Below are 41,805 nucleotides of genomic sequence, written 5' to 3'. Positions count from 1 at the left end.
CGCTCACCGCCGCTTTCGTCGACTGCACTCTCGCCCTCTTCGCCTCTACTCCCCCCTTTTTCCCTCCCCCCCCACTCCTCCCCCCCCCCCACGCGTGTGCTCGGCGGTCAACCCCCCGCGTCGGGCGAACGCGCGTCGATAACCTGACGTGATGAGCGAGCGCACCGAGCAGAGGTCCCGGGACGAAGCCGGAGGCATCAAGGCACGAACAACCCGGCTCGTCGAGTGGGCCATGAGCACGAAGCCCGTGCGGGCCTTCCTCCGGTACCAGGAGCAGCACGGCCCCGCGCTGGCCGACTCGGTGACGTACCGGACCCTCTTCTCGGTGTTCGCCGGCGTCTACCTCGGCTTCGCGATCGCAGGCATCTGGCTCGCGGGCAATCCCGACGCGATCGAAGCGCTCGTCGACACGCTCGGCACGGTCATTCCCGGGCTCGTGGGGGAGGGCGGGGTCATCGATCCGGATGACGTCGTCCAACCGCTCACGCTGAGCATCACCGGCGCACTCGCGCTGCTCGGACTGGTCGGTGCGGCGATCGGCGCCATCTCCTCGCTCGACGTCGCGCTGCGCGAACTCACCGGGCGGCCCGACCCCGGCCGGTTCTTCCTCTGGACCCTCCTGCGCAATCTCGCGATCGCGATCGGGTTCGGCCTCCTGCTCGCGGTCGCCGCCGCGATCACCGTCCTCGGCACCGGGGCGCTGTCATCGGTGCTCGACTGGGTCGGCCTGTCCTCGGGCGCCTCCGTCGTCGACGCCGGTTCGCGGACCCTCACCGTGCTCGTCACGTTCGCGATCGACACCCTGGTCATCGCCGGGCTCTTCCGCGTGCTCTCCGGCTTGCGGCCGAGCGCGCGGGCGCTGTGGCCGGGTGCGATCCTCGGCGGCGCCGGCCTCACCGTGCTGCAGGTCCTCTCAGGGCTCTTCGTCGGCGGGGCCGCCAACAACCCGCTCCTCGCATCCTTCGGCTCGCTGATCGCGCTGCTGATCTGGCTGAACCTGTCGAGCCAGGTGGTGCTGGTCGCCAGTTCGTACATCGTCACCGGCGTCGAGGACGAGACGGACCGCGTCGCGTCGCGGTACGGCGCGACCTCGGCGGCGCTCCGCCGGCTCAAGCGGGCCGAGCGCCGCGCCGCCGACGCCGCGGCGGAGGTGGCCGCGGCGCGCGATGCGCTCCCGGGTGTCCATGACCCGGGAGCGCACGCGCACCGTCCGGCCCCCTGAGCGTCAGCGCCGGTCGGGAATGCCGTCCCCGTCGTAGTCGGTGTCCGTGTACTCGCCTTCGTCCTCCTCGACGATCACCACGTCGACCTCCTCGACGACGACATCGCCTTCGCCGGTTCCGTTCCAGTCGCCGTCGTTCGCGGCCGACTCGCGGCCCTCCGGCGCTTCGGCGTCGACGGGCAGCTCCGAGTCCGTGTACTCGCCCTCGACCGGGTCGTGCGGTCGGATGTCCTCCGGCATGCTCACTCCCTTGCGTCGTGACCGTTGACCCGCGCTCCGCGGCGGTCACGCCGGACGCTACGCCCCCGCGGCCGGTGCGTCCACGGGATTGACAGGGGCGGGCGATCCGGGTCGGGTTCCGGCGTCCGTCCGGCCCGCCCTCGACGGTCCCGGCAGGGCGGGCTATCCTCCACGGCATGTGCCGGAACATCCACACCCTCCACAACTTCGAGCCCACGGCCACCAGCGAGGAGGTCCGCGCCGCCGCGCTCCAGTACGTGCGCAAGGTGAGCGGATCCACGACCCCCTCCCAGGCGAACCGCGCGGCGTTCGACGACGCCGTTGACGCGATCGCGCACGCCACGCAGCACCTGCTCGATCACCTGGTGACGAGCGCGCCGCCGAAGAACCGCGAAATCGAGGCGGAGAAGGCGAGGGCGCGCGCGGCGAAGCGATACGCCTCGATGGGCGCGTGACCGGAGTCGGCGGCGCAGGGTAGCGTCGAGCCATGGCCGGCGACGCGGTGATCCTGCACATCGACGGACCGCACGGTGAACGCGCCGTGCGGATCTCCAGCCCGGGTCGCGTGCTCTGGCCGGAGCCCGGCATCACCAAGCTCGAGCTGGCCGAGTACCTCGTCGCAGTCGGGCCCGCGTTCGTGTCGGCGAACGGAGACCGCCCAGTCTCGCTGGAGCGGTACCCCGAGCGGATCGACGGGGAGTCGTTCTTCTCGAAGAACCCGCCCCGGGGGATGCCCGACTGGATGCGCGACGTCCCGGTGACCTACCCGAGCGGCCGTCGCCATCCGCAGCTGGTCATCGACGAGCCGGCCGGAGCGGTGTGGGCGGCCCAGATGAACACGGTCGTGTTCCACCCGTGGGCGTCGCGCACCGCCGACCCCGACCATCCCGACCAGCTCCGCATCGACCTCGACCCGCAGCCGGGCACCGGCTTCGCCCACGCGGTGCCCGCCGCGCTCGCACTGCGCGACCTGCTCGGCGAAGTCGGCCTCACGGGCTTCGTCAAGACCTCCGGCAGCCGCGGCATCCACGTGTTCGCGCCGATCGCCGCCGAGCACGAGTTCCTCGAGGTCCGGCACGCCGTCATCGCGCTCTCCCGCGAGCTCGAGCGGCGGATGCCGGAGGAGGTGACGACCGCATGGTGGAAGGAGGAGCGCGGCGAGCGCATCTTCCTCGACTACAACCAGGCCAACCGCGACCGCACGATGGCGGGCGCCTACAGCCCTCGGGCGCTGCCGAACGCCGCCGTGTCGTGTCCGCTCGAGTGGAGCGAGCTCGAGCACGCCGACCCCGCCGAGCACACCGTCCGGACCGTGCCCGCCCGGCTGGCCGAACGCGGCGACCCCTGGGCCGGCATGCACGAGCACGCCGGACGCATCGACGAGCTCCTCGCGTGGTGGCAGCGCGACCTCGATCAGGGGCTCGGCGAGCTGCCGTTCCCGCCCGACTTCCCGAAGATGCCCGGCGAGCCCACGCGCGTCCAGCCCAGTCGCGCGCGCAAGCCCGAGGCCGCCGACTGACGACGCGCGCTCAGACCACTCGCGGCGCACCGGCACGCGGTGCGCCGTGCACCTCGCGGTGGAGGCGCTCCATCCGGACGTCGAGCTCGGCCGCCGTCCGCGCGGCATCCGAGAGCTGGTCGAGCAGTCCCGCAGGCACCTGGCGGTCGTACTTGTAGTAGATCTTGTGCTCCAGGCTCGCCCAGAAGTCCATCGCGATCGTGCGGACCTGCACCTCCACCGGGACCCGGTGCTCGCCGGTCGACAGGAACACGGGCACCTCGATGAGGAGATGGAGGCTCTGGTAGCCGTTCTCCTTGGGATGCGCGATGTAGTCTTTCACGCGGATGACGCGGACGTCGGACTGCGCCGTCAGGAGCTCGGCGATCCGGTAGACGTCCGAGACGAAGCTGCAGGTCACCCGTACCCCGGCGATGTCCGTGATCGTCCGCCGGATCGTCTCGAACGTCGGTTCGACGCCCTTGCGCCGCATCTTCGCGGCGACGCTGTCGAGCGACTTCAACCGACTGGAGAGGTGCTCGATCGGGTTGTACGCGTGCGCCTGGTTGAACTCGTCGCGGAGGATCGCCAGCTTCGTGGTCACCTCGTCGATCGCGAACCGGTATCGCAGCATGAACCGCTCGGTCTCGTCGCGGAGCGCGCGCATCTCGTCGAGCATGCCGCCGTCGATCGCATCCAGCGCACGCTGCGCCCGATCCGTTAGCAGCGGCGCGGCCGATGTCGGAGAGGATGGGAGTGCGTCGAACGGGCTCACGAGGCCCACGCTAGGCACCGATGCTCGGGGCCGGCCATGCACCCGGTCGACGTGCGCTGTGAATCAGCGCGGCATCCGCCTCACGCGATCCCGTCGACGTAGCGCCACCGGTCCTCGCGGACGAAGCGGCTGGTCTCCTGCTGCGCGCCGCGTTCGCCGTCGACGACGTACCGCGCCACGAACTGCACGACGCCCTCGCGATCGAGCGGACCGCCACGCTCGCTGCGCACCACCTCCAGCGACCGCCACGTGATCGACGGATCGAGTTCGAGGGTGCGGGGCCGCGTCGACGGATGCCACGTCGCGAGCAGGTACGGCGCATCGCCCACGGCGTAGGCCGTGTACCGCGAACGCATCAGCTGCACCGCGGTGGGCGCGACCGAGCGTCCGCCCAGCAGCGGTCCGCAGCAGTCGCCGAACGCCGCGCCCCCGCACGGGCATCGGTCGTCGTCGTCGGGCCGTCGGATCGCGGTGTCGAGGGGCATGCGACCAGTCTGCCGCAGCCCGGGCTGGCGTCATCCTGATGGGATGCCCAGCCGAAACCGAGGATTCGTTCAGATCGGTATGGAAAGGTCGTCCCTTGTGCCCGGGCCGCTCGGTTCCGGGCCGTGCCATGCCCCCGCTCGGAGGGCCCCCGAAACCCCCCGACGTCCGAGCGCCCCGGAACCCATGCGAAACGACCTTCAGACGCCGGTGCCCACGCGCACGCCCTCCGCCCTCACGCCCACCCCCGCCGCCACCCGCCGCGCCGCACGCCGCCGGCGCACCGGCCGCCGCCGGCTCATCGCCGGCGGCGCCGTCCTCGCCGCCGGCCTCATCGCAGGCACCGGCCTCACCGTGCAGTCCGCCGTCGCCGCGGGGGAGCGCGTCGAGGCGACCGCCGCGATCACCGAGGCCGCCGCGCGCGACACCCTCCAGCTCGGCGCGTACGCCGGCGTCGCCGAGGCGAAGACGCACGCGCTCGCCGAGGACACCCTCGAGCTGGCCGCCGACACGCTCGCCGACGTCGAGGGCAAGGCCGAGGCCGACGGCCTCGCCGCGTCCGTCGCGTCGCTCGGCGACTACGAGTCGCTTCCGCTCGACGAGATCCGCGACCTCACCGACCGGACCAAGGCCGAGATCGCGAAGGCCATGGCGGCGGCCGAGGCGCACGACCGCGCCGAGGCCGAGCGCGTCGCCGCGGCGGAGGCGCTCGCTCGGGCGAACTCGCCCGAGGGCGCGAAGCAGTCCGCGCGCGAGATCATGTCCTCGCAGTACGGCTGGGGCGCCGACCAGTTCCAGTGCCTCGACTCGCTCTGGACCAAGGAGTCCGGCTGGAACTACCAGGCCGTGAACCCGTCGAGCGGTGCGTTCGGCATCGTGCAGGCGTGGCCGGCCGAGAAGCTGGCGACCGCGGGCGCCGACTGGCGGACCAACGCCGCGACGCAGATCAAGTGGGGCCTGCAGTACATCGCGGCGAGCTACGGGTCGCCGTGCGCCGCATGGGGCCACTCCCAGGCGATGAACTGGTACTGAGCGGCCCGGCGTCGCCGTCGGCCGCGCGTCAGGCGGTGCGCGGATCGAGCAGGCCCGCGCGATCCGGATGCCGGTCGAACCACTGCTCCACGTACCAGCAGCTCGGCACGATCCGGCGGTCGGTTCGCTGCTCGACGTCATCGACGGCGAAGCTCGTGAGCTCTGCGGCCAGCCCCCCTCCCCGGTAGGGCGGATTCGTGAACGTGCGGACGAACGCGACGGCGTCGCCGAGCTCGCGGTAGTCCAGCACGCTCGCGATGACGCCGTCGACGCGCACGACGTAGCGACGCAGTTCGGGTTCGTGGGCGAAGGCCTTCGTCACCGTCTCAGGCTACGCCGTCGCGGCCGCGAAGCCGCTCCAGCTCGCGGCGTTCCCGCTTCGTCGGACGCCCCGCGCCGCGATCCCGGACGGGTACCGCGGCCACGGCCTCGCGCGGCGGCGGTGCGGGCGTACGGTCCTCGGCCGCGGACGCCGCCGCCTCCGCCGAGACGCGCTTGACGATCGGACGGCGGACGATCAGGATCCGGTCGAAGCCGTGCAGCCGCACCCGGACCTCGTCGCCGGGACGCACCGGCAGCGCGGCCTTCGCACGCTCGCCGTTCACGCGGACGTGCCCGGCGCGGCACGCGGCCGTGGCCGCCGAACGCGTCTTGCAGACGCGCACGGCCCACAGCCACGCGTCCACGCGCGCCGCCTCCCGCTCCGTCATCGCCACTGCCACCGCCTCCGCACGCGTCAGCGGATCAGGGCCCACCAGATCAGGAGCAGCGTGACGGCGAACCCGACCAGGTAGTTGATGAGGATGAAGTGCCGCCACCCGCGGTTCGACTCGCCGGATGCGGCATCAGTCACCGACCGGTACGGCCACGCCGCCCAGAGGTAGGGAACGACGAGCAGCGCCGCCAAGGGGCCGGGCCATTCGGTCGCCAGCATGAGCAGGCCGGCCGCCGTCCAGAATGCGAGCGCCAGTCGGACGGTCGCCGCGGCGCCGAACGCGGTCGCGATCGAGGCGATGCCCCCCTCGCGGTCGGGGACGACGTCCTGGACCGCGCCGAAGGCGTGGCTGGCCATGCCCCACAGGAAGAAGGCGGCCAGCAGCGCCAGGAGCGAGCCGGTGAACTCCGCCCCGGCGACCGCGAGGCCGTACACGGCCGGGCTCGTGAAGTGCGTGCTCGACGTGATCGAGTCCAGCAGCGGTCGTTCCTTGAACCGCAGGCCGGGCACGGAGTACGCGAACACCGCGAACAGGCTCACCGCGAGCACCGCCCACGACCACGGGCGGTCGCTGCCGGCGAGCCAGAGCATCGCGAGGAGGAGCGGCACGGCGGTCGCGACGCCGGCCCAGACGACGGTGCGGTGCAGCCCCGGGTCGAGGAGGGCCCCCTCGGCGCCGCCCTTTCGCGGATTGCGGAGGTCGGACTCGTAGTCGAACACGTCGTTGACGCCGTACATGAGGAGGTTGTACGGGACGAGGAAGAACAGCGTGCCGACGACGAACAGCGCGTCGACCCGGCCGGTCGTCAGGAGGTATGCCGCGGCGAACGGGAACGCCGTGTTGATCCAGCTGATCGGCCGCGACGACAGGATCACCTGTCCGAGCGCATGCCGCGCGCCGTTCCGTGTGCCGGCCTGCCCGCTGCCGCTCATCGGCGCTCCTCCGCGTCATGCGTCCGTCGTGCGCTGCGCGCCTCGGTCGACGGCCCGCGCCCGGGCCATCGACGCAGCGCCGCCGACCAGACGGCCGGCAGCAGCAGCACGCCCGCGAGAGGGTACAGGAAGTCCTCGATCGGAGCGAGTCCGATCGTCGGCCCGGCGCGCTGCCCGTCGTCGTACGCGACGATTCCGGTGCCGATGATGATCGAGTCGAACACCGCCGTGAGGACGAACAGCGCGGCCGCCGCCGCGCCCGTCGCGATCCACCGCCGGCGGGCGGCCCGGCCCTCGCGCGGACGCCACGCCCAGGCCGCGAGCGACGCGGCGACGAGGAACGGGACGCTCATCAGCGCGTACGTCATGATCGCCCTCCGTCCCGGCCGTCCCCGCCGTCACCGGCCGTCGACGCGTCCGCCGACCGGGCGCGGAGGATGCGCTCGACGCCGAGGACGAGCACCAGCGTGAGGTAGCACAGGAACACCAGGAACACCGGCTCCTCCAGCGGCAGTTCGGGGGCGAGCTCGACGCCGGTCACGATCTGCGAGTCGCCGCGGAAGAAGACCCCGAGCGCGATCCCGGCGGCGTCCCACAGCAGGAAGAAGGCGAGCCCGGTCGCGATCGCGACGGTCGCCGCGAGCGGCGCCCGCCAGAACACCAGGCGCCAGCGCGCGTCGATGAGCGCCATGCAGGCGATCACGGCGAGGAGACCGGCGAGGTACGCGAACCCCGTCATGCGAGCGGGGCGCCGGGCCCGGTCGACTCCAGTGCGTCGGATGCCGCCGGCTCGGCGATCGGCCCGGCCGAGCGGTCGCCCCGCACCCGCTTCAGCACGTTCTCCGCGCTGATCAGGCACATGGGCAGGCCGATGCCGGGCACGGTGGAGCCGCCCGCGTAGTACAGCCCCTCGACCCGTCGCGACTGGTTGGTGCCGCGCAGGAACGCGCTCTGCCGGAGCGTGTGCGCTGGGCCGAGCGCGCCGCCCTGCCACGAGTTGAGGTCGTCGGCGAAGTCCGCCGGACCGATCGTGCGGCGGACCACGATCCGGTCGGCGAGGTCGGGCAGGCCCGACACCTCGGCGATCCGCGCGATGGCGCGGTCGGCCGTCGCCTCGACCAGCCGGTCGCCGGCGCCGTCGAGGCCGCCGTTGCCGATCGCCACGTCGGCGGGCACGGGGATCAGGACGAAGAGGTTCGTGTCTCCCGCGGGCGCGACCGACGGGTCGGTGGCGCTCGGCTTGCAGACGTAGAACGACGCCGGGTCGGGCACGTGGGGGTCGGAGCCGAAGATGGCGCCGAAGTTCCGCTTCCAGTCCTCCGTGAAGAACAGGGTGTGGTGCTCGAGCGCGGGCAGCTCGCCACGGATGCCGAGGAGCGCGAGCACCGCTCCGGGGCCCGAGGTGCGCCGGCGCCACCAGGTCTCGGGGTAGGTCTGCGCCTGGAGGGGGAGCAGTTCGGTCTCGGTGTGGTGCAGGTCGGCGGCGGAGACGATCCGGTGCGCCGGTGCGACGACGCTGCGGCCCGACGCGTCGCGGAACCTCGCGCCCGCGACCGCCGGCTTCGCATCGCCGGACAGCTCGATCGCCTCGACGCGGGCACCGGTGACGATGTCGACCCCCGCGTCCTTCGCGATCGCCGCGATCCGGTCGATGAGCGCGGCGAAGCCGCCCTGCGGGTAGAACACGCCCTGCTGCAGGTCCATGTGGCTCATCAGGTGGTACATGGCCGGGGTGGCGTCCGGAGACGAGCCGAGGAACACCGCGGGATAGCCGAGCACCTGCCGCAGGCGTCGGTCGCGGACGGCCTGGCCGGCGAACCGGTCGAGGGGCGTCGCGAGGAGCTTGGCCAGGCGTCCGGACTGCCGGAGGACCTCGCCCGTGAGGAGTTCGCGCGGATCGTCGAAGTTCGTGTACAGGAACCGACGGCGTGCGATGTCGTACGCCGACTCCGCCGAGTCGAGGTAACGCTCGAGGGCACGCCCCGCCCCCGGCTCGATCGACTCGAACAGCGCGACGTTCTGGGCACGGGTCGGGAGGATGTCGACCGGATCGTCGAATCCGTCGGCGTAGAGCCGGTACCCGGGGTCGAGCTGCACGAGGTCGAGCTGCTCCGCGGAGCTCGTGCCGAAGAGCCGGAAGAAGTGATCGAACACCTCGGGCATCAGGTACCACGACGGACCGGTGTCGAACCGGAACCCGTGCCGTTCCCAGCGCCCGGCTCGGCCGCCGAGCTCGTCGCGGGCCTCGAGCAGGGTCACCCGGTGGCCGTCCCGGGCCAGCAGGGCGGAGGTCGCGAGGCCGGCGATCCCTCCGCCGATCACCACGATCCGCTCGGATGCGTCGATCATCGCCGATTTCCTCCTGTACCCAATGCGGAGCGCACCGCGATGGCGAGCTTCTCGCCGTCCGGCACGCGGATCCGCGTCGCCATGATCTCCGAAGCCGGGGTCGCCCGGCAGCGCGCCGTCAGGCTCGCGAACAAGCCGTGCGCCGCGGCCACCGCGGACCGCGCGCGCCGCGGAAGCTCCGGAAGCGTCGCGCGCGCGATCTCGAGGTCGCGGTCGATGTCATCGAGGATCGCGTCCTTGTCGGCTTCGGTGAACGCGTCCGGGTCTACGCCCGGGAAGTAGTTGCGGCCGAGCGTGCGCCAGTCGACCGCGAGGTCGCGCAGGAAGTTGATCTTCTGGAACGCCGCGCCGAGGTGGACCGCGCCGCGCTCGAGTCGGGTGCGACGTTCCGCGTCGGCCGCCTCGTCGACGAGGAAGGCGGCGAGGCACATCAATCCGACGACCTCCGCGGAACCGTGGATGTACGGCCCGATCTCATCGGCCGCGAAGGGCGCGGGGTCGAGGTCGCGACGCATCGACGCGAAGAAGGGTCGCGTGAGCTCCGGGCCGAATCCGGTCTCACGCGCCACCCGGGCGAAGGCATGCACCACCAGGTTGGCCGAGTACCCCCGCTCCATGGCCCGCTCGGTGTCGGCTTCGAGCCCGTCGAGGACCTCGTGCAGTTCGTCCGAGGTCAGTCCGGCCTCGGCCGCCGCTCCGTCGACGATCTCATCGGCGATGCGCACCAGCGCGTAGACCGAGCGGATCCGGCGACGCGTCTCGGAATCGAGCAGGCGAGCCGCGGCGCCGAACGAGGTGGAGTACCGCGCGATCACGACCGCAGAGCCGCCCTCGGCGGCATCCGTGTAGCGCTCGAGCAGGCTCATCGGACCGGACCTCCGGGTCATCGGACGCGCTCCATCGCCCGCTGCGCGAACTCGCCGAGTTCGGTGCGGAGCTCGGTCGGCAGGTCGACCGCGTCGAGTTCGTATCTCGCCAGTGTCACGTGCTCCTCGGCGAGGTTCTTCGCGGCGTCCAGCGCGCCGCAGTCGCGGAGCGCCTCGCGGAGCTCGGCGGCCGCGTCGTCGTCGAGCTCCGGGTCGCCCAGGCGCGCGGCGATCCGTTCCCACGCGGGGGTCGTCGCCGCATGGGCCACGAGCGCCGTGCGCTTGCCCTCGCGCAGGTCGGCAGACGCCGACTTGCCGGTCACCGACGGATCGCCGAACACGCCGAGGACGTCGTCGGTGATCTGGAAGGCCACGCCGACGAGCCGGCCGAAGCGGCACAGGGCCGACACCGAGTCGTCGTCGGCTCCGGCCAGCACCGCGCCGGCGGCCAGCGGCGCCTCGAAGGAGTAGACCGCGGTCTTCTGCTCCAGCGTCGCGAGCACGGCCTCCATCGCCGGGGTCGACCCGCGCAGCGAGCCGACCACGTCGGCGAGCTCGCCCGCTGCGGAGACGAAGACCGCCCGGTCGAGGATCTCGAGCAGCGACTCGCGGCACGCGCGCTCGACCGGCAGCATGGCGATCTCCCGGTGGGCCCGGCTCAGCGCCAGGTCGCCCGCGAGCACTGCCGCCGTCTCGCCCCACACTGCGATCGAACGCTCGTCGGCGCCATGCGCACGTGCGCGGTCGCGGAAGCGGCCGTCGACGTTCGGGATGCCGCGGCGCACGATGTCGCGGTCGATCAGGTCGTCGTGGATCAGGAACGCCGTGTGCAGCAGCTCGAACGCGAGCGCGACCCGCGTGGCGAGGGCGCGGTCGGTCCCGCCGAATCCGCTGTACGCGGACCACACGAGACGCGGCCTCACCCGCTTGCCGCCGGAACTCTGCTGTTCGATGGACTCCCAGAGCGCGGCGTAGTGCGCCCCGTACGCTCCCGCACGGACCCGCGCCTCGGCGAAGAAGCCCCGGAGCTCGTCGTCGATCGCCGAGTCGAGCAGTTCAGGCACGGAAGAGCTCCAGTTCGCGCGCCTGCAGGACCAGCCATGGGCTGAACGCCCACGGCGCCGCCCCGACGGCGGTCGCGAGCGACTTCGGGTCCACCCAGCGGTACTCCGCGACTTCGCGCGCATTCGGTTCGGGCTCGCCGGACGTGGTGGCGACGTAGACCGGGCAGACCTCGTTCTCGACGATGCCGCTCGCGTCGGTGGCCCGGTAGCGGAAGAGGGGGAGGGCGAGCTCGACCGAACCGAGGTCGAGCCCGAGCTCGAAGTGGGCACGGCGATGGACCGCGTGCAGCAGCGGCTCCGCCGGCTTCGGGTGCCCGCAGAACGAGTTCGTCCAGACGCCCGGCCACGTCTGCTTGGAGATCGCCCGGCGGGTGATCAGCACCTCGCCGATCGGATTGACGACATGGCAGGAGAAGGCGAGGTGAAGGGCCGTATCGGGCCCGTGGACCGCGCTCTTGGGCGCTCGCCCGATGGGCGTGCCGGACTCGTCGAGGAGCACCACCTCGTCTTCGACGGCCTCGGTCGTGTTCGCCATCGTGGGCCTCCTCGTCGCTGCGGTGGTCGTTCTCCCGATCTCCGCGGATCTTGATCCGAAGCTAGCAGCGAGGTCCGGGTGCGGGAACAACCGAAAGTTGGAAGGACTCGCGCGCAGCGGAGCCGAGGTCCGGCATGCTGGGGTGATGGGCGTGGAGAGCGGCGACGGATGGGTCCACGGGCCCGACGGGTCGCGGTACTGGGGGCGCTTCGGTGCGGCGGGCCTCCTGCTCCTCGAGCCGGAGGGCGCCGTCCTGCTCCAGCATCGCGCCGTGTGGAGTCACTTCGGCGGCACATGGGGGATCCCGGGCGGCGCACGCCACCTCGGCGAGTCCGCGTTCGATGCCGCGGTGCGCGAGGCGGGAGAGGAGACCGGGCTCCCCGCGGGCCTGGTCGTCGAGCGGTTCGAGAGCGTCCTGGACCTCGGGTTCTGGTCGTACACCACGGTCGTCGCCGATGCCGTCCGACGGTTCGAGCCGCGGATGACCGACCCGGAGAGCATCGAGCTGAGATGGACGCCGGTCGACGCCGTGGACGCGCTGCCGCTCCATCCGCGGTTCGCCGAGGCGTGGCCGGCGTTGCGCGCACGCGTGCGCGGGGCACGGGGTCGTTAGGATCGGATCGTGGCGGGGCAGAGCGTGGGGGCGCAGGTCTGGACGGTACCCAACGTCCTGTCGATGCTGCGACTGCTCCTCGTGCCCGTCTTCCTCGTGCTCGTCGTGCAGGGGTCCTACGTCGCCGCGCTCGTGGTCCTGGTGATCGCGAGCCTGTCGGACCTCCTGGACGGCTACCTCGCCCGCCGGTTCGACCAGGTGACGCGGCTCGGCCAGTTGCTCGATCCCGCCGCCGACCGGCTGTACATCTTCGCTGCGCTCGTCGGCCTCGCCGCGAACGGCCTGGTGCCGTGGTGGATCGTCGTCGTCATCGTCGCGCGGGACGTGATGCTCGTGGTGCTCGGGGTGGTGCTCGCGAACCACGGCTACGGACCGTTGCCCGTGCACCAACTCGGCAAGGCGGCCACCTTCGCGCTCTTCTTCGGGGTGCCGGTGATCATGCTCGGGCTCGCATTCCCCGAGGCGCAACCGTTCAGCGAACCGCTCGGCTGGGCCGTGACGCTGTGGGGCGCGTTCCTCTACTGGTGGGCCGGCGTCATCTATGCGATCGAGACCGTTCGCGTGGTCCGGATACCGCGTGCATCCGGACCCCCCGCATCCGATACGCTGGAGCAGGGAGGTTAGCGGTGGCGGATTCCGACATGACCCAGGCCGGTGCGAACGACGAGGCGCGCGAGCCCTCGACCGCGACGTCGGCGCACGAGCTCGACGGGGCGAACGACACGACGATGGGATTCAGCCGCGAGGCCGCGGCCCAGCTGAGTGCGCTCGACGCCGACATCAGCGCGGCCGAGCAGGAGGCGATCAACGCGCTGCCATCGGGCTCGGCGCTCCTCATCGTGCGCCGCGGCCCGAACGCTGGTGCGCGCTTCCTGCTCGACACCGACGTGACGACCGTCGGCCGGCACCCCGATGCCGACATCTTCCTCGATGACGTGACCGTCTCCCGCAAGCACGCGGAGTTCGTCCGGCACCGGACGGCGTTCGAGGTGCGCGACCTGAATTCCCTCAACGGCACGTACTTCGACGGGGTCCGGATCGAGACGGCCCTGCTGAGCGACGGAGCCGAGGTCCAGATCGGCAAGTACCGACTCACCTTCTACGCGTCGCGACGCGACCTCTCGCCGGCGGGCGCGGGGTGACCGAGGGCGCCGCGACGCGGCGTCAGGTCCACGCCCCGCCGCGCTTCGGCATCGGTCAGGTCCTCGCGAAACTCCAGCCGGAGTTCCCGGAACTGACCCCGTCGAAGCTGCGCTTCCTCGAGGAACAGGGTCTCGTGACGCCCGCGCGCACCGCGGCGGGCTACCGCAAGTTCTCCCCGGAGGACGTCGAACGCCTCACGGTCGTGCTCTCGATGCAGCGCGACCACTACCTTCCGCTGAAGGTGATCCGGGCCCACCTCGAGGCGGTGGACCGCGGCGAGACGCCCGCCCTCCCCGGCGCGACGAGCGGCGCCGCGATGCGGGCCACCGCGAATCGCTACACCCGCGCCGAACTGCTCGCCGCCGCCGATGCCGCGCCGAAGCTGCTGGACGAGGCGATCGCGACCTCGCTGATCGCCCCCGCCGAGGTGTACGGCGATGACGCGCTCCGGTTGCTGCGCGCCCTCGCCGCGCTGCGTGCCGTGGGCATCGAACCCAGGCATCTCCGCGGACTCCGCGGAGCCGCCGAGCGGCAGGCCGCCCTGATCGACGGCGCGATCGCGCCGGAGCGCCGACGCGATCCGGCCGGGAGGGCGCGCAGTGACGAACGCGCGGGTGAGCTGGCCGGGCACCTGGCCGCCGTCCACGCCAGCGTGCTCCGGCAGTCGCTGGGGCGCTCGACCGACTGACGGCGACACGCCGTGACGTTCGGCCCGATGTCCTCGACTCCGGTGCCGACCGTGGGTAGCGTGGAATCCGCGCCGTCGAGGCGCCGACGACAGTGAGGGGCAGTGGGATGACCGAGCTCGATCGGAGCGACCGCGCACGCTACGACCTCGGCCTGCTCTTCACCGATGGCCTTCCGGAGCATGACGACGGCACCGGCTATCGCGGCGCCGTCGCGGCACGAGCCGCCGGCATCAGCTACCGGCAGCTCGACTACTGGGCTCGGACCGAGCTCGTCGAACCCACCGTCCGGGGCGCAGCCGGCTCGGGGTCGCAGCGGCTCTACGGCTTCCGCGACATCCTGGTGCTCAAGCTCGTCAAGCGCCTGCTCGACACCGGCATCTCGCTCCAGCAGATCCGGGTCGCGGTGACGCAGTTGCGCGAAGCCGGCATCGACGACCTCGCACAGACCACGCTGATGAGCGACGGGGCGAGCGTCTACCTGTGCACCTCCGACGACGAGGTGATCGACCTCGTGAACCGGGGTCAGGGCGTCTTCGGGATCGCGGTCGGAAAGGTGCTGCGCGAGGTGGAGTCGACCCTGGTCGAACTCGACACGCAGTCATCCGACCCGATCGACGAACTGGCGGCCCGGCGCAGCCGGGGCGCGCGCAAGATCTCGTAACGCGACGTCATCTGCTGCGACGTCGGCGTGACGTCGTCACGGCGTGTCCGCGCACACGAACGGGTCGGGTCAGCGCGACGGGGAATCGAGCTCGAGCCGCTGCTGGGGCATGCCCCCGAGATCACCGATCCGGGCCGTGCGCAGCACGCGCTCGAGCAGCTGGTCGAAGTGATGCGACATCTCCTCGGCGCTCTCGCCCGGCCACATGTGCAGCGGCTTCGCGGCGCCCTGCGCCTGCTGGAGCGAGGTGCGCTCGGGCAGCTGCGGCGAGAGGACCAGCGGCCCGAACATGTCGCGGAGCTCCTTGATTCGGAACTGGTGCTCGAGCGACTGCACGCGGGCGCGATTGACGATGATGCCGAGCGGCTGGAGGCGCGGCGAGAGACCGCGCCGGATCTCCTCGATCGCGCGCAGCGCGCGATCGGCGGCGGCGACGGAGAACAGGCCGGGCTCGGTCACGACGGCCACGCGATCGCTGGCGGCCCAGGCCGTGCGCGTCAGCGCGTTCAGCGAGGGGGCGCAGTCGATGAGCACGAGCTCGTAGTCGGACTCGACGTTGGCGAGCGCCTCCTCGAGCTTCCAGATGTCGCGGATCGACGGGTGCGGGCCGTCGTAGTTGATGGCGGAGGGGCTCCCGATCATGACATCGATCGTCGACTGCGGGTTCGACCGCGCCCACCCGCTCGGCGCGATGGCGGACCGGACGATCCTCTCCTTCGGCGACGCGAGCACGTCGGCGACGTTGAGGTGACCGGCGACCTGGATGTCCATGCCGGTCGACACGTCGGACTGCGGATCGAGATCGACCACGAGCGTGCGCACGCCGCGCGCGAAGGCAGCGGAGGCCAGTCCGAGGGTGACGGTCGTCTTGCCGACACCGCCCTTCAGGGAACTGACCGAAAGAACGTGCACGAGCGAATACGTTACCGTTACTCGCACGGCGATACCTAAATGTTCGCTGTACGGAGAAGCCCCCATCCGGAAAGGCCTGCATGTTCTCGAAGATCCTGGTCGCCAATCGCGGAGAGATCGCCATCCGGGCGTTCCGCGCCGCCGTCGAGCTCGGGGCGAAGACGGTCGCCGTCTTCCCGTACGAGGACCGCAACTCGCTCCACCGGCTGAAGGCCGACGAGGCCTACCAGATCGGCGAGCCCGGTCATCCGGTGCGCGCCTACCTCGACGTCTCCGAGATCATCAGGGTCGCGAAGGAGTCGGGCGCCGACGCGATCTACCCCGGCTACGGATTCCTCTCCGAGAACCCCGAGCTCGCCCAGGCGGCCGCCGACGCGGGCATCACGTTCATCGGGCCGCCCACCAGGGTGCTCGAGATGGCCGGCAACAAGGTCACCGCGAAGGAGCAGGCGATCGCGGCCGGGGTCCCCGTGCTGAAGTCGACCGAACCGTCACAGGACGTCGAAGCGCTGCTCGCGCAGGCCGACGGCATCGGCTTCCCGATCTTCGCCAAGGCCGTCGCCGGCGGCGGCGGCCGCGGCATGCGTCGCGTCGACCGGCGCGAAGACCTCCGTCGCGCGCTCGAGGAGGCCATGCGCGAGGCCGACAGCGCGTTCGGCGACCCGACGATGTTCCTCGAGCAGGCGGTGCTGCGCCCGCGGCACATCGAGGTGCAGGTGCTGGCCGACGCCACCGGGGAGACCGTCCACCTCTTCGAGCGCGACTGCTCGGTGCAGCGTCGCCACCAGAAGGTCGTCGAGATCGCCCCGGCGCCGAACCTCTCCGACGACGTGCGCCAGGCGCTCTACCGCGACGCCGTCGCCTTCGCGCGGTCGATCGGCTACGTCAACGCCGGCACGGTCGAGTTCCTCCTCGACACCGCGGGCGAGCGGGCGGGCCAGCACGTCTTCATCGAGATGAACCCGCGCATCCAGGTCGAGCACACCGTGACCGAGGAGGTCACCGACGTCGACCTCGTCGTCGCGCAGATGCGCATCGCGGCGGGGGAGAGCCTGCACGACCTCGGCCTCACCCAGGACCGCATCCACCTGCGCGGAGCGGCGCTCCAGTGCCGCATCACCACCGAGGACCCGACGGCGAACTTCCGCCCCGACACCGGCAAGATCACCACCTACCGCTCGCCGGGCGGCGCCGGCATCCGCCTCGACGGCGGCACCGTGAACCCGGGCGCTCAGATCAGCCCGCACTTCGACTCCATGCTCGCCAAGCTCATCTGCCGCGGGCGCGACTACCAGCAGGCGGTCACGCGCACGAAGCGAGCGCTCGCGGAGTTCCGCATCCGTGGCGTCTCCACCAACATCCCGTTCCTCCAGGCGGTGATGGACGACCCGCATTTCATGAGCGGCGACCTCAGCACCTCGTTCATCGACGAGCGTCCGCAGCTCGTGCGCGGCCGGGTCTCGAAGGACCGCGGCACGAAGATCCTGAACTGGCTCGCCGACGTCACGGTGAACCAGCCCAACGGCCCCGCGCCGACCACGGTCGCGCCGGTGGACAAGCTGCCCGAGATCGACCTCTCCCAGCCGGCGCCGGATGGGGCGCGACAGCGGCTGCTCGAGCTCGGCCCGGCGGGATTCGCCGCGGCGCTGCGCGCGCAGACGCCCCTCGCCGTCACCGAGACGACCTTCCGGGATGCGCACCAGTCCCTGCTCGCGACCCGCGTGCGCACGCGGGATCTCGCGGCGGTCGCGCCGTACGTGTCTCGGATGACGCCCGAACTGCTCTCGGTCGAGGCCTGGGGCGGGGCGACCTACGACGTCGCGCTGCGCTTCCTGGGCGAGGACCCGTGGGAGCGGCTCGGGACGCTCCGCGAGGCGCTGCCGAACCTCAACATCCAGATGCTCCTTCGCGGCCGCAACACCGTCGGGTACACGCCCTACCCGACCGAGGTCACGGACGCCTTCGTGCAGGAGGCGGCGTCCACCGGCGTCGACATCTTCCGCATCTTCGATGCCCTCAACGACGTCTCGCAGATGCGGCCGGCGATCGAGGCGGTGCTCCAGACCGGCACCGCGGTCGCCGAGGTGGCGGTCTGCTACACCGGCGACCTGCTCGACCCGGCCGAGGACCTCTACACCCTCGACTACTACCTGCGGCTCGCCGACGACATCGTCGCCGCCGGTGCGCACGTGCTCGCCATCAAGGACATGGCGGGCCTGCTCCGCCCGGCCGCGGCGGAGAAGCTCGTCGGCGCCCTGCGCGAGCGCTTCGACCTGCCGGTGCACCTGCACACGCACGACACCGCGGGCGGCCAGCTCGCCACCCTCCTCGCGGCCAGCCGCGCCGGAGTCGACGCCGTCGACGTGGCGAGCGCGCCGATGGCGGGCACGACCAGCCAGCCGTCCGCATCGGCGCTCGTCGCCGCGCTGGCGCACACGGAGCGCGACACGGGGATCTCGCTCGACGCGGTGTCCGACCTGGAGCCCTACTGGGAGGCGGTCCGTCGACTCTACCGTCCGTTCGAGTCGGGCCTGCCGGGGCCCACGGGCCGCGTGTACCGGCACGAGATCCCGGGCGGCCAGCTCTCCAACCTCCGGCAGCAGGCCATCGCCCTCGGGCTCGCCGACGACTTCGAACTCATCGAGGACATGTACGCGGCGGCCAACGACATCCTCGGCCGCGTGCCGAAGGTCACGCCCTCGTCGAAGGTCGTCGGAGACCTGGCGCTGCACCTCGCCGCGGTGAAGGCCGACCCGGCCGACTTCGCCGCGAACCCGGAGAAGTACGACGTGCCAGACTCGGTCATCGGCTTCATGGCCGGCGAACTCGGCGACCTTCCCGGCGGGTGGCCCGAGCCGTTCCGTTCCAAGGTCCTCGCCGGTCGCGACGTGCGCATCGGTGTCACCGAACTCACGCACGCCCAGCGTCGAGGGCTCGCATCCGCGGGCCGGGAGCGGCAGGAACTCCTGAATTCCCTGCTCTTCCCGGCGCCCACGCGCCAGTTCGAGCAGATCCGCGAGCTGTTCGGCGACCTGTCCGTCCTCGACACGGCCGACTACCTCTACGGACTGCGGCCGGGTGCCGAGCACGTCGTCGAGATCGCCAAGGGCGTCCGCCTGTACGCCGGTCTCGAGGCGATCGGCGAAGCGGATGACAAGGGCATGCGCACCGTCATGACCATCCTGAACGGCCAGCTCCGGCCCGTCTTCGTGCGCGACCGCAGCATCACGGTGGAGACGCGTTCGGCCGAGAAGGCCGACCAGTCCCAGCCCGGTCACGTGGCGGCGCCGTTCTCCGGGGTGGTGACCCTGCAGGTCGAGGCGGGCAGCGAGGTCTCGGCAGGCCAGGCGGTGGCGTCCATCGAGGCGATGAAGATGGAGGCGGCGATCACGTCGGCGATCGGCGGCGTCGTCGAGCGGGTCGCGATTCCCAAGACCCAGCAGGTCGAGGCGGGTGATCTGCTCGTCGTCGTCCGGCCGATGTAGGGTGGGAGCGTTCCACTCGATGAGCGTTGGGCACTGACGAGGAGGGGAATCGTTGGCTGAGCACGACGGTCCGGAGGCCGCCAAGCGTCGCGCAGGTTCACGTTCCACCGCCCGAAAGGGCACCGAAGACCCGGCCGACCCCGTCGACGTGAGGGTCGACCTCCCACCCGCGCCGCCGCCGCAGATGCCGGACGACGAGGTCGCGGTCGCGATCGACGACGTGCCGGTCGACCCGGGAGGCCTCGGGTCCGCATCGATGTCGACGGCGTCGATCGAGCTGCACGACCCGGCGCTGCCGCACCGGCCGCGCGGGGCGGACGCCGCGCCCTACGGCGCACTGCTCGCTTCCGACGCGGCGCGGCTCCGTCGGAGCAGGGTCACGACGGAGACCGGAGCACACGTCGCGATGCTCGAGGAGGCGCCGCCCGCCTCGTCCCTCGATGCGCCGGAGACCGCCGAGTCGCTGACCGCCGACCGGCTGATCGACGTCAGTCGCACCATCCGTCCCGCGCCGCAGGGCGGATTCAACCGGCTCCTCTACGACGCGACCTTCCACCTCGTGAACCTCGGCGACTCGGCGAAGGTGCGCGCGCACCAGGCGCTGAGCGAGCGCATCCAGCGACGGTTCGACGGCGGCGCGCGGTTCGTGCCGGTGCTCACCCGCAAGGGCGGAGTCGGCAAGACCACCGTGACGACCCTGCTCGGCATGGCGCTGGCCGACGCACGCGACGACCGGGTGGTCGCCATCGACGCGAACCCGGACCGCGGCACCCTCGCCGAGCGGGTGGACCGTCAGACCCGTGAGACGGTGCGCGACGTCGTCGCCAAGGCACGGTCGATCGGCGGCTACACCGACTTCTCGCAGTTCGTCTCGCGTGACGAGACCCGACTCGACATCCTCGCCTCGGACACCGATCCGACTCTCTCGGAGGCGTTCGATGCGGCCGACTACGAGGTCGTCGCCGACCTCGCCGCGCAGTACTACTCGATCGTGCTCACCGATTGCGGAACCGGGATCGTCCATTCGGTGATGCGGGCGACCTTGAAGCGTGCCGACTCCATCGTGGTGGTCTCCGGCGGCAGCGTCGACGAGGCGCGGCTCGCGAGCGAGACGCTCACCTGGCTCGAGGCCAACGGTCACGGCGATCTCGTGCGCAACGCCATCGTGGCCATCAACCTCGCCACGCAGGGCACGCACCTCGTCAAGGTCGACGAGATCGAGGCCCACTTCCAGTCGCGCGTCCGCGAGATCGTCCGGGTTCCGTACGATCCGCAACTCGCGGCGGGCTCGGTGGTCCACTGGCGCGACCTCCGCCCGGTGACCCAGCTCTCAGCCCGCGAACTCGCCGCCCTCGTGGTGGAAGGCCTGCCCGTCGACCGCGGGCACTGATCTCGGAGCACCATTGCCGGACCGTCCCATTCGCCTGTTCGGCGACCCCGTCCTGAAGACCGTTTCCTCACCCGTCGAGCAGATCGACCAGCGCGTGCGCGCGCTCGTGGCCGACCTGGTCGACAGCGTCGGCCTGCCCGGTCGTGCCGGCGTCGCCGCACCGCAGATCGGCGTGAACCTCAGGGTGTTCAGCTACAACGTCGACGGCCGGATCGGCTACGTCGTCAACCCGGAGATCGTCGAGGTGTCGGGCGAGCCCGAACTCGTCGACGAGGGGTGCCTGTCGGTACCGGGACTCTGGCACAAGACGCCGCGGCATCCGTTCGCGCGGGTGCGCGGCACCGATCTGGAGGGCAACGAGATCGAACTGTCGGGGACCGGCCTGATGGCGCAGGCGCTGCAGCACGAGGTCGACCACCTCGACGGGCTGCTCTACCTCGACCGACTCGAGAAGGACGAACGGCGGGCGGCGATGCGCGCGGTCCGGGAGTCCGACTGGTTCTGACGGGTCACGCGCCGCGGCGTCGCGCCCGCACACGCGAAGGGCCCCGCGGCGGTGCCGCGGGGCCCTTCGACGTGCATCGGAAGGTCACTGCACGATCGAGTGCCCCTCGGTCGCGGGCGAACCGGAGTACATGCCCTCGATCTGCGTGTCGAAGTCCTGCAGGATCACGTTGCGCTTGATGCTCATCTTCGGCGTGAGGTGGCCGCTCGCCTCCGTGAACTCCGTCGGGAGGATCACGAACTTGCGGATCGACTCCGCCCGCGAGACCGTCTCATTGGCTGCGTCGATGGCGCGCTGGACCTCGGCGAGCACCGCCGGGTTCGCGGCGGCATCGTCCAGGCTCATGCCGGCGTCCTCGCCGTGGTTGTTCAGCCAGACCGGCAGCATCTCGGGATCGAGCGTCACGAGCGCGGAGATGAACGGCTTCTGGTCGCCGACGACGACGACCTGCCCGACGAGCGGGTTGGCCCGGATCGGGTCCTCGAGCGCCGCGGGAGCCACGTTCTTGCCGCCGGCGGTGACGATGATCTCCTTCTTGCGGCCGGTGATCGTGAGGAAGCCCTCGGCGTCGAAGGAGCCGATGTCACCGGTCTTGAACCAGTCGCCGTCGAAGACGGCGGCGGTGGCCTCGGGGTTCTTCCAGTACTCCTTGAAGACGTTGACGCCCTTCACCTCGATCTCGCCATCGGCCGCGAGTCGGACCGAGACGCCGGGAAGCGCCGGCCCGACCGTGCCGATCTTGGACTTGGTGGCGAGGTTCACCGTCGCGGGCGCGGTCGTCTCGGTCAGGCCGTAGCCCTCGAGGATGGTGATGCCGAGCGCGTGGTAGAAGTGGCCGAGGCGCGCGCCGAGCGGGGCGGAGCCGGAGACGGCGTACTTCACGTTGCCGCCCATCGCGGCGCGGAGCTTGGTGTACACCAGTCGGTCGAACAGGCGGAACCGCAGCTTGAGGCCGAGGGGGATCTTGCCCCCCGACTCCTGGGCGGTCGAGTACTCGACGGCGGTCGACGCCGCGGCGTGGAAGATCTTGCCCTTGCCCCCGGCCTCGGCCTTCTGCTCCGAGACGTTGTACACCTTCTCGAACACCCGCGGCACTGCGAGCAGGAAGGTCGGCTTGAAGCTCCCGAGGGAGGGAAGCAGCTGCTTCGTGTCGGGCTGGTGGCCGACCCGCACGCCCGAGTGGACGCACAGCACCGAGATGAATCGGGCGAAGATGTGGGCGGTGGTGATGAACAGGAGCGTCGAGGCGCCGTTGGGATCGGCCAGCACCTCCTTGAGCGCCACCGCGGCGTTGCGGGAGAGCTCGACGAAGTTGGAGTGCGTGAGGACGCAGCCCTTCGGGCGGCCCGTCGAGCCGGAGGTGTAGATGAGCGTGGCGATGTCGGAGCCCACCGCCAGGTTGCGGCGGCGCTCGATCTCCTCGTCGGGCACGTCGGCGCCCGAGGTCGCGAGCTTGTCGAGGTCGCCCAGGTCGATCTGCCAGACGTGGCGGATGGCGGGCAGGTCGGGGTGGACCTCGTCGAAGCGGGCGAAGTGATCGGCGGTCTCGACGATGATGGCGATCGCGCCCGAGTCGCCGAGGTTCCACTTGACCTGCGACGGGGAACTGGTCTCGTAGACGGGCACGAGCACCCCGCCCGCGAACCAGACGGCGAAGTCGATCAGCGTCCACTCGTACCGGGTCTTGCTCATGAGGCCGATCTTGTCGCCGGGCTGGATGCCCGCGGCGACCAGGCCCTTGGCGAGCCGGACGACCTGTTCGTGGAACTCGCGGGTCGTGACCGGGCTCCATCCGCCGTCGGCGGTGGGCAGGGAGAACAGCACCGAGTCGGGCGTGGCCTTCACGCGATCGACGAGCAGGTCGGTGGTGTTCGCGTCCGGGTCGGCGGGGACCAGCGGCGCAGTGGCGAATTCGGTCACGGTAGCTCCTTCGGCACCGGGAGGTCGCACACGCTGTCGGGGCCGCGCGAACCTCGGCATTGGGGTTGACTACACTCTAGTGCGTGCCGCGCGGCGCGTCCGCTGCGGTCCCACATCCCCGACCCCCTCCCGGAAGGCAGCGCCACGTGCACGCGATCGGCATCGACATCGGCGGCACGAAGATCGCCGGGGCAGTCGTCGACGACCTCGGCGCCATCGTGCGCAGCGAGCGCGTCCCCACCCCGGCGGGGGATTCCGCCGCGCTCGAGGACGCGGTCGTGGACATGATCCGGGCGCTCTCGACGTCCGGGCCGGTCGCCGCCGTCGGCGTCGCCGCGGCCGGCTTCATCGACGCCGCCCAGTCCACGGTGTACTACGCGCCGAACATCGACTGGCGCAACGAACCCTTCCGCGAGAAGCTCGAGGCCCGAGTGGGCACGACGGTGCTCGTCGAGAACGATGCGAACGCCGCGGGTTGGGCCGAGTTCCGCTTCGGCGCCGGCCGCATGGTGAGCGACATGGTGATGCTCACCATCGGCACGGGCGTCGGCGGCGCGATCGTCGCCGGGGATCGGTTGTTCCGCGGCGGCTTCGGCGCCGGCGCCGAGCTCGGGCACCTGCGGGTCGTTCCCGGGGGGATCGCCTGCGGCTGCGGCCAGCACGGCTGCCTCGAGCAGTACGGGTCGGGCCGGGCACTCATGCGCATGGCGAACGAGATCGCCGACGCCGGCGGCATCGGGCAGGCGCTCGCGCGCGCCCGCCAGGAGCACGGCGAGCTCGACGGCACGATCGTCGGCGGCCTGATCGCCGCCCACGACCCGGGGGCGCTCGCCGCCCTCCGGCAGCTCGGCCACTGGCTCGGCGCTGCCGCGGCAAGCCTGTCGGCCGTGCTGGACCCGCAGCGCTTCGTCTTCGGCGGCGGTGTGGCGGTGGCCGGGGAACTGCTGCTCGGGCCGGTGCGCGAGGCGTTCCTCGAGCACCTCCCGGCGCGCGGCTACCATCCCGAGCCCGACTTCGTGATCGCCGAGCTCGTCAACGACGCCGGCGTCGTGGGTGCGGCCGACCTGGCTCGCCGATGGGTCGAGGAGCACGCCTGACGCCCCGGCGCTAGGCTTGCTGGCGGGCGCGACGGACGGAGGAACTTCGGTGTTCTACTGGATCATGAAGCACATCGTGGTCGGGCCGATCCTCCTCGCGATCTTCCGTCCCTGGGTGATCGGCCTCGAGCACGTCCCCAAGCAGGGGCCGCTGATCCTCGCCTCCAACCACCTCTCCTTCATCGACTCGATCTTCCTGCCGCTCGTCGTCGACCGGCCGGTCGTCTTCCTCGCCAAGAGCGAGTACTTCACGGGGACCGGCCTCAAGGGCTGGGCCACCCGGCTGTTCTTCCAGGCCGCCGGGCAGTTGCCCATCGACCGCTCCGGCGGCAAGGCCTCCGAGGCCTCGCTCAACACCGGGCTCCGCGTGCTGCGCGAGGGGCGGATCCTCGGCATCTACCCCGAAGGCACGCGAAGCCCGGACGGCCGGCTCTACCGGGGGCGCACCGGCGTCGCCCGGATGGTGCTCGAAGCGGGCGTGCCCGTCGTTCCGGTCGCGATGATCGGCACCGCGGAGGTCATGCCGATCGGCACGCGGCTTCCGAAGGTGCGCCGCGTCGGCATCGTCTTCGGCGAGGCGCTGGACTTCAGTCGCTTCGAGGGGATGGAGGGCGACCGGTTCGTCCTGCGCTCCGTGACCGACGAGCTCGTGTACGACCTCCGGGCGCTGAGCGAGCAGGAGTACGTCGACGTGTACGCCAGTTCGGTGCGGGAGCAACGGGTCACGCAGGCGCGGTAGGCTGGAGGGCACGGCGTCGCGACGTGCGGCGCCGGTTTCGTTCCCTCGCGCCCCGTGCGCCCGAACCCTCCAGGACAGCCCCGTGGTACAGCTCGTCGAGCCGGTCGTGAACGCAGATCCCACCGTGATTGCCGGCCTCGACTATTGGCGCACCCTTCCGATCAAGCAGCAGCCGAACTGGCCCGACCCCGAGGCGGCCCACATGGCGTCAGCAGAGCTCGCGACGCTGCCGCCGCTCGTCTTCGCGGGCGAGGTCGACATGCTGCGCGACCGGCTCGCTGCGGCCTCCCGCGGCGAGGCCTTCCTGCTCCAGGGCGGCGACTGCGCCGAGACGTTCGCGGGGGCCACCGCCGACCAGATCCGCAACCGGGTGAAGACCGTGCTGCAGATGGCGGTCGTCCTGACCTACGGCGCCTCGATGCCGGTCGTCAAGATGGGCCGGATGGCGGGCCAGTTCGCCAAGCCGCGATCCAGCGACACCGAGACCCGGGGCGACGTCACGCTGCCCGCGTACCGCGGCGATATCGTCAACGGATACGACTTCACGCCCGAGTCGCGCGCCGCGGACCCGTCGCGCCTGCTGCAGGGCTACCACATGGCTGCGTCGACGCTGAACCTGATCCGTGCGTTCACACAGGGAGGGTTCGCCGACCTGCGCCAGGTGCACGCCTGGAACCAGGGCTTCGCCGCCAACCCCGCGAACGCGCGATACGAGAAGCTCGCCCGCGAGATCGATCGCGCCGTGAAGTTCATGGACGCGTGCGGGGCCGACTTCGACGAACTGAAGCGCACCGAGTTCTACACCGGTCACGAGGGGCTGCTCATGGACTACGAGCGGCCGATGACCCGGATCGACTCGCGGACCGGCACGCCGTACAACACCTCGGCGCACTTCATCTGGATCGGCGAGCGCACGCGCGAGCTCGACGGCGCGCACGTCGACTTCCTCTCGCGGGTGCGCAATCCCATCGGCGTGAAGCTGGGCCCGACGACGACGCCCGAGACGATGACCGAACTGATCGACAAGCTCGATCCCGACCGCGAGCCCGGGCGCCTGACGTTCATCACGCGCATGGGGGCCGGGCGGATCCGCGAGGCGCTGCCTCCGCTGCTCGAGGCCGTCAAGGGCTCCGACGCGAACCCGCTGTGGGTCACCGACCCGATGCACGGCAACGGCATCACCACGTCGACGGGCTACAAGACCCGACGCTTCGACGACGTCGTCGACGAGGTCCGCGGCTTCTTCGAGGCGCACCGCGCCGCCGGCACGTTCCCCGGCGGCATCCACGTCGAGCTGACGGGCGACGACGTGACGGAGTGCCTGGGCGGATCGGAGTACATCGACGAGGCGACGCTCGAGACGCGCTACGAGTCCCTGTGCGACCCGCGCCTGAACCACATGCAGTCGCTCGAGCTCGCGTTCCTCGTGGCCGAGGAGCTCGCCGCCCGCTGAGGTTCCGAGCCGCGCGGCGGACTCGCGGTGTCCACGGATGCCGCGACTCCGCCGCGGGACGCGAGCCGCGGGGCGGCGCGAGCCGCGGGGCGGCGCGAGCCGTGCCTAGGGCTCGAAGTTGACGGTGATCTCGGTGCCGCGCTTCACGCGCTCACCGGCCGCCGGGCTCTGCACGGAGGCGACCACGGCTCCCTCGAGGAACTGCGGGACGTTGGACGTGACGGCGAAGCCCAGCTCCTCGAGCTGCGTCCTCGCCTGCGCGATCGTCTGGCCGGTCACGACGTTGGGCACCTCGACCAGATCGGCCCCCTTCGAGACGGTGAGCCGCACGGTGTCGCCGGGGTTCATCGGGTCGTCGAGCCAATCGGCGGTGATGACCACGTCGACCGCGACGGCATCGTCGAACACCGGGTCGGCGAACTCGACGACCAGGCCGGCCTGCTCGAGGCGTGACTGCGCCTCGCCGACCGCCAGGCCCTCGACCGGGGGCACGGGGCCGACCGAGACCACCAGGCTCAGGCCGCCCCGCTCGGGGTAGGTGGCTGCGACCGGTGCGCCGTCGGCGTCGAGCACGGCGATGACCGAACCGGCCGCGACGTCGCCCGAGAACTGCGGGCTCGCCGTTTCGGCCACCGTGAAGGATTCGCCGAGCACCGCGCGCGCGTCGGCCTCCGGGGTGCCGATCACCTGCGGGACGTCGAGGATGCGGGGCCCGAGCGAGACGAACAGCTGCACGGTCGACCCGCGGCGCGCCTGGGCGCCGGCCCCGGGATCGGTCCCGGCCACCTGGCCGGCCGCGACCTCGGGATCGTTGCGCTCGGCGAGCTCGACGCGGAAGCCGGCCTCCTCGAGCACCTGGGTGGCGGCGTCGGGCGCGAGCGTCGCGGTCTCGGGGACGACCGCGAGCGACCCGGGGCCGGCGCCGAAGTACCAGCCGGTGCCCCCGGCCAGGCCGGCCAGGACGAGCACGAGCGCGAGCAGCCAGTAGCCCCGCCGGCGGCGGCGCTCCGCCGCCCGGGCGAGCACGGCGGCGTCGTCCTCGTCGGATCCGCCGGCCTCGGACGTCGCGACCGCGAGGGCGCCGACGCCGAGCACCCGCGTCTCGGCGGTCGGGTTCCGGTCGCCGACCTGGAGCACCATGGTCTCGTCCGGCACGGCGGGAGGCTGCGCCGGCCTCAGCTGCGGCTCGAGCTCGCGGAGGCGCTCGAGCATGATGCGCGCGTCGGCGGGACGCTGGTCGGGGTCGCGCGTGGTGGCCCAGAGCACCAGCTCGTCGAGCTCGGGGGGAACGGAGGGGTTGCGTTCGCTCGGCGCCGGAACCGAGTCGTTCGCGTGCTGGTAGGCGATCTGCATCGGCGCTTCGCCGACGTACGGTTGCTCGCCGGTGAGCATCTCGTACGTCATGATGCCGAGGGCGTAGAGGTCGCTGCGCGCGTCGGCGACGCCGCGCGTGACGAGCTCGGGGGAGAGGTAGGCGATGGTGCCCAGGAGTGCCTGGCCCGTGGCCGTGTTGGCGCTCGCGGCGCGCGCCAGCCCGAAGTCGCCCAGCTTGATCCGCCCGTCGTCGGCGAGCAGGACGTTCTCGGGCTTGAGGTCGCGGTGCACGATGCCGGCCTTGTGCGCGGCGGCGAGTCCGGAGAGGACGGCGTCGAGGATGTCGACGGTCTGCTCCGGCGTCAGGCGATGGTAGTCCTTCAGGAGGTCGCGCAGGGTGATCCCGGGAAGGTACTCCATCACGAGGTACGCCATGTCGGCGTCCTGGCCCTGGTCGAACACGTTCACCACGTTGGGGTGCGCGAGCCGGGCTGCCGACCGCGCTTCCTGGACGAATCGCGTCTTGAACGTGTTGTCGTCGGCCAGGTGGCCGTGCATGATCTTGATCGCGACGCGGCGCTCGAGGCGCAGGTCGGTCGCGAGGTACACCGTGGCCATGCCGCCGCGGGCGATCCGCGAGCGCACCTGATACCGGCCGTCGACGAGACGGCCGATCATCGGGTCGGCGGGCGGCGCGGTGGTCACCGTACGAGTGTACGAATCGGCGTATGCCGCATGCCGAACAAACGCCGGGGAAACGGAGGATCGCAACCCCATCGTGATCGGATGGACGGGGTCAGGCGAGCTCGTCGAGCCACGCCCTCGCTGACGCCTCCCACTTGGCGTAGTGGTGCGGGTGAGCGCTGTGCTGCACGGCCTGCGCGGCATCCGTGACCGACATGCCCTCCCACCCGTCGACGTCGAGCAGCCCCGGCGCGCTCCCGGCGGTGGGCGAGCCGGGCCCGCCGAAGAAGGCGCGAGCGGCATGCACCGGGTCGAGCACCTGCTCGGGCGTGCCCCAGCCCTGGCTCGGGCGCTGCTGGAACCGCCCGAGCGAGTCGCGGTCGCCGTGGCGGAGATTGTGCAGGCCCGACTCCTGCGCGGCCGCAGCGAGCGCCACGACGATCCCGCGGTCCGGCACCCCGAGTCCGCGGCCGACCTCGACGATCAGGCGCGCGTTCGCGCGCATGTCGTCGTCGAGCGCCGCGTCGAGGGACGCGGCGGCGGACGTGTCGGTCGTCGCGGGCCGCCGGACCACGAGGCGCTGCCCCGGGTGGATGAGGGTCTCGCGGTCGAGGTCGTTGAACTCGAGGAGGCGGGCGAGCGTGATCCCGTGGCTGACGGCGATGCCGATGAGCGTGTCGCCCTCGACCACCTCGTGGAAGGCGACGGCTGCGGGTGCGACCGCCGGCGCGCCGCCGCCCGGCCCGGGCAGGACGATGGACTGCCCGGGGAAGATCAGGCTGGCGCGATCGAGCCCGTTCGCGCGGAGCACGTCGTCGACCGCGAGGCCGTGTTCGACGGCGATGCCGCTCACGGTCTCACCCGGGGCGACGATGTGGCGCGCGATGCTCGGTCGCTCCGCGGTCCTCGCGCTCGTGGCCCCCGGAAGCGCGAGGCGCTGCCCGGGGAAGACGAGGCTCGACCAGCTCAGCCCGTTCTTCGCGAGGACCTCGGCGGTCGAGAGCCCGTAGCGCGCCGCGATGCCGCTCACCGTGTCGCCCTCGCGCACCGTGACCTCGGCGGGGACGTCGGCGGTTCCTGCAGCAAGGCGCACGGCGGCGGCCGGCGACGGCTTCGTCGCCTTCGGCTTGGGCATGCGCTTCACCGTCGCGGGGGCCGCCTCCGCCGGCTGGGCGAAGCCGAGCGTCACCGCGAGCGCACCGAGGATGGCGACGGGCACGGAGCGCATGCGTCGGATGCCCCGCGGGCGACGCGGCTCCGGCTCGTCGTCCTCCGCGCCGGCCGATGCGGTCCCCGGTTGCTGCGTGGTCATGCTCCCCCTCCGCGCTCGGGCGGATGCGGTCACCGTCTCACGCGGCTGCGGGCGAGTCAAACTCATCCGCGCGCGTCGCCCGCCCCGCCGGAAGGCGGTTCCGGTCGGCGCGGTCGGCGTGGCAGGCTGGAGGGGTGACCGATGCCGACCAGGCCGACTGGCTGACCATCCCCGAACTCGTCGAGCGTCTCGGCCAGAGCCCGAGCCGAATACGCCGACTGATCGACGAGCGGTACCTGCTCGCCACGAAGGTCGACGGCGTGCTGAAGGTGCCGGCCTCCTTCCTCAGGGACGACGCCCCCCTTCCCGAGCTGCACGGCACCGCCATGGTGCTGGCCGACGCGGGGTTCAGTGACGCGGAGGCCCTCGAGTGGATGCTCGACGAGGAGGACAGCCTCGGCACGACGCCGATCGCCGCGCTCCGCGCCGGTCGGAAGTCCGAGGTGCGCCGGGTCGCCCAGGCGCTCGCCTGAGCCGCCTGCCGTTCGCGCGCCGGCTTCAGCTGACGCGTCGCGTCACCGCCCGAGCGAGGTCCGCGAGTCCGGATGCCGCCGCGGGATCGATCGGCGCGACGGCGAGGGCCGCCATCGCCTGATCGGTGTTCGCCGAGATCACGGACTCGAGCGCGTCGACGGCGCCCGCGTCCCGGATGCCGCGCTGCAGCATCCGAACCTGGTCGTCGTCGAGTTCGGGGTCGCCCAGGAGCTCGTCGAGCACCCGTCGCTCCGAGGGCTGCATCCGCTCCCGGGCGATGGCGACCAGGACCGTCCGCTTGCCCTCGCGCAGGTCGTCGCCCGCGGGCTTGCCGGTCACCTCGGGATCGCCGTACACGCCCAGCAGGTCGTCGCGGAGCTGGAAGGCGATCCCGAGCGGGAGCCCGAACGCGCGCAGCGCGTCGAGCTGCGCCGGGCCGGCCCCGGCGATCGCGCCGCCGATCGAGAGCGGGGCCTCGATCGAGTACTTGGCCGACTTGTAGACGACGACCCGCTCCGCGCGCGCCCGCTGGTCCGTCTCCGGCCTCGTCCGCCAGGCGCGTTCCTCGAGGATGTCGAGGTACTGGCCGACGGTCACCTCGGTGCGCATGCGGTTGAACTCGAGCCGCGCGGCGCGCGCCGCGGCCGTCGCGGGCAGCGTGGCCAGCCCTTCGTCGAGCAACTCGTCGCTCCAGCCGAGCAGCAGGTCGCCGAGCAGGATGGCGGTCCCGCGCCCGTAGTCCGCCGGGTCGCCCGCCCAGCCGGCTCCCCGATGCTGGGCTTCGAACACCCGGTGGGATGACGGCGCGCCGCGCCGCGTGTCGGAGTGGTCGATGAGGTCGTCGTGGACGAGGGCGGCGGCGTGGAAGACCTCGAGTGCGGCGCTCGCGGACACCACGGCGTACCGCTCGGCGGACGCCGCGGCGTCGCCGCGCGCGCCGTCCGCCCCGCGCACGGCCTCGTAGCCGAGATGGCAGAATCGCGCCCGGAACCGCTTGCCGCCGCTGAGAAAGCGCTCGGAGAATGCGGACAGCGGGTCGAGGTCGTCCGCGATGGAGCGGAGAATGGTGGCACGATCGGCGAGGAACTCCTCGAGGCGTTCGTTCACGAGATCGACGAGACGGGGAGCCGAGACCATCGTCCTAGCCTAGCGACGGCGCCCCGGACTAGAATGTCGGTGTCGTAGCATCGGTTCCGAACATGAGGGGAATGAGATGCCGCTTTCGGAGCAAGAGCAGCGCCTTCTCGAGGAGATGGAGCGGAACCTCTACAAGAACGACGCCGATTTCGTCGCCACCGTCGGGGGGCCCGGACGCGGCCGTCCCAACTACCGGGCCATCGTCATCGGCGTGCTGCTGGCGGTCGCCGGCGCCGGGGCGCTCATCGGCGGCGTCGCGTCGCAGCTCCTGATCGTCGGCGTCCTCGGCTTCGCTCTCATGTTCGTCGGCGTCCTGGTGGCGATCACGCCGTCCAAGCGCGCCGGCTCGGTGACGCCGATCCGCGGCGCCGGGTCCTCCGGCCCGTCCCGTCCCGCCTCCCGTGCGCGCGGCGGCGGCTTCATGGACCGCCTCAACGAGCGATGGGACCGCCGCCAGGAGGGCCGCGACTGATCCCGCACCCGCGCTGACTCGCTTCGCCTGAACGGGCCGATCATCCGATCGGCCCGTTTTCGCGTGCTTCCCGGCCTGCCGCCGCACCGATGCCATCCATATCCCTCCACCTCGGAGATCGCTGGGAATCCGGGCTTCCACTGAGGTCCGACGCGCCCGGAACCGCCAATATCGTTGAGAGGTGGAGGACTGTGGAGTAAAGTGGAGCCACACCTGGTTCCTGGCCGGAGGAGTGGGGGTGGTGCGATGTTCCTCGGAAGCTACGAGCCCAAGCTCGATGAGAAGGGTCGCGTCATTCTTCCGGCGAAGTTCCGGGAGGAGCTCTCGAACGGTCTCGTGCTCACGCGCGGGCAGGAGCGCTGCATCTACGTGTTCAGCGCACGGGAGTTCGAGAGCATGAGCGACAAGATCCGCCAGGCCCCGGTGACGAGCAAGCAGGCGCGCGACTACATGCGCGTCTTCCTCTCGGGGGCGTCCGCGGAGACCCCCGACAAGCAGCATCGGGTCACCATCCCCGCGACGCTCCGTGCGTACGCGGGCCTCGGCCGCGACCTCACGGTCATCGGAGCGGGCAGCCGGGTGGAGATCTGGGATGCCGCGGCGTGGCAGACGTACCTCGCCGAACAGGAGGCGGCCTTCGCGGAGACGGCGGAGGAGGTGATTCCCGGACTCTTCTGAGTCCTCGGGCCCCGACTCCCAGCCGTGCGCGCCTGCTGCACTTCCCCGCAGCAGGACGAACGGATGGGGATCGGGACCCGAGGCCCCGGAAGCAGGGAGACAGCATGGACATCGACCGAATCCACACCCCGGTCATGCTCGACCGCACCCTCGAGCTGCTCTCGCCGGCGCTCGATCGCGACGGTGCCGTCTTCGTCGACGCGACGCTCGGCATGGGCGGGCACAGCCGCGCGGTGCTCGAGCGATTCCCGCGGGCGACGGTGATCGGGCTCGATCGCGACACCGAGGCGATCGCGATCGCTCGGGAGCGACTGGCCCCGTACGGCGACCGCATGCGCTTCGTGCACACGGTCTACGACGGCATCGCCGAGGCCGTCCGCGGCGAGGGATTCCGCGAGGTCCACGGCATCCTGTTCGACCTCGGCGTCTCGTCGATGCAGCTAGACCGCGCCGAGCGCGGCTTCGCCTACGCGAAGGACGCCCCGCTCGACATGCGGATGGACTCGACGACCGGCCGGACCGCGGCGGACGTGCTCGCCGAGTACGACGAGGCCGACCTCCGTCGCATCTTCCACGAGTACGGCGAGGAGAAGCTCGCCGCGCGCTACGCGCGAGCGATCGTCCGAGCCCGCGAGGCCGAGCCGATCACGCGCTCGGGACGCCTCGTCGAGGTGCTGAACGACGCCACGCCGGCCGCCGTGCAGCGCGCGGGACACCCGGCCAAGCGGGTCTTCCAGGCGCTCCGCATCGAGGTGAACGAGGAGCTCGGCGCGCTCGAGCGCGCCGTCCCCGCGGCCCTCGACCTCGTCGCCGTCGGCGGACGGATCGTCGTCCTCTCGTACCAGTCGCTCGAGGACCGCCTCGTCAAGCGCGCCCTCTCGGCGGCGTCCAGTTCCACGGCGCCCGCCGGGCTCCCGATGGAACTGCCGGAGCATCGTCCGCAGTTCCGGCTCCTGGTCCGCGGCGCCGAACTCGCGAGCGAGTCGGAGCAGGCGGAGAACCCGCGTGCGAAGCCGGTGCGACTGCGCGCCGCAGAACGAGTGAGGAGGCCGTCGTGACCGCATTGCCGGCCCAGGCACGACCTGCAGCCAAGCCCGCGATCGAGCGGATCCGGCGCCTCCGACCGGTCCCGTCCGCGGCCGTCGGCACCCGCGCGCGCCCGCGCCTGGCGTACGCCGTCGTGGCGCTCGCCTCGATCGGGGCCATCGCCATCGCCCAGCTGCTGCTGTCCATCGCGATGACGCAGGGTGCCTACGAGATGGACGAGCAGTTGCTGAGGCAGGCCGAGCTCCGACGCGAGGAGGCCAAGCTGACCGACGACCTCGACCGGCTGGAGTCGCCGCAGTACCTCGCCATGAATGCCGAGGCGCTCGGCATGGTGCCGAACTCCGATCCCGCCTTCCTGCGACTGTCCGACGGCGCGGTGATCGGCGACCCGCGCGCGGCTGACGGGGCCGCGGCGGCAGCGGCGGCGCTGGTCCCGAATGCGCTCATCGACGGCGTGCCGCCCGTGACCGAGCAGGCCGCGGGGCAGACTGCGAGTGGCGGCAAGGGCAGGTCGGCCGCACCGGCCGAGGGGGCGCCGTCGTCGCCGCCCGGTCTCTCGGGCGGACTGCCCACGCCGGCGACGCACTGATCGCCCCGCCGACCATTCCCACGCCGAGAGGAGCGATCCCACCCGATGAACCGTCTGAGCCGCCATCCCATGCGGCGGGTCCTCACCGCAGGCGTGGCTCTGCTCCTGCTGGTGGGGTGGTTCGTCGTCCGGCTCGTCGACATCCAGGTCGTGCGAGCGGCCGAACTCAACGAGGCCGCGCAGGACGTCCGATCGCAGGAGCAGATCATCTACGGCGAACGCGGGTCGATCCTCGACGCGAACGGCACGGTCCTCGCCGAGAGCGTGATGCGGTACGACATCGCCCTCTCCCCGAAGCAGGCGATGGCCGGTGCCGTCTCCCGGTCGCAGCCCGATCCGGCCGACCCCTCCAAGACCGTCGACGTCGAGGTGCCGCTGGGCCAGGTGCTCGACGAGCTGGGCGCCGTCATCGGCCGGACGGGGGCCGACCTGCGCTCCGTCATCGACTCGGCCCTCGAGGAGGACCCGGGTTCGGACTTCGCGTACGTCGCCAAGGGCGTCGACACGGCCACCTACGAGGAGGTCAAGGCGCTGAAGATCCCGTGGGTGGTGCCGTACGAGAACCCGAGCCGGCGTTACCCGAACGGGGCGGTCGCGGGCAACCTGCTCGGCTTCGTGGGTGACGAGGACGATCCGCTCGCCGGACTCGAGCTCTCCGAGGACCGGTGCCTCGCCGCGCAGAACGGCGAGTTGCGCTCGCTGCGCAGCCTCACGGACTGGGTGACCATCCCCGGTTCCGAGCGCGTCGTCACCGAGGCGCACGACGGGGGAGACCTGCAGCTGACGATCGACGCCGACCTCCAGTACTTCGTGCAGCGGGTCGCCGCGGAGCAGGTCGCGGCCACGCAGGCGGACTGGGCCACCGTCACGGTGATGGAGGCCAGGACGGGCCGGCTCCTCGCGGTGGCCGACGTGCCGACGGTCGATCCGAACGCGCCGACCGCGGTCGACTCCGACGACCGGGGTTCACGCGCCTTCACCGCCCCGTTCGAGCCCGGCTCCACGTTCAAGTCGCTCACGTCGGCATCCGTCATCGATGCCGGGGAGGCGACGCCGAACAGCCGCGTCACGGCGCCGTACCGGTACGAACCCGACGGCGCCGACATCACCGACTCGTTCGGCCACGACCCCGAGCGCTGGACGATGACGGGCATGCTCATCGTCTCGTCGAACACCGGCATGTCGATGTTCGGCGAGCGCGTCAGCGACGCGGAGCGCTACGAGTACATGCGGGCGTTCGGGCTGGGCGAGCCAACCGAGGTCGGGTTCGCGAGCGAGGCGGGCGGCGACCTGAACTACGACGACGGATGGCCCGACTCGCAGACCCGCTACGCGACCATGTTCGGGCAGGGCCTGTCGACGACCGCCGTGCAGATGGCGAGCGTGTACCAGACCATCGCGAACGGCGGCGTGCGCAAGCCGGTCACGCTCGTCGAGGGGTGCCGCCTGCCGGACGGCACCCTCGTCGACGTCCCGTCGACCGACGGGCGCCGCGTCCTCTCGGAGGAGGCCGCCGGCCAGACCTCGCAGATGCTGGAGCGGGTGTACCAGGACGCCTGGCTGTCGGATCGGTGGGAGATCCCGGGATACCGCGTGGCGGCGAAGACCGGTACGGCGCAGGTGTCCGACGGCGTCGGCGGCTACCTCTCCGGGTACCTCGTCTCGGTCGCGGGGTTCGCGCCGGCGGACGACCCCGAGTTCGTCGTTTCGGTGAGCATCAAGAACCCGGTTAAGATGAATTCGTCCGCCGCAGCTGCTCCCGTCTTCCAACAGGTGATGAGCCAGGTGCTGAAGAAGTATCGGACGGTTCCATCCGGCGCCCCGGCGCCCGAGCTGCCAGCAAACTGGTGAGAAAGTTGGGTTCGTGACCGGAACGCCTCCCACGGCACTCCGGCCGCAGCACCCGAATCCTCGTTCCCTCCGCGGCCTCGCGGAGGCGTTCGGATTCGAGGTGCGCGGCGGGATCGACGACCTCGACGTGACCGGCGTGGCCATCGCCTCCGGCGCGGTCGAGGGCGGCGACCTCTACGTCGGCGTGCCGGGCCGGAACGCGCACGGTGCGCAGTTCGCCGCGCAGGCCGCCTCGAACGGCGCCGTCGCCGTGCTGACGGATGCCGCGGGGGCCGAGCTGGCCGCCGACTCCGGCATCCCGGTCCTGGTCACGCCCGACGCGCGCGCCGCGCTCGGCGACGTCGCCGGCTGGATCCACCGGACGGCCGAGAACCCGGCGACCCTCCTGGCCGTGACCGGCACGAACGGCAAGACCAGCGTCGTCTACCTGCTCTACGCGATCCTCCGCCAGATGGGCCTGGTCGCCGGCCTCACGTCGACTGCGGAACGGCGCATCGGCGACGAGGCGGTGACCAGTTCGCTCACGACCCCCGAGGCGAGCGAGCTGCACGCCCTGCTCGCGCGGATGCGCGAGGTCGACGTGCGCGCCGTGGGCATCGAGGTGTCCGCCCAGGCACTGTCGCGGCATCGCGTCGACGGACTCGTCTTCGACGTCGCGGGCTTCACGAACCTCTCCCACGACCACCTCGACGACTACACGTCGATGGACGAGTACTTCGAGGCGAAGCGCGAGCTGTTCACCCCCGAACGCGCCCGGCGCGGGGTCGTGACGGTCGATTCCGAGTGGGGGCGGCGGCTCGTCGCCGAGTCGCGCATCCCGGTCACCACGCTCGGGACCGAGCCGGGGGTCGACGCCGACTGGCGCATGACGCTGCTCGACGAGGCGCCCACGTCGACGTCGTTCCGGCTCGAGGGACCCGACGGCCGCTCGCTGGAGACGAGCATCCCGTTGATCGGGCACTTCATGGCGGCGAACGCGGCGCTCGCGATCGTCATGCTCGTCGAGGGCGGGCACGACCTCGACCTGATCGCCCGCGCGGTCGCCGACGGCGGCATCGACGCGTACATCCCCGGCCGCGCCGAGCGCGTCTCCAGCGATCGCGGCCCCGTCGTCTACATCGACTACGGCCACACGCCCGACGCCTTCCAGCAGACCCTCGACGCGATCCGCCGCACGACGAACGGCCGGATCGTCATGGTGTTCGGCGCCGACGGCGATCGCGACACGACCAAGCGCGCCGACATGGGCGCGATCGCCGCGCGAGGTGCCGACGCCCTCGTCATCACCGACTTCCACCCGCGCTCGGAGGACCCCGCGACGATCCGCGCCGCGCTGATCGCCGGCGCCCGCGCCGCGGTGCCGGATCGGGAGATCCACGAGATCGGCGACCCGAGGGCCGCCTTCCGGCGCGCGCTCTCCCTCGCCGACGAGGGAGACGCCGTGCTCTACGCGGGCCCGGGTCATGAGGACTACCACGAGGTCGCCGGCGTGAAGCATCCGTACTCGGCCCGGGACGACGCCCGGCTGGCACTTCAGGAAGCGGGGTGGCTCGCATGATCGAGCTGACCATGGCCGAGATCGCCGCGGCGACATCCGGCCGGTTCGAGGCGAGCGGGACGGAGGCGACCCCAGAGACGGTGGTCTCCGGCGCCGTCACCACCGACTCCCGGGAGGTCGAGGCGGGCGGCGTGTTCGTGGCCAAGCGCGGCGAGTCCGACGACGGCCACCGGTTCGCCCCGGGCGCCCTGGAGCGCGGAGCGGCGCTGCTGATCGTCGAGCGCCCGCTCGACCTTCCGGTTCCGCAGGTCGTCGTGGCGGACTCCGTCGTGGCGCTCGGCGCCCTCGCGACCGAGGTCGTCCGCCGGGTCCGCGAACGCGGTCGACTCCGCATCGTCGGCGTGACCGGCTCGAACGGCAAGACGACGACCAAGAACCTGCTGCGGACCGTGCTCGAGCAGGTCGGTCCGACCGTCGCCGCGCGCAAGAGCTACAACAACGAGGTGGGCGCCCCGACGACCATGCTCGAGCTCACCGACGACACCGAGTTCCTGGTCGCCGAGATGGGCGCGTCGGGGATCGGCCACATCGCCGGCCTCATCCGCATGGCGCGTCCCGACGTCGGCATCGTGCTCAAGGTGGGGCTCGCGCACGCCGGCGAGTTCGGCGGCATCGAGAAGACGTTCCAGGCGAAGTCCGAGATGGTCACCGACCTGCTCCCGACGGATGTCGCGGTGCTGAACGCCGACGACCCCCGGGTCGTGCCGATGGCCGGCCTGACCGCCGCGCGCGTCGTCTGGTTCGGCCTGGCCGAGCACGCCGACGTGCGCGCGACCGACGTCGAGGTGCACGCCCGCGGAACCGAGTTCACCGTCGTGGTCCCCGGGGGTGCATCCGCGCGGGTGCGCTTCTCGGTGCTCGGCGAGCACCACGTCATGAACGCCCTCGCCGCGATCGCCGCGGCCCTCGAGCTCGGCGTCCCGCTCGACACCGTCGTCCGCGGCCTCGAGCAGGTCACGCTTGCCGAGCAGTGGCGGATGCAGGTGCTCGGCGGTCGTGACGACATCACCGTCATCAACGACGCCTACAACGCCAGCCCCGACTCCGTCGCGGCCGCGCTGAAGACGCTCGCGCAGGTCAAGCGTCCCGGCGCCCGCACGATCGCCGTGCTGGGCGAGATGAGCGAGCTGGGCGAGTTCAGCGGCGAGGAGCACGACCGCATCGGCCTCCTCGCCGTCCGGCTCGGCATCTCGCAACTCGTCGTGGTGGGCGAGGCCGCGCGGCGCATGCACATCTCCGCGATCAACGAGGGTTCCTGGGACGGCGAGTCGGCGTACGTCGACTCCGCCGACGAGGCCTTCGAGCTCGTCAGATCGATGGCGGAGCCTGGGGACACCGTGCTGGTGAAATCGTCGAACTCGGCGGGCCTCCGCCACCTCGGCGACCGACTGGGAGAATGGTTCGCGTGAGAGCACTTCTGACCGCCGGAGCATTGTCGCTCTCCTTCACGCTCTTCCTGACGCCGCTGTTCATCCGGCTGTTCACGAGGCTCGGGTGGGGGCAGTTCATCCGCGACGACGGGCCGCAGACCCACCACGTGAAGCGCGGCACGCCCACGATGGGCGGCATCATCTTCATCCTCGGCACGCTGTTCGGCTACTTCAGCGCGACGCTCCTGATCGGCGACGGGCCCACGGCATCCGGCCTGCTCGTGCTGTTCATGATGGTCGGGCTCGGCGTCGTCGGCTTCGTCGACGACTTCCTCAAGACGCGCAAGAAGCAGAGCCTCGGACTCGGCGGCTGGGCCAAGATCGCCGGGCAGACGCTCGTGTCGGCCGTGTTCGCGCTGCTCGCCCTGCAGTTCCCGAACGCCGAGGGCGCCACGCCGGCGACGACCAAGATCTCGTTCATCCGCGACCTCCCGCTCGACTTCATGGTGTTCGGCACGGTGTTCGGCATCGTCGCGTACGTCCTGTGGATCGTGCTCATCTCCGCGGCGGCCTCCAACGGCGTCAACGTGACCGACGGCCTCGACGGGCTGGCCTCCGGCGCGTCGATCCTCGCGATCGGGTCGTTCATCATCATCGGCTTCTGGCAGTTCAACCAGTCGCGGTTCAGCGAGAACCTGAATCCGAGCGACCTGTACCGCAGCTACGACGTCCGCGACCCCCTCGACCTCGCGATCGTCGCGACCGCCATCGTGGGAGCCGTCGTCGGCTTCCTGTGGTGGAACACCAACCCGGCCCACATCTACATGGGCGACACCGGGTCGCTCGCGCTGGGCGGCGCCCTGGCCGCCCTCGCCGTCACCAGCCAGACCGAGCTCCTGCTCCTGGTCATCGGCGGCCTCTTCGTGATCGAGGCCGGCTCGGTGATCGTGCAGCGCGCCTACTTCAAGGTGTCCGGCGGGAAGCGGATCTTCCTGATGAGCCCCATCCACCATCACTTCGAGCTGAAGGGATGGGCCGAGGTGACGATCGTGGTCCGCTTCTGGATCATCGGCGGACTGTTCGTCGCGGCCGGCGTCGGGGCGTTCTACTTCGAATGGCTGCAGAGTTGACGGATGACGCATCGGGCGCGGCACGCCTGGACGAGCTGACCAGCTGGCACTCCGACGGATGGCGCGGCCTCCGCGTCGCGGTGCTCGGGCTGGGGGTGAGCGGGTTCGCCGTGGCGGACACGCTCGCGGAGCTCGGAGCCGAGGTCACCGTGTACGCGCGCGACCGCGACGACGACCGGGCCCGGATCCTCGACGTGATCGGCGTGCGCCTGGTCGTCGATGCGCTGGACGCGGTGCCCGACGAGCTCGCGACCGACGTCCCCGACCTGGTGGTCGTCTCGCCGGGATTCCGGCCCGACCACCCCGTGGTGAGCTGGGCGAACGGTGCCGGGGTCGCGGTGTGGGGCGACATCGAGCTGGCGTGGCGCGTCCGCGACAAGGTCCGGGCTGCGGAGTGGGTGCTCGTGACGGGCACCAACGGGAAGACGACGACGGTGCAGCTCGCGGCCACGCTGATCGCGGCGAGCGGTGCGCGCGTGGCGCCCTGCGGGAACATCGGCGTCCCCGTGCTCGACGCGGTGCGGGATCCGATCGGCTACGAGGTGCTCGTCGTCGAGGTCTCGAGCTTCCAGCTGCACACGATGCCGACGTCCGGTCCCGGTGCCGTGCACCCGCACGCGAGCGTCTGCCTGAACCTCGCCGACGACCACGTCGACTGGCACGGCTCCCTCGACGCGTACCGCGATGCGAAGGCGAAGGTCTACCAGAACACCAGGGCGGCCTGCATCTACAATCGCGCCGACGAGGCCACCCGGCGCATGGTCGAGGACGCGGAGGTCGAGGAGGGCGCCCGGGCGATCGGGTTCGGGCTCGACACCCCCGGACCGAGCGATTTCGGCGTCGTCGACGGCATCCTCTGCGATCGCGCGTTCCTCGAGGAGCGACGCACGGCCGCACTCGAGATCACGACGCTCGACGAGCTCGAGCCGCGCGGGCTCGCAGCTCCGCACATCGTGGCGAACATCCTCGCGGCCTCGGCGATCGCCCGCTCGCTCGACGTGCCGGTGGCGACCATCCACGATGCGCTCGCCACCTTCCGCCTCGACGCGCACCGCATCGAGACCGTCGCGGTCTCGGGCGGCATCCGTTGGGTCGACGACTCGAAGGCGACCAATCCGCACGCGGCCGAGGCGTCGTTGCGCGCCTTCGGCGGCGTGGTGTGGATCGTCGGGGGACTGCTGAAGGGCGTCGACGCCGACGCGCTCGTGGCGCGTCACGTGGCCCGGCTGCGCGCGGCGGTGGTGATCGGCCGCGACCGTTCGGCGCTCGTCGAGGCGTTCCGCCGACACGCGCCGGGACTGCCGCTGTTCGAGGTCGTGGCGGATGACACTGACAGGGTGATGCCCGACGCCGTCGCACTGGCGGCCTCGGTCGCGGAGGACGGCGACACCGTCCTCCTCGCCCCGGCCGCGGCATCGATGGACCAGTTCGCGGACTACGCCGACCGTGGCCGGCGATTCCACGACGCCGTCCACGAGTGGTTGGGAGGAACGGCGCATGACGAGCCCGCCTCGGACGACCCGCCCGCAGAGGGCAGCTGACCCGGCCGGGCTCGCCGCGCGGATCAGGCTCGGCGCCTTCCGCTCGGAGTCGACGGACTACTTCGTCCTGCTCGGCACGGTCCTCTTCCTGGTCGTGCTCGGACTGGTCATGGTCATGTCCTCGTCGATCGTGCAATCCGGGCTCGAGAACGACGGCGACTACACGTCGCGGGCGCTGCAGCAGGCGACGTACGCCCTGATCGGCGTGCCGGTCATGCTGCTGGCCGGGCGCATGCCCGAGGCGTTCTGGATGCGGATCGCGTGGCTGGTGCTGGGCGCCTCGTGCGCGCTGCAGCTGCTCGTGGTGGCCACGCCGCTCGGCGTCGAGG

43 protein-coding genes (1 of these 43 only partly in view) are annotated in these 41,805 nt (G+C 71.6%); 26 read left to right on the top strand and 17 right to left on the bottom strand.

Translation table 11 applies throughout. From position 1 onward, the window contains the following. The first annotated feature begins 232 nt into the window (after positions 1 to 232). A complete protein-coding gene (locus ACUY4T_RS12025; protein ID WP_446019184.1) occupies positions 233 to 1,222 on the top strand; it encodes a YihY/virulence factor BrkB family protein in 990 nt (329 codons plus the stop codon). Between the two features lie 3 nt (positions 1,223 to 1,225). On the opposite strand, the gene ACUY4T_RS12020 is transcribed toward ACUY4T_RS12025, so the two are convergent. Continuing rightward, entirely contained in the window at positions 1,226 to 1,462 is a 237-nt protein-coding gene (locus tag ACUY4T_RS12020; protein ID WP_446019182.1) for a hypothetical protein, read from the bottom strand. Between the two features lie 176 nt (positions 1,463 to 1,638). Between ACUY4T_RS12020 and ACUY4T_RS12015 the strand changes: the two genes are divergently transcribed. After that, positions 1,639 to 1,917: a DUF2277 domain-containing protein gene (locus tag ACUY4T_RS12015; RefSeq protein ID WP_446019180.1), complete on the top strand. Its 279-nt coding sequence runs from the start codon at positions 1,639 to 1,641 to the stop codon at positions 1,915 to 1,917. Between the two features lie 32 nt (positions 1,918 to 1,949). After that, entirely contained in the window at positions 1,950 to 2,981 is a 1,032-nt protein-coding gene (gene ligD / locus ACUY4T_RS12010) for a non-homologous end-joining DNA ligase (RefSeq protein WP_446019179.1), read from the top strand. Positions 2,982 to 2,991: 10 nt separating this feature from the next. Here the strand turns inward: ligD and ACUY4T_RS12005 are convergent, their stop codons facing one another. Further along, positions 2,992 to 3,639: a GTP pyrophosphokinase gene (locus ACUY4T_RS12005; protein ID WP_446019191.1), complete on the bottom strand. Its 648-nt coding sequence runs from the start codon at positions 3,637 to 3,639 to the stop codon at positions 2,992 to 2,994. Positions 3,640 to 3,815: 176 nt separating this feature from the next. Further along, positions 3,816 to 4,220, bottom strand: coding sequence for a YchJ family protein (locus tag ACUY4T_RS12000; protein WP_446019177.1), 405 nt, complete (start codon positions 4,218 to 4,220; stop codon positions 3,816 to 3,818). Between the two features lie 184 nt (positions 4,221 to 4,404). Here ACUY4T_RS12000 and ACUY4T_RS11995 point away from each other — a divergent pair, with 184 nt between their 5' ends. After that, positions 4,405 to 5,250 (top strand): aggregation-promoting factor C-terminal-like domain-containing protein, encoded by an 846-nt coding sequence (locus ACUY4T_RS11995; RefSeq protein WP_446019176.1) that lies wholly within the window; start codon positions 4,405 to 4,407, stop codon positions 5,248 to 5,250. A 28-nt stretch (positions 5,251 to 5,278) separates the two neighbouring features. Here the strand turns inward: ACUY4T_RS11995 and ACUY4T_RS11990 are convergent, their stop codons facing one another. From ACUY4T_RS11990 to idi, 9 genes are read right to left on the bottom strand one after another with little or no spacing between them, the layout of a single operon-like run. Further along, entirely contained in the window at positions 5,279 to 5,572 is a 294-nt protein-coding gene (locus ACUY4T_RS11990; RefSeq protein ID WP_446019175.1) for a GNAT family N-acetyltransferase, read from the bottom strand. Positions 5,573 to 5,576: 4 nt separating this feature from the next. After that, positions 5,577 to 5,960 carry an Hsp15 family ribosome-associated heat shock protein gene (locus tag ACUY4T_RS11985; RefSeq protein WP_446019190.1) on the bottom strand — a complete coding sequence of 128 codons (384 nt, stop codon included), beginning with the start codon at positions 5,958 to 5,960 and terminating at the stop codon, positions 5,577 to 5,579. Positions 5,961 to 5,986: 26 nt separating this feature from the next. Further along, a complete protein-coding gene (locus ACUY4T_RS11980) occupies positions 5,987 to 6,898 on the bottom strand; it encodes a prenyltransferase (protein WP_446019174.1) in 912 nt (303 codons plus the stop codon). Further along, complete coding sequence (locus ACUY4T_RS11975) at positions 6,895 to 7,266, bottom strand: lycopene cyclase domain-containing protein (protein ID WP_446019173.1); 372 nt, start codon at positions 7,264 to 7,266, stop codon at positions 6,895 to 6,897. Before ACUY4T_RS11975 ends, ACUY4T_RS11980 begins: the two co-directional genes overlap by 4 nt. Then, a complete protein-coding gene (locus ACUY4T_RS11970) occupies positions 7,263 to 7,637 on the bottom strand; it encodes a lycopene cyclase domain-containing protein (RefSeq protein ID WP_446019172.1) in 375 nt (124 codons plus the stop codon). Before ACUY4T_RS11970 ends, ACUY4T_RS11975 begins: the two co-directional genes overlap by 4 nt. Continuing rightward, positions 7,634 to 9,247, bottom strand: a complete 1,614-nt coding sequence (gene crtI, locus ACUY4T_RS11965) for a phytoene desaturase family protein (protein ID WP_446019170.1) — start codon at positions 9,245 to 9,247, stop codon at positions 7,634 to 7,636. Before crtI ends, ACUY4T_RS11970 begins: the two co-directional genes overlap by 4 nt. Then, positions 9,244 to 10,113: a phytoene/squalene synthase family protein gene (locus ACUY4T_RS11960; protein WP_446019169.1), complete on the bottom strand. Its 870-nt coding sequence runs from the start codon at positions 10,111 to 10,113 to the stop codon at positions 9,244 to 9,246. Before ACUY4T_RS11960 ends, crtI begins: the two co-directional genes overlap by 4 nt. Positions 10,114 to 10,130: 17 nt before the next feature. Next, positions 10,131 to 11,177: a polyprenyl synthetase family protein gene (locus tag ACUY4T_RS11955; RefSeq protein ID WP_446019168.1), complete on the bottom strand. Its 1,047-nt coding sequence runs from the start codon at positions 11,175 to 11,177 to the stop codon at positions 10,131 to 10,133. Beyond that, a complete protein-coding gene (gene idi, locus ACUY4T_RS11950; protein ID WP_446019167.1) occupies positions 11,170 to 11,712 on the bottom strand; it encodes an isopentenyl-diphosphate Delta-isomerase in 543 nt (180 codons plus the stop codon). The genes ACUY4T_RS11955 and idi overlap by 8 nt, the downstream gene beginning before the upstream one ends. Before the next feature lie 145 nt (positions 11,713 to 11,857). On the opposite strand from idi, the gene ACUY4T_RS11945 reads away from it, so the two are divergent. The 5 genes from ACUY4T_RS11945 (at position 11,858) to ACUY4T_RS11925 (ending at position 14,818) form a co-directional block, all read left to right on the top strand. Then, a complete protein-coding gene (locus tag ACUY4T_RS11945; RefSeq protein WP_446019166.1) occupies positions 11,858 to 12,325 on the top strand; it encodes an NUDIX domain-containing protein in 468 nt (155 codons plus the stop codon). A 9-nt stretch (positions 12,326 to 12,334) separates the two neighbouring features. Next, complete coding sequence (locus ACUY4T_RS11940; RefSeq protein ID WP_446019165.1) at positions 12,335 to 12,949, top strand: CDP-alcohol phosphatidyltransferase family protein; 615 nt, start codon at positions 12,335 to 12,337, stop codon at positions 12,947 to 12,949. A 17-nt stretch (positions 12,950 to 12,966) separates the two neighbouring features. Further along, a complete protein-coding gene (locus ACUY4T_RS11935; protein ID WP_446019163.1) occupies positions 12,967 to 13,467 on the top strand; it encodes an FHA domain-containing protein in 501 nt (166 codons plus the stop codon). Continuing rightward, positions 13,464 to 14,156, top strand: a complete 693-nt coding sequence (gene ftsR, locus ACUY4T_RS11930) for a transcriptional regulator FtsR (RefSeq protein ID WP_446019162.1) — start codon at positions 13,464 to 13,466, stop codon at positions 14,154 to 14,156. The genes ACUY4T_RS11935 and ftsR overlap by 4 nt, the downstream gene beginning before the upstream one ends. Positions 14,157 to 14,263: 107 nt before the next feature. Next, a complete protein-coding gene (locus ACUY4T_RS11925; RefSeq protein ID WP_446019161.1) occupies positions 14,264 to 14,818 on the top strand; it encodes a MerR family transcriptional regulator in 555 nt (184 codons plus the stop codon). Between the two features lie 69 nt (positions 14,819 to 14,887). Here ACUY4T_RS11925 and ACUY4T_RS11920 read toward each other — a convergent pair whose 3' ends face one another. Beyond that, positions 14,888 to 15,730: a ParA family protein gene (locus ACUY4T_RS11920; protein WP_446019160.1), complete on the bottom strand. Its 843-nt coding sequence runs from the start codon at positions 15,728 to 15,730 to the stop codon at positions 14,888 to 14,890. A gap of 80 nt (positions 15,731 to 15,810) precedes the next feature. Between ACUY4T_RS11920 and ACUY4T_RS11915 the strand changes: the two genes are divergently transcribed. From ACUY4T_RS11915 to def, 3 genes are read left to right on the top strand one after another with little or no spacing between them, the layout of a single operon-like run. Beyond that, a complete protein-coding gene (locus tag ACUY4T_RS11915) occupies positions 15,811 to 19,215 on the top strand; it encodes a pyruvate carboxylase (RefSeq protein WP_446019159.1) in 3,405 nt (1,134 codons plus the stop codon). A 52-nt stretch (positions 19,216 to 19,267) separates the two neighbouring features. Further along, positions 19,268 to 20,605 carry a MinD/ParA family ATP-binding protein gene (locus tag ACUY4T_RS11910; RefSeq protein ID WP_446019158.1) on the top strand — a complete coding sequence of 446 codons (1,338 nt, stop codon included), beginning with the start codon at positions 19,268 to 19,270 and terminating at the stop codon, positions 20,603 to 20,605. Positions 20,606 to 20,618: 13 nt separating this feature from the next. Further along, a complete protein-coding gene (gene def / locus ACUY4T_RS11905; protein ID WP_446019157.1) occupies positions 20,619 to 21,110 on the top strand; it encodes a peptide deformylase in 492 nt (163 codons plus the stop codon). 84 nt (positions 21,111 to 21,194) lie between these two features. Here the strand turns inward: def and ACUY4T_RS11900 are convergent, their stop codons facing one another. After that, positions 21,195 to 23,030 (bottom strand): AMP-dependent synthetase/ligase, encoded by a 1,836-nt coding sequence (locus ACUY4T_RS11900; RefSeq protein WP_446019156.1) that lies wholly within the window; start codon positions 23,028 to 23,030, stop codon positions 21,195 to 21,197. A gap of 146 nt (positions 23,031 to 23,176) precedes the next feature. On the opposite strand from ACUY4T_RS11900, the gene ACUY4T_RS11895 reads away from it, so the two are divergent. From ACUY4T_RS11895 to ACUY4T_RS11885, 3 genes are all read left to right on the top strand, one after another. After that, positions 23,177 to 24,127: an ROK family glucokinase gene (locus ACUY4T_RS11895; protein ID WP_446019155.1), complete on the top strand. Its 951-nt coding sequence runs from the start codon at positions 23,177 to 23,179 to the stop codon at positions 24,125 to 24,127. Positions 24,128 to 24,176: 49 nt separating this feature from the next. Further along, positions 24,177 to 24,866, top strand: a complete 690-nt coding sequence (locus ACUY4T_RS11890; protein ID WP_446019154.1) for a lysophospholipid acyltransferase family protein — start codon at positions 24,177 to 24,179, stop codon at positions 24,864 to 24,866. 82 nt (positions 24,867 to 24,948) lie between these two features. After that, on the top strand, positions 24,949 to 26,319 hold the full coding sequence (locus tag ACUY4T_RS11885; protein ID WP_446019153.1) for a class II 3-deoxy-7-phosphoheptulonate synthase: 1,371 nt from the start codon (positions 24,949 to 24,951) through the stop codon (positions 26,317 to 26,319). A gap of 105 nt (positions 26,320 to 26,424) precedes the next feature. Here ACUY4T_RS11885 and pknB read toward each other — a convergent pair whose 3' ends face one another. Together pknB and ACUY4T_RS11875 are read right to left on the bottom strand one after the other, a co-directional pair. Beyond that, the gene (pknB, locus tag ACUY4T_RS11880; RefSeq protein ID WP_446019188.1) at positions 26,425 to 28,311 is read right to left on the bottom strand and encodes a Stk1 family PASTA domain-containing Ser/Thr kinase; all 1,887 of its coding nucleotides are present in this window, start codon (positions 28,309 to 28,311) and stop codon (positions 26,425 to 26,427) included. Between the two features lie 118 nt (positions 28,312 to 28,429). Continuing rightward, the gene (locus tag ACUY4T_RS11875) at positions 28,430 to 29,629 is read right to left on the bottom strand and encodes a LysM peptidoglycan-binding domain-containing protein (protein WP_446019152.1); all 1,200 of its coding nucleotides are present in this window, start codon (positions 29,627 to 29,629) and stop codon (positions 28,430 to 28,432) included. A gap of 134 nt (positions 29,630 to 29,763) precedes the next feature. Here ACUY4T_RS11875 and ACUY4T_RS11870 point away from each other — a divergent pair, with 134 nt between their 5' ends. Beyond that, entirely contained in the window at positions 29,764 to 30,102 is a 339-nt protein-coding gene (locus ACUY4T_RS11870; RefSeq protein WP_446019150.1) for an Rv2175c family DNA-binding protein, read from the top strand. 25 nt (positions 30,103 to 30,127) lie between these two features. On the opposite strand, the gene ACUY4T_RS11865 is transcribed toward ACUY4T_RS11870, so the two are convergent. Then, positions 30,128 to 31,240: a polyprenyl synthetase family protein gene (locus ACUY4T_RS11865; RefSeq protein ID WP_446019149.1), complete on the bottom strand. Its 1,113-nt coding sequence runs from the start codon at positions 31,238 to 31,240 to the stop codon at positions 30,128 to 30,130. A 76-nt stretch (positions 31,241 to 31,316) separates the two neighbouring features. Here ACUY4T_RS11865 and ACUY4T_RS11860 point away from each other — a divergent pair, with 76 nt between their 5' ends. From ACUY4T_RS11860 to ftsW, 10 genes are all read left to right on the top strand, one after another. Next, positions 31,317 to 31,712: an SCO2097 family morphological protein gene (locus ACUY4T_RS11860; RefSeq protein ID WP_446019147.1), complete on the top strand. Its 396-nt coding sequence runs from the start codon at positions 31,317 to 31,319 to the stop codon at positions 31,710 to 31,712. 246 nt (positions 31,713 to 31,958) lie between these two features. Continuing rightward, the gene (gene mraZ, locus ACUY4T_RS11855; protein ID WP_067945325.1) at positions 31,959 to 32,390 is read left to right on the top strand and encodes a division/cell wall cluster transcriptional repressor MraZ; all 432 of its coding nucleotides are present in this window, start codon (positions 31,959 to 31,961) and stop codon (positions 32,388 to 32,390) included. Between the two features lie 104 nt (positions 32,391 to 32,494). After that, positions 32,495 to 33,448, top strand: a complete 954-nt coding sequence (rsmH, locus tag ACUY4T_RS11850) for a 16S rRNA (cytosine(1402)-N(4))-methyltransferase RsmH (protein ID WP_446019145.1) — start codon at positions 32,495 to 32,497, stop codon at positions 33,446 to 33,448. Beyond that, positions 33,445 to 34,026 (top strand): cell division protein FtsL, encoded by a 582-nt coding sequence (ftsL, locus tag ACUY4T_RS11845; protein ID WP_446019143.1) that lies wholly within the window; start codon positions 33,445 to 33,447, stop codon positions 34,024 to 34,026. Before rsmH ends, ftsL begins: the two co-directional genes overlap by 4 nt. A 45-nt stretch (positions 34,027 to 34,071) precedes the next feature. Further along, positions 34,072 to 35,877, top strand: coding sequence for a peptidoglycan D,D-transpeptidase FtsI family protein (locus ACUY4T_RS11840; protein WP_446019141.1), 1,806 nt, complete (start codon positions 34,072 to 34,074; stop codon positions 35,875 to 35,877). 13 nt (positions 35,878 to 35,890) lie between these two features. After that, positions 35,891 to 37,435 carry a Mur ligase family protein gene (locus tag ACUY4T_RS11835; protein ID WP_446019140.1) on the top strand — a complete coding sequence of 515 codons (1,545 nt, stop codon included), beginning with the start codon at positions 35,891 to 35,893 and terminating at the stop codon, positions 37,433 to 37,435. Then, positions 37,432 to 38,844 (top strand): UDP-N-acetylmuramoyl-tripeptide--D-alanyl-D-alanine ligase, encoded by a 1,413-nt coding sequence (locus tag ACUY4T_RS11830; RefSeq protein WP_446019187.1) that lies wholly within the window; start codon positions 37,432 to 37,434, stop codon positions 38,842 to 38,844. The genes ACUY4T_RS11835 and ACUY4T_RS11830 overlap by 4 nt, the downstream gene beginning before the upstream one ends. Then, positions 38,841 to 39,935, top strand: a complete 1,095-nt coding sequence (gene mraY, locus ACUY4T_RS11825; RefSeq protein ID WP_446019139.1) for a phospho-N-acetylmuramoyl-pentapeptide-transferase — start codon at positions 38,841 to 38,843, stop codon at positions 39,933 to 39,935. The genes ACUY4T_RS11830 and mraY overlap by 4 nt, the downstream gene beginning before the upstream one ends. Next, positions 39,920 to 41,476 carry a UDP-N-acetylmuramoyl-L-alanine--D-glutamate ligase gene (gene murD / locus ACUY4T_RS11820; protein WP_446019137.1) on the top strand — a complete coding sequence of 519 codons (1,557 nt, stop codon included), beginning with the start codon at positions 39,920 to 39,922 and terminating at the stop codon, positions 41,474 to 41,476. Before mraY ends, murD begins: the two co-directional genes overlap by 16 nt. Then, positions 41,433 to 41,805, top strand: the 5' end (the start) of a protein-coding gene (ftsW, locus tag ACUY4T_RS11815) for a putative lipid II flippase FtsW (RefSeq protein WP_446019136.1). It continues 884 nt past the right edge of the window; the window shows 373 of its 1,257 coding nt (coding positions 1-373); its start codon is at positions 41,433 to 41,435; the stop codon falls past the right edge of the window. The genes murD and ftsW overlap by 44 nt, the downstream gene beginning before the upstream one ends.

This window comes from Agromyces arachidis, from assembly GCF_052805135.1.
This window is presented reverse-complemented; position numbering and strand designations above follow the sequence as displayed.

What these genes read in the sequence shown, in the direction of transcription:
- ACUY4T_RS11840 (WP_446019141.1), top strand. Translation starts at nt 34,072, where the DNA reads ATGAACCGTCTGAGCCGCCATCCCATGCGGCGGGTCCTCACCGCAGGC.
- mraZ (WP_067945325.1), top strand. Translation starts at nt 31,959, where the DNA reads ATGTTCCTCGGAAGCTACGAGCCCAAGCTCGATGAGAAGGGTCGCGTC.
- crtI (WP_446019170.1), bottom strand. Translation starts at nt 9,247, where the DNA reads ATGATCGACGCATCCGAGCGGATCGTGGTGATCGGCGGAGGGATCGCC.
- ACUY4T_RS11980 (WP_446019174.1), bottom strand. Translation starts at nt 6,898, where the DNA reads ATGAGCGGCAGCGGGCAGGCCGGCACACGGAACGGCGCGCGGCATGCG.
- ACUY4T_RS12000 (WP_446019177.1), bottom strand. Translation starts at nt 4,220, where the DNA reads ATGCCCCTCGACACCGCGATCCGACGGCCCGACGACGACGACCGATGC.
- idi (WP_446019167.1), bottom strand. Translation starts at nt 11,712, where the DNA reads ATGGCGAACACGACCGAGGCCGTCGAAGACGAGGTGGTGCTCCTCGAC.
- ACUY4T_RS11865 (WP_446019149.1), bottom strand. Translation starts at nt 31,240, where the DNA reads ATGGTCTCGGCTCCCCGTCTCGTCGATCTCGTGAACGAACGCCTCGAG.
- ACUY4T_RS11925 (WP_446019161.1), top strand. Translation starts at nt 14,264, where the DNA reads ATGACCGAGCTCGATCGGAGCGACCGCGCACGCTACGACCTCGGCCTG.
- ACUY4T_RS12025 (WP_446019184.1), top strand. Translation starts at nt 233, where the DNA reads ATGAGCACGAAGCCCGTGCGGGCCTTCCTCCGGTACCAGGAGCAGCAC.
- ACUY4T_RS11935 (WP_446019163.1), top strand. Translation starts at nt 12,967, where the DNA reads ATGACCCAGGCCGGTGCGAACGACGAGGCGCGCGAGCCCTCGACCGCG.
- pknB (WP_446019188.1), bottom strand. Translation starts at nt 28,311, where the DNA reads ATGATCGGCCGTCTCGTCGACGGCCGGTATCAGGTGCGCTCGCGGATC.
- ACUY4T_RS11875 (WP_446019152.1), bottom strand. Translation starts at nt 29,629, where the DNA reads ATGACCACGCAGCAACCGGGGACCGCATCGGCCGGCGCGGAGGACGAC.
- ACUY4T_RS12020 (WP_446019182.1), bottom strand. Translation starts at nt 1,462, where the DNA reads ATGCCGGAGGACATCCGACCGCACGACCCGGTCGAGGGCGAGTACACG.
- ACUY4T_RS12005 (WP_446019191.1), bottom strand. Translation starts at nt 3,639, where the DNA reads ATGCTCGACGAGATGCGCGCGCTCCGCGACGAGACCGAGCGGTTCATG.
- ACUY4T_RS11985 (WP_446019190.1), bottom strand. Translation starts at nt 5,960, where the DNA reads ATGACGGAGCGGGAGGCGGCGCGCGTGGACGCGTGGCTGTGGGCCGTG.
- ACUY4T_RS12015 (WP_446019180.1), top strand. Translation starts at nt 1,639, where the DNA reads ATGTGCCGGAACATCCACACCCTCCACAACTTCGAGCCCACGGCCACC.
- ACUY4T_RS11860 (WP_446019147.1), top strand. Translation starts at nt 31,317, where the DNA reads ATGCCGCTTTCGGAGCAAGAGCAGCGCCTTCTCGAGGAGATGGAGCGG.
- ACUY4T_RS11915 (WP_446019159.1), top strand. Translation starts at nt 15,811, where the DNA reads ATGTTCTCGAAGATCCTGGTCGCCAATCGCGGAGAGATCGCCATCCGG.
- murD (WP_446019137.1), top strand. Translation starts at nt 39,920, where the DNA reads ATGGCTGCAGAGTTGACGGATGACGCATCGGGCGCGGCACGCCTGGAC.
- ACUY4T_RS11830 (WP_446019187.1), top strand. Translation starts at nt 37,432, where the DNA reads ATGATCGAGCTGACCATGGCCGAGATCGCCGCGGCGACATCCGGCCGG.
- ACUY4T_RS11945 (WP_446019166.1), top strand. Translation starts at nt 11,858, where the DNA reads ATGGGCGTGGAGAGCGGCGACGGATGGGTCCACGGGCCCGACGGGTCG.
- ligD (WP_446019179.1), top strand. Translation starts at nt 1,950, where the DNA reads ATGGCCGGCGACGCGGTGATCCTGCACATCGACGGACCGCACGGTGAA.
- ACUY4T_RS11970 (WP_446019172.1), bottom strand. Translation starts at nt 7,637, where the DNA reads ATGACGGGGTTCGCGTACCTCGCCGGTCTCCTCGCCGTGATCGCCTGC.
- ACUY4T_RS11960 (WP_446019169.1), bottom strand. Translation starts at nt 10,113, where the DNA reads ATGAGCCTGCTCGAGCGCTACACGGATGCCGCCGAGGGCGGCTCTGCG.
- rsmH (WP_446019145.1), top strand. Translation starts at nt 32,495, where the DNA reads ATGGACATCGACCGAATCCACACCCCGGTCATGCTCGACCGCACCCTC.
- ACUY4T_RS11995 (WP_446019176.1), top strand. Translation starts at nt 4,405, where the DNA reads ATGCGAAACGACCTTCAGACGCCGGTGCCCACGCGCACGCCCTCCGCC.
- ACUY4T_RS11975 (WP_446019173.1), bottom strand. Translation starts at nt 7,266, where the DNA reads ATGACGTACGCGCTGATGAGCGTCCCGTTCCTCGTCGCCGCGTCGCTC.